Consider the following 43,291-nt stretch of genomic DNA (forward strand, 5'->3'; position numbering starts at 1 on the left):
AAGCTTTTGACCGCTTGGCCGAGGGCGGCAAGGTGATTGATGCGCTGAAGACTCAATTCTGGGGAGCGCTGTTCGGGGTGCTGGAAGACAAGTTCGGCGTGTTATGGCAGGTCACGACGGAAGTCCAAGCCAATTAATCTTAGAAAAGGCCCTTCAAGTTTGGCTTGAAGGGCCTTTTTTGCGTTCAGTCCTTATTCTCTAATCGATCGCTGACCTCGTATAGACGCAGGGATAATTCATCCCCTTGGGCATTGCCTAAAACATCTCCGTATCGACTACGCAGATTGTTCCAGCACTCGTGTATTACTTTCTCAAGAGCCTTTCCTTTATCGGTCGTATAGATCAGCGACATCCTTCCTTCCACCCGATTGTATACCAGCCCTTTCACGGCCAGCTTCTCAATCAGTCGGGTTACGGTGGATGGCTGGAGGTGAAGAATTTCGCCTAATTCCTTCTGCGAGATTCCTTCCTTCTCATATACAGCCATAAGCAGATATGCATACGTAGGCGACAATCCGCTTGCGGCAAACTCGTCTTCGGCCATCTTGGTAATGACCCGGCTAAGGCGATTGGCTGTGAAGTAAAGGCATTCCTTGATATACGTATTGAGCATAACGGTTACCTCTTTCGCTGAAGTTCATCATGTTGAAACGCCACATATTGTTTGCACATACAAATATAGTGGATTTCCAAATAAAAGTAAAGCGGCAGTTTCCCCCTGTCTCTTGGAGTCATCTGCCGCTTCATTCTATTAGGATATGTCGTTCAGGTTGCGATCCTGCTTAGGATAACGCTGCTTTATTCGACATGGCTCTGATCCATGTACATGACTTCCCATAGATGTCCGTCCGGATCCTGGAAGCTCCATCCGTACATAAAACCGTGATCCACCGGGTCGTTGGAAGGCGATCCCCCAGCAGCCAGCGCAGCGTTCACGATGTCATCCACCTGCTCCCGGCTTTCTGCCGACAGCGCCAGAATCACTTCCGTTGTGTTGGCCGCATTCGACAGATCTTTCTTGGTGAACGTCTTGAAATAATCCTCGGTGAGCAGCATGGCAAAGATGTTATCGCCTATGACCAGGCAGGCCGCATTCTTATCCGTAAACTGCTCATTAAACTCAAAACCGATTTTCGAGAAAAAGTCTTTCGTTTTCTCCAGATCCTTAACCGGAAGATTCACAAAAATATTATCGATTTTCAATGCCATCTACAATCACCCCATCCATTTGATAGATCCATCTTAGCATGGGCAGCGGCATGGCATTTCTTTTCGCTTGCTATGTTCAAGCCATTATTCGTCGAGTTCCGTGAAATACACCTCCGTCAAAATGGCCTCCGCTCTCTTATACGGTCATATTAATTCGATAACTCCGCTGCACGCAGCAATCTCATAACGGTTACTACCGTTTGAGCTTTGGTCACATGAGATTGCGGATCCAGCTTGGTAGCGGATACCCCCTGCATAATCTTCTGTTCCACGACGAAGGCGACGGACGACTTCGCATAGGACGAAACCTTGGAGTGATCTTTAAATTTGTTTAACAGGCCTTGGTCAGCTTCATTCTTCTTACCGGCATACTCCAACACATTGCTTAGAATAACCGCCAATTCCTCGCGCATAATCAAGCTGTTGGGATCAAAGATATCGCCTGTGCGTCCCTTCACCAGTCCTGCAGCTTTGGCAGCCGCGATTTCTCTGGCATATCGGGATTTCGGATCCACATCCTTGAAGCTGGAATCCTTGTCGTCAGGCAATAGACCCAGCGCTTTCACCAGGATGGAGATGATCTCGGCACGGGTAATGTTTTTATTTGCACCGAACGAACCGTTATTTTCTCCGGATACAATCATTTTGGCGGCAGCTTGCGCCACGTCTTCCCGTGCCCATGAAGGAATCGCATCACTAAATCGGATATTCCTGCTGTACCAGCGCATAAACGCCGCTGCCGGTTTTCTTGATTTCAACGGTCACCGTGCCGTCCGTATTCACTTTAAACAATGTCGGAACGGATCGAAGCTCGTTTGTACCCGGTATAAAGACCACTCCGGTCGCACGTTTTATATTTATTTTTTTCGCATCCAAGGTAACAAACTCGCTGACATGGGATTTCCCGAAGCGTGTCAGCTCGGTTGCCGTTTTATCCGCGTGTACTTGCTCAAGCTTGAACTGCAGCGGACTCGCCAGTGTTTCTTTCCCTTGAAGCAAGGCGGCCAGGCTTGCTGCGTCCTTATTGTCTGGAGCCACAATCGAGACTCTCACCGGCCCGGAAACCGAGATGAGCGAAGCCGGAATCCGGTATTCCGTACCGTTTAGGAAAACGGACAGACTGGCTTTGGCCCCTTTTTTCGCAATGGCCGCAATCACTTCTTGTGGAATTTCCAGCACCGCCTGCTTCGCGCCCGCACCCGCATGGAGCTGGAAGTTGGAGGATTGCGAATGGTTAATGCTGTTAACTGCCGCAGCCGCAGGCACGGTAACTAGAGCCTTATCTCCTTCAAGCACAACGTTTGCTTCGAGTTGATCCTTGCCTTTAGGCGGCTGTGGCGTCGATGGCGTTGTAGAACCGGATCCGCCGGAGCCTCCTCCGCCTTCAGAGCCACCGGAGCCGTTGCCCGAAGTCGTGATGCTCAGCTGATTCGAAGCGCTGGAGACGCGGTTGATCTCATCTCCCGTTCGATCCACGGCAAGCACATGGATCTTGTAATTCGTTAGGGGGCTGAGGCCCTTCACGGTATAACCGTTCGTTGCCACCGAGCCGGACAACGCATGATTCACGTACACTTCATATCCCGTTGCTCCCGTCACGGCATCCCATTTCAGCTGGATGGAGCCGGAATCGGCGCTTACCTTGGACAGATTCCCTGGGGCTGGGATTGCCGATGCATTGGCTTTGCCGTTGATCGGCAGATCGTGAACGAGTTGGGTCGTCAGCGTCTTATTGCGGTCGCCGCTGATATCCCAGCTCATGACGCCTGCGATATCCAGCGATTTCACGATGGAAGCCGTATACTTCATGGTGTTCTTATCGTTGTAAGTGATGAACACTTTATTTTGCTCATTGTACAGGTATGGAACTTTGGCGGATTCGTTCCAGTATCTCTTATAACCGTTCTTGTCGATGTAGTTATTCTCGAGATCGCTGAAATCGAAAATGCCCGCTTCCCATGTCTTTAATGCGGATCCGCCTTTGCAAGTCTGATATTGGCCGGTAGGCGGGCAATCATCCCAGCCTTTACCGTAATATGGCACCCCGGCGATCAGCTTGTGCGTTGGCACCCCGCCGTTCAGATGGCCCAACAAACCGCCGAGCACATGATTTCTCGGAGCGGAGGAGGCGGCTCTTGGATGCTTTTGGTCAAAGAACAGCGGTGCATTATGGTGGCCCAGCGTCTCCCAGCTGCCGCTGTAATCGTAAGTCATGATATTGATGAAATCGAGATAGGTCACCGAATTCGCAAGATCGGCATTTTTAACGAAATTATCACCCTGCCCGGAAGCAATCGTCAGCAGATAGTACTTCCCGTCTTCTGATCCGGCAGCATCCAGGGCCTCACGAACGGTCTTCATTAACAATGTGAAGTTTTCCGTATCCTCCGGTCCCCGGGAGTTGTCGTCTTCTCCGCCTTCAACAGGATACTCCCAATCGATATCCAAACCATCGAATTTGTATTCTCGGAGGAAATCCACCGCGGAATTCGCAAAGGCCCGGCGTGTTTCTTCGGTCTTGGCCATGTTGGAGAAATGATTGGACCAGGACCAGCCGCCAACCGATATCATAAGCTTCAAATGCGGATTAGCAGCTTTGACGGATTCGAAAGCTTGGAAATTTTCGAAATCCTTTTCGGGATCGCCAAGTATCATCTCGCCATCATACACGTATCGATTTTGCAGCGGAACCTTCGGGTCTTCACATGCTCTTACCGTGCTTCCGAACTTCTTCCAACACAAATCAGCAAACGCATAATTGATATGCGTGATTTGAGAAACGTCAAGATCGGACGGATAGAAATTCCGTTCGGCTGGTAGTGCTGACCAAGAGGTGTAGTAGGTAATATTATTATAATTGCTGCCTGGTATAACAGTAATCGCTTGACTGATCGGCGATGTCCATAAACGATTTACAGCGATGATCTGGAACGAATACGTCTTACCTTCCTGCAATCCGGCAGCCACAAACCGGTTCTCGCTGCTTGTCGCCACCTTATTTCCGTCCTGATAAATATGATAGCCCGTTGCTCCCGGAACCGGAGCCCATCCCAAGGAGACAGTAGACCTTGTAGCTGTAACAGCCTGCAGCCCCTTTGGTGCAGCGAGCTCTCCCCATTTTAAATGTACAGCGTTACTCTTCACCGAAGTTTCCGGGTTCTGTCCCTGCAATGCTTTTTGAGCAGTAACTTCAAAGATATAATCGCGATTGGCTGTTGGGTCCAGGGAGTACGTGACCGACGTCACCGTTTCCAAAGTATCGACTTTATTGCCGTCCACATACAGCTCGTATCCGGTAGCTCCTGAGCTTGCTCCCCAATTTAATGTCACCGATTTCTCGGAAACGTCCGTTACTTTCAGGTAACTCGGAGGTGAAATCGGAGCTTGTTCATATACGGTTTGATCCGCGGTGGTCGTGAATTCAAGAATATTGCTCTTCATATCCTTTGAGGGCCTGTGGTCATACCAGGTAATATATATGCGGTAGGTTGTCTCGGGCTTAAGCCCTGTAACGGCATGCGTGGTTAAATTTCCCCACGTGATATAAGCATCCGTATCTGCATTCCAGACATCGATATCGTTCTTGTCTCCCTTGAGGAAATCCCATTCAAAGGTAGCCTGGTTATGCGTTACCTCCACTAATCGCAGATTCTGGGGAGCGGACGTTTTTGGAGGCTTAACCTCGCCATCCAGCGTAGTAAACTCGATTACATTACTCTTATGCCGTTGGTCCGGACCTTGAGACGGTCTCTCATACCATGTAATGTATAATTTATAGGTTGTGTTGGGTTTCAAATCATCCAGGGTCCGGCTTCCGCCGTTCCCCCATGTATACCATGCATCATCCACGGCGTTCCAGACATCAATATCAAACGTATGCTGCGGATTATTTTTGTCGTAATCCCATAGTATCGTTGCTTCGGTGGCCGTGATGGAGTCTTGCACAATACGAAGATTCTGCGGTGCCAGCGGATCCTAGGAGCCATAGGTCGAGCTTGTTACCGTCACCGGATCGATGCCGGAGCTCGTTGCAGTAATTTCTGAAGGAGATGCGCCTTCTGCTGCATAGGATGCAGGCGCATGAAGCAGTGGGGTAAACATCAGAATAAGGGCCAAAAAACACAGTACCCATTTCGGGCGTCTTGTCGTGATAAAGGGTATCACCGTTTTCACCTCTGTCGATTAAATTTCGATTGCAAATGATACAGCATTTCCATGAATGTCTGTTCCTCTTGGTGTCACCCGGGTGGTATCCTTGATGACTTGCCCAGCTTCGCATATCGCTCGAAATCCACTCGTTTTTGAAAGCGGTTACCAATCCAGGTGAACTAACTATGTAAAATTCATCCCTCCCCCTTGTCGCTCCATACCTACACTCACTTGCTCGATCGCTCTACTACGGCCCCCTTTCAATGAAATCCATGTTGTTCAATCCATATTCATATAGTTGTATCATGGAACCTGCGCCATCGATTGAGAAGGGATACATTTCCATAGACATGGGATAAATTCTTGTAATTTTATATTCTGTTAATAAATTCAATCTACAAAAAAGAGCCCTCCAAAGGCTCTTCTTCTGTTTCCTATATAAAAGATGACGGCCGATTCATCCCATTGAACTTAGATGCTCATGCTTTAATTTCCATGCGCCGTCGGCATGTCGAACGAATACATTCGTTGCTCTCCCGCTCCCAGTCGTGAATTCCCCCTGAAAATACCCCTCGTAGCGATAAGTATAAATACAAACAGCCGAATGTACATCAGTCGCAATCCACACCACGTCCTCCGCCCGGTACACCTCATCTCGAATGACGTCCCAAGCGTGCTCGAAATAGGCCCTGATTTCCTCCAGGCAACAGCAGCTCCGGTCCGAGAACCAATACACCGCTCCCTCATCCAGCAGCCGGGCTACCTGATCAAAATCATGCGTATTCGTAGCCGCTATGTAGGCCTCAAATGCTTTTTGATATGACATTGTTTCGCACCTCCCTATCTTATATCCTACGTATTCTTCAGGATCCACGCCACGATTCTAGCAATCTTTATGGTATGATATGTAGGCAATTTTATTCTCAAAAAATAACAGGTGAACGCCCATGATGAGCATCGCTCAATTCGCAGAACGCACCGGCATGGTCCCCAGTGCGCTTCGTTTCTATGAATCCAAGGGGATTCTGGTTCCGGCTGAACGGCTGGAGAACGGTTACCGATATTATGGATTTCACCAAATTCACGAAGCCAAGCTTGTAAACAGCCTCCGTCAATCAGGCATCAGCCTTGGGGATATCCGGTGTTTCCTTGAAGCCGAGGAAAGTACGCGTTCCGAGCTGCTTGCCCGCTGGCGGCGGGAAGCTGAGGCACGTCTACTCTCGGTCCAAATTGCGAGTCAATATTTAAACGGGATGGAACCGGGTCGCGGCAGTCTGCATCTCATCAATTGGGAACAACCCCTAACCGTGATATGGCAGCCGTTTTGGGTAGACAAACCAGTAAACTCTTATTCGCGGGAAATGAAACAAGCGGCAGCCAGACTCCATGACCTCAACATTCGCACGCAAGGCTCCAGCTTGATCAAGGTGATGGACTCCCTCCCGCACGCGGTGCTAATTGAAGTCGGATATCAAATTTGTACGGAATCCTCTCGGAAGCCAACGCCTCCGAAGACACCCTCCGAAGCCTATTTGGAGTCCATCCCCCCTACCTTGTTCGTATCGGTGGACAGCTCATGGGAGGACACCTTCGCATGCATGCGAACGATCCGCTTCCTTCAGAAGTTCGGTTTCGAACCTGCGGGCAAGCGGCTGGAGCGGCATTATCCCGATTCTCCAATATTCGAAATCATGATTCCTGTCATGCAAACTCGCTTCTCTTGACCTTCAAGTTACTTGAAGGTTTATACTGGGATTGTTCCATTTTCCAAAACTTTCTTATAGGAGGATCAAGCGAATGGTTGGATTACGGCTGGATGATTTCGATGGAGGTTTTATCATTGCCCCATGGGATCGGTTCAAGGAACTCATCGAATGGTATAGCACGCATTTGGATCTGAAAGTGACATACGAAGAGGATTACCCGGTCGAAAAAATGGCCACCCTTACTTTCCCGGCACTGGGATGCATACATATCAAGTCGGTGGAGCATGACCACCCGCATTTTGCAGTCGATTGGGGACAAAACGGAAATGTTCGCTTCTGCTTCACCGCAACGAATCTTGAAGCTGCACACGCCTATTTTCGCGAACAGGATATTCAAGTGACCGATGTGACCCAAGCCCCCTTTGACCGTACCTTCGATTTCTTCGATCCGGCCGGAAATCGCTTAACGGCAATCGAACCGGAACCAGGTACGGAGGCGTTGGTTGCTAAAGCACCGGACGCACGCTTTCCGTTCCAAGCGATCCCCCGCTTTGGCGTTGACCGGCTGGATGAAGCCATTGCGTGGTACGAGGCTAATCTGGGCGGCAGAGTCGAACGGGTCAGTGAGGATGGAACCTCCGCGACCGTAATTATCACCGCCGAGGGCGCACCGCTCTATCTGGAAACCGTTCGGACAGACCGAACGAAGGGCGCACTTACTGTAGCTGCAAGGCCTTATTGGGTAATACGGAAGAAGGCGGACTTTTTTGAGACTCATAAACGTTTGCGGGAACAAGGATGGAAGGTTACCGATTTTGCCGGAAATCCGAAGTTTCTTGTCATGTTCCACACCTACGATCCATATGGCAACCAGATCAATGTATGGTGTTACGAAGACTGTTAGTTCATGATTGGACACATCCATGAGTGATTCCACGTGTACATGAAAGGGCTGCGAGCATCCCTAAGATGACCGCAGCCCTTATCGTATCGTTCACATACTTTTACTTTAACACTTGGTTTGAAAATTCGCCTTTCCTTCCAAGACGGCATTCAAGAATGTCTTCGACTTTTTCAATCGCTTCTGGATCTCTTCAATTTCTTTGATTTTTTGTTCTACCATTTTCGTCTTTGCCTCGTATGACAGGTTAAGTTGTTGATTGACTAACAAACTTAATTCTTCTATAGAAAAATCTACCGATAAAAGTACCTTCACATCATCTAGAAACTCCACAATCTCTTCGGAATAAATTCGATAATTATTTGCATCTCGTTTAACAAATGTGTCCGGAATCAGGTTCTTACGTTCATAGAATCTCAACGTTGATATGGGCAGACCCGTTAATTTTGAAACCTCGTTTATTTTCATAATAGGACCTCTTTTATTTCTTGCTATAAACCTAGGTTCATAGTTCATAATACGAAATATGATAACGAACGACATCCACAATGTCAAAAAAAATCGATGTTATCAAAAGGAGAGGTTCTATGTTTAACCATATTCAAAACAACGATTTCGCCAATATCGTTATGGGCCGACGTTCTGTCCGTAATTATGATGAGAACTTTAAAATATCGAAAGAAGAGATGAGCGACATGATTTCGGAAGCCAGTTTGGCTCCGTCCTCTGCAAATATGCAGCCTTGGCGAGTAATCGTGGTCGACACTCCGGGAGGAAAAGAAAAGCTAAGACCTCTTGTGAGGTTCAATACGTTACAGAATGATACTTCATCAGCCATGTTATTGATTTTTGGCGATACCCAAAGCTATTTATATGCTGAAGAAATTTACAATACGGCTGTGGAACAAGGAAAAATGCCGGCAGAAGTACGAGATCGTCAACTCGAAACCATTCTATCCCTGTTTCCGACTCTATCAAGAGAAATGAAAGTTGAAATTGCAAAAATCGATAGCAGCCTCTTTGCCATGCAGTTCATGTTAGTAGCTCGTGCGCATGGGTATGACACGAATCCAATGGCAGGCTTTGAAGCTGATCAGTTAGCAAAAGCATTCGATGTAGATGAAGAACGCTATGCTCCAGTCATGATTATTTCATTAGGAAAAGCCAAAGAAGATGGGCATGAGTCCGTTCGATTAGAGCCTGACAAGATTACATTTTGGAGATAACCATGTTCCGTAGTCGATTCACCATTCTTTCTTCAAAATAACATCAGACTCAAACCGTAGGTTTATGCAAACCGAAAAACTCAATCTAAAAGAAAACGGCAGCCGGTCATTGTGATCGGCTGCTTATGATGGTTGAACAAGCAGCCGAGGTAACATCGTTGGGTCCTCATTCGTAATATCCTTGCACAGCAGGCAATTGCTTATACTCCTCCCGCTCCTCCACCATGCCGATGATATCATCAACCAGCATGGTCATCCGTTTACCGTCTTCGCTCTTATCGCATTCGCTCCATGCAAAGTGGTAACTTCCATTCGCTATCTTGACCGTCAGGTCAAAGCTCTCATGCGGCTTTTTATTGCATGCAGTTATTAAGGATTTGTCCTCTTGATAATCGGCAAGCACCAACGCCTTATAGATGCTCTGACGGTCCTTATCGGTGAATTCGAAATTGCGGATCGTCGCAGTCTCTCCATTCTGAAGATCCTTCACGACGGTTCGTTCCTTTGTATTGATTTCGTTCCTCTGATTAACGCCGAACCTCAATTCCATGTCGAACGTTACCTTCGGCCTAAGCTCATACTCCATTCGCAGGATATCCACCTCAGAACGTTCACCGTCACAACCAGTCAGCGTATAACTCAGATAAGTATCCGTCTCGACTCGCTTCAGTTCGCTGCACATACGGGTAGTAACTTGTTGATTCCCTTCCCTGTCCCACCTATTGTCATAACGCAGCTCAATTCGATCTCCGATATGATTCAATTCATGAAATACAGGATCGCCCTCAATCGTATAATGTACAACTCGCTGCGTTCCCTCCGGCTGATCGATAAAGGCATCCAGTTTCCCCCGATTTTTCACGTTCACACCATGTTGGCTGATCACATCCATGGCCTCATCTATGATCGGAACTGCCTGTTCCTTCTCGAAACAACCTGACACGATCCATACCGCTAAAAGTGCTGCAGCAACCAGGCCTTTTCTCATCCTTCTATTCCCTCCTAATAGAAATACGTCGGAGACGGCGTAACTATTAGACGGATGTTTATCCTATTTTGTTCCACCCGCTGCATGAACAAACAACAAGCAAGCCAATATTTCATGCCCTGAATTATATTTTGTTTGTATACATGATTTTGCCCACATCGTGTCTAACGGTTTTATGACCTTGTTTAATTCCTTTCCCAATGGCTATAAGCATCACATCTTCATACCTGTCAGAAATCTGTAAGGTTGACTTTAATTGTTCGGAATCATACCCGGACATGGTAATCGTATGGAGACCCGCCTCGTTCGCCAGTAAGACTAACGACATAGACGCCAGGCTTGCGTCTCTTACTAATTCGAGCTTTAAATCTTCTTTGGATTTATTTAGATAATATTGAATAGCCGCGCTGGCTAAATAATCTTTTAATGATGCGTCAAAATAACCCTTTTGAAATCCTTCTTCATGGATATGTATAATATTCTCTTTTTCAAATGCTTGATAATCGCCCAGTACAACGATTAGAGCCGACGCTTCTATTACCTGCTGCTGATGAAAGGCAATGGGGAGTAACACGTTTTTTAAATTCGGTTCGTCGATAACCAGGTACCGTGTGGCTTGAATATTGTTTCCGTTGGGCGATTTACTGGCTCCTTCAATCAAAGCCGCCAACGTTTCCGATTCCATTTTATAATGGGGGTCATAATGCCTGACAGAACGTCTTTGCTCTAATATATCTCTCACACTCATTGTGCTCACTCCATATGTTTTATTTGCTTCACATTCCGATTATAATGGACCGTACAGTGGCAGAAAATAACGCACAATAAAGTGGGTTAGCCACCTTTATGTGCCTATTCAGGAGGAATACATAATGAACAGCCTCAACACGGGAATCAATATTTTTATGAACACGGTAGGAGGAAAGTGGAAATGCTTAATTCTCTTCTTTCTGAGTCAAAAGCCAAGGAGAACTAAGGAGTTCTACCTGCTCATGCCGACCATTACGCAGAAAGTCTTAACCGAGCAATTAAAGCAGCTGGAAAAAGATGAGCTTGTCCGAAGAGAAGTATTTAAAGAAGTACCGCCTAAGGTAGAATACAGTTTAACTGAGCTGGGCCAATCCTTCGTGCCTGTACTACATACCATGTGTGAATGGGGCAACACCTACGCAACCTTACAAAACCTCGAAAGAGAAGAACAAATCTGTCGCCAGCATGAATAAGTGGTCGTGCATACATAGTGGCGCGAAAAAAAACGAGCAGACAATCATTCGTCTGCTCGTTCTATGTTCAAACTCCTTCATCCGTCTCATTCTCGGGAGTCTGCTCTTGCTCCTCCGAAAGCGCGCTTTCGGAGGACAGCTCATACGAGACGCCATCCACTACGACCTTCTCGACTAGGGATACGTCAAGCGCCTGATCCAGCTTCACGGTGACCTGACTCGTACCAGCCGGGTTTGCCGGAACGGTGCCAAGGTCATCCGAGGTCTCCACATCCTCACCTTCAACAGGATCAGACGTGTTTTCCCCTTCTGTTGTCCCGCTATTCGGATCCGCTTGGTTCCCGGATGAATCCGTCTCGGATCCTGACGGATCAGCAGCATCGGCTTCCCCTGTGGCTTCATCCGCGCACACCCGCGATAATTCAGGACTGGCCGCTTCAAGCAGCGTGCTTCCATCCTTGCCTATAATCTGTAATTTGTCCACACTGAAATCCCGGCAAGCCGCCGGCTGTTTAAAATGGAAATTCAGCTCGGTGCTTCCCGCCTGCTCACCTTCCTCCACCACCGTCGCCGTTAATAAAGGCTGCTCATCTATGGTCTCGGAAGAAGCCGGCGGTACCGTAACCGGCGGCGTAACGGCCGGATTCGGATTGGCATCGCCGTCCGCGGGACCTTTGCCGTTTTGGATCATCATGAAGGCAGCGCCAGCAACAACGATTACCACAAGCAAGGAAGAAGTGATTTTTACGAACCGCGAATGCCGGCGAAACCATTGCACCAACGGCGAAGCCAACTCGGCCTTAACCTGCGCATACACCGGTTTGAGGATGGGTGCAGGCGAACTGAAATAAGTTTTTACGTAATCCTTATTTTTAAAGGCTTCGCGGTCGTGGATTTTGAAATAATCGATGATGGCGGCGGCATAAGCGGGAACAAGTCCGCGCGGTCTAACGAATACCGGCTGCTCGGCAGACCACTGAATATATTGGTATACCACGTCCGGGCTCTTGCCGTATCTGTGCAAGTAATCCAGCAAGCTCCGATAGTCTACCGCACTGGAATTGATATCCGTGCAGAAAGCCAAGGTTATGCTCTCGAAATTGGACGGCTCCACATGATGCTGCAGCCACTTCCGCATGATATGCTGGGTGCGCTCCCGTTCCTCTGCCGAGAGTTCCGCCAGCACTTCCGCTCTAACCTCTTCATGGCCGGACCACTGGTGAAGGGCCAGCATGACCGCGGCTTTGGACCGAATCCGGGAATCAAACCGCTCTACCCAGCCTTTGAACTCCTTCGGCATTTGCAGGAACCCGATATCCATCAGCTGCTTCTGGCTTAATTGCTCAGGCTCCAGCTCACGCAAGAGAAAGAGATTGGCTGCATAGATCATCCGGTCCGCAAAGGCACGCCCGCCTTGATAACGGCCGATTCCCTTTTGCGGATCGCGTTCCAGCGCATCCAATTGATCCAGTACGGCATTGACCGTTCTCACAGGGTCGGAATCCTGCTGAAGCTTATCGATAAGCTGGGCTTCCGCAAGCCGTACATAATTCTCCTGCTCCAGCAGGAGAGGGTGATTCCGAACCCACAAGCCGATCAAATCCACGAGGTCTGCAGGCGTTGCCGCTTGCTTCATGCGCGTTTTCATGTAGGGATCGAACATCAGCGCCGGCAGCCCCGGACTGGTCAGCACCCTCGCATAAAAGGCTCGGCTTAAAGACGGGCTGCTCTCCAACAGCTCGTAAATCGCCATAGTCGTATCCTGACGCTGCTTCGATAAGGCATTATTTAAGGAGCGGATAAAATATTCCACGATCCAATCGTTATGCTGCCGGGGATTGATGCCATGATAATCCTTCAGGAATCTCGCGATCGCGGCATCCGGAACATGCCCGCCTTTGACGAGCTCGAACTCCTTGGCAAACAGGGCAAGAAACAGCTGATCCAGACGTTGCTTCGCATCCAGTGCGCCTGCCGGCTGCAGATAGAGCAGCGAAGCACGCAGCACGGCATGTTTATGCTCATGGTACAGGCCTTCATGGCCTTCTTCGATCTGGAACAGCATACATAAATCATCATAGCTGTCCAGCGAGATCTGATGTATCGGCTCCATGTCCGCAAGCATTTGCTCGGCGAAGGCAAAAAAACGTTCGGACCGATCCGGGTCCAGCAGCGTATCCCAAGCAAAATCAAGATAAGGCTGCTCGGACCATTTCAGATCGGCATTGATGACCCGGCCGGCAGCGAGTTCAAACAAGTAATCCTTCTCGATGCTCCGGTCATTCAGGCGCAGGCTGCCCTTCTCCACGAACATGAGATGAAGCCCCTTCTTGCTCTGCGGCTCCTTGGCATAAGTTACGAATCCAAGCACCCGGCGCAGCGCATAGGGCAATCGGCCAAACAGCACAAAGAGCAGCTGCTCCGCCTTCGCGGACAACTGTTCCACCGGGACATCCAGAACGATGTATACCTTTTTCTTCCCGGCAGCCGCGGATATGCAGGCATAGATCAGCTGCTTGAATACTTTCTCGTTGATTCCAAGCTCCTGCAGCAAGGCTGGCGTCCTCTCGGACGAGACAGCGGTAGGGGAATCGGCCTGGACCGGAATCGCAGGAAGCTGCGGCAGATCGACGCCCTCTTCGATATCGTAATGATCGGCAAAAGCGGCCTGAAGCCATGTCCGGTAAGCGTTATGATCATCTCGATGGAAGCCTTCCGGAATGACGTAATGATGCGTAAAAAAGGCGCTGCGCAGCCCCGTGAAATCCGCAGGCTGAAACACGCTTCGGCCCAGCACCGTTTCCCCTGATTCGGTATGGAACAGATGAAGGGCAGCCGGATAAGACGCAGCGTCCCGTTCACTGCGCGCCGTCAGCTCGGCAGGTGCTTCGTATTGGCAAAAGGGATGCAGCACCTTTTTGATAAAGGAAGCCTCCAATCCGGACGAACGGGCCACCGTGTCAAAACCTTCGGCCGAGCGGAATATACCTCGCCGCTCACGCGTGTACATCTGCTGCTGTATGTTTCGGATTGGGAATTCCGGCACTAGTCTTCCCTCCCCTGAATGTACTTCAGCTTGTACAGAAGCCAGATGAACGGTTCATCCACCCGAATCGGGCTGACAACGCTCTGCAGCTTCTGATCGACAGGGTTGCTGCCCAGCGCCGACACGGCAAAATAGGCGGTATTCGAAAAGTACACATCCATCGTCCCTTTGAACGGACGGTCGACCTTTTCGATAAAACGGCGGATTTCGCCGTCAATATTTTCAAACTCGGTCAAATTCAAAAACTTGCGGTGCACCACATTGTTAAAAATATTGCTGTTCAGCTTCACATATTCGCCATCCTCATCCTTAAGCGCGTGAAGCATGTCGCTCTTGGTCAAGACGACGGCGGTTGGAATATCCGTCTTGCCTTTGTCCTCATAAGCGATGAAATCGCCGAACATGGTCAGCACGACATCCCGCGGCTCATCATACTGGGATACCCACTCCCCAGGCTGATCGCCGAATTTCAAACGGATTTTTTCCCGAATGGAGCGGATTTGGAGCGGATCCACCATAAACAGAATGCCCGCGGAATTCTTGATATGCTGTCCGTGCAGCCCCAAATAATCCTCATCCACCATGCCCTCGCCAGCCACGTCAAAAAATACGAGCGTCAACGGCGGCTTCGACTCATCCTTGAACACGAATTGGAAAATAAAAGGCTCCTGCATTTTCTCCTTCTGCGTAGACGCCAGCAAATCCCCGCGTTCAAACAACGGCTCCTCATAGCCGGTGCGGAACTTGCGGCTGATCTCGGCATTCAGCGGCATGCAGGCCGCATCGAAATGATCTGCCGTCGTATGCTGCAGCGTATGAATCAGCGAAGTCATATAAACCGATTTGCCCACTTGCGAAGCACCGATAATCGAGATAATGTTGCTTGGCACCTTCCCAGCGGTAACCGGCAGCTCATTGTGGCATTTCGGGCACAGCCGTCTGCGCGTGACGATGCCGTAACGGTCATTCAATCCAACCAGGACGTGCTCCGAATAAATGTGCTGCTCCTCCGGGATGTCGCTCGGACGGATGATCGCTTCGATATCATACACCGAATCCAGCCCGAAGCGTTCACGGTATCGATTCAGCTCCTCATCTTCCCCAAGCGCATAATCCTCGTCATCCTCGCGGTCGTGGGCAGCCCGGAAGACAACCTCCTTCGGAGCGAACTTACTGAAACAGTAAGGGCAGACAATATCATAGAACAGCGGCCTTGGCTCCGGCTCCGGTTTTTTCTTGAATATATCAAAAATGCCCATCTTTCGTACCTCCCTCTGAACCCTATGAAAAAATACACACGAATGCGCTCATCGTGGTTTACCGTGTGTTCTTTTTGTCTCTATTTATCTGTACACCAGCTCATATCGTTGTCCGTATTTCTTGCCGTCCGTAAAAAACAGGCGAACGTAATCGTTTTTGCCCACCTCGATCGCAGGCAGTTCGTTGCGGCCGGCAGCAAAATCCGTCACGAACGGGTACAAGATGCCGTCTTCCTTGTTGACCGGATAAGCGCCCTGCTTCTTCACGTAACATAAAGCTTCCTTCGGTACCGGCACCTCTGCCGTCACCTGGATTTCGATCGTCTTATAGGGCTGCAGCCAGCGGCTTTTTTCGCGAATGGAGTAGACCAGTTTCGCTTTGCCGGTACTGAACCGAATGCGGTTCGATTCATCCTCCTGCCTGATTAACGCCATCTCTCCGTCTTCGGAAGACAAGGCGTAGACCGTGTACGTGATCTGACCGATCCCTTCAAGACGGTCGCGATACCCGTTGTTCGCCTTATACTCGTCACGGGTGTATAAACGCATCCCGCCTGGCTGCGAATCGCCTGCAGGCTGGCCGAATCCGTCGTCCATCGCACGGTGGATGTATACCGCTTGAAGACCCGGCGGCCAGCTCCAGCGGAGCGTGCAGTAACCATCGTCTAGTTGATAGCTTAATCCCTGAATGACCCATTCTCCGGGCTCCGCATGTTTAAACCGCATCTCGAACGCCCCCTGCTTTAAAATCCTCGGCTGGTTGAATCATTCGGCCGCTGCCCTTTTCCCGTTCGGCCCGGCCGCTGCACGTTGCGGATGATCTTGCTGCTCTCCTTAACCGGAATCACCAACGTGAACAAAGCGATGATCCCCGCGAGCAAAAGGCAGGCAATCAGACGAACGGAGGCATCCCCGATTTCCGCGCCGGAGAGGCCGTATTCCAGAACCACGCCTGCCAGTACGCCCGATACCGCGCCGCCGATGCTGAAGCTCAGCGCAAGATGGCGATTGTCAAACACCGTGCCGAGGGCCAGGCCCATGGCAGCGCCGATGAGCAGCATCGCAGCGATTCTTCCGATCTGATGATACACGCTGTCTTCCATAGCGCCCGTACGTTTCGTCAACAGCGAACGGTCTCCAACGTCGTCATAGATTTTCTGGAAAACGAAAGACAAATCCTCCGCATGCTGAACGTCGTAATATTGTCCGCCCGTTTCCGCCGCAATCGTCTGAAGAAGCTGTGCACCGTCCGGGTTGACAAGGCTGAGGCCAATCGTATTTACCGCGATTTGCTGCTGTTTGTACTCCGCAAGCACACGATCATGGTCGGTTTCGCTAAATCCGTCCGACAGCATGATGACCATGGCGCTTCGGCCGGCATCCCGGCTTTCCTGAATATGCGACATGGTATCCTCCAACGCAAGACTGATGTCCGTACCGCCATCGTTCGTTGCCAAACCGTCGATTTCCGCGATGATCTCATCCTTGGTTTCTTGGTTCTTCACGCGCGTGAACGGCTGCAGTAACGTTGTTGCATGATCAAACACCATCACGGATACGCGGTTATCCCGATCCATGCGGTTGATCAGATTTTTGGCTGCCGTGTACCGGTCCTGATTCGGGTCCGTCTCATTCATGCTGCCCGAATTGTCAATGACCAGCACGATATCCTTCACGGGCTTGGCGCTGCCCGGGTTCAACTGGTACGCCCATTCAAACAGCATGCCAAGGAGGAACAGGGCCACCAACGTGGATGGAATCAGCAGCTTCCATGATGTGCCCGTGTACCGCTGTCTCCATGAGCTTCCGCTCAAACGGGGGGAGATCAGTTCTGCGATTAAACAGGCCAAGCCGATGCATAAGGCCAGAATCCCGAAATAAATCCCCGTAACCACGATGACAGGAAGCCCTGTCCCCCACTGGCGAAGCAAAAACTCCCCAATCGCAAATCCGAGTCCCCCACCGACCAGGCTAAGCAGCAGCAGGAGAGGGTTTAATTTTCGTTGCACAATACACGCCTACTCTCTGTATCAGAATCTAAGAACGCTAACGCAGCTCGGGAAGCTGCGCCGGTTCCATGCCATGAAATTCATAACCATTTGCCGTGTAGGTCTCGTAGTAGGTTCTGCCATTCCGGTAATACATCAGATCCTCCAGATGGAAACCTCCCATCAGGTTCAGCTTCTCGACCCCGCTGGAGCGCTTCTCGTGCACGATGCCCAGCTTGTACACCCGTAAAGCTTCATCGGCATGGATCGCATAGCGGACGAATTCGCTGTCGGCATCGCCGAAGAAATATTTTTCCTCATATCGATGCTCCTGCGTATAATCAAGCAGCCTGACCAGCGTAACGGAGTTCTCCTCCAGCATCCGGTATAACACCTTAAACAGGTCTTCCTTGGCCAGCACCTGCTTGTTATTGTAGTCGATGGTGACGTTCGCCCGCCGCAGCAGTTCTTCCTCGAAGGTCTGCACGAACGGCTCTGCCGTCAATAGATCCCTCAGACAGACCCGGATCATGTTCGACAGGATCGGTTCGATCCCTTCATGCGTAACGATGGAGAGATTGCCGACATACCGTTCCTCGAAGTACACGCCTTCGCCGCGCTTGCTCTCCAGCTCCAGCATCAGCTCCTCCGTCACGAGGCCGTAATACTCCATCAGGTTCTGGCCGATATAATCGTCTGCGGCACGGATGCTGGAACGGGCCGCTTCCAGCAGCTCCGCCTCCAGCTGATCCAGCATGCCTGCCTGCTGTTTGTACTGACGGTGAATACGTTCAAGCTCCGTCTCATACAGCCTGTAGAGCTCAAGCTCCGTCTCCAGCTGCAGCAGCTCATATTTGCGCCGATAGACCTCGCCCACGAAATATCGAATGAAATGGCGCACATTCTGTTTATCCCGAAAAGGAAGCTTCTTAAACGGCTGGCTTTCGACGCTTTCCTCATAATAGCGGTTTAGTTCGTCCTGCTCGGTCTTAAGCAAGCTGCCGAGATCCCGGATCCGGGATCGAACCGCTTCAAGCACAATGCCCGCTCCGGCCTTATCGCTCGTCCACGCTGCAATTTGATAACAACCGATTTGCGGGTGAGTCGCCAAAGAGCGGCGCAGCGTATCATGCAGTTCTTCTGCGGTGCTCATATCGCTCAGTCTCTTTCGGGCCGCCAGCTCGTAATTGTCGCGAAAAAACTGCCGGCAGCCATCTCCGAAGAGCGCCTCTTCCGCCTCGCGAATATTCATTCGCTTCAGCCCGGCATAACTGACGGGATGCGACATCATGCCTTTCAGTCCGTCCAGATGCTCGGGGGCCGGCAGCATCCGGTCCGCTCTTGCCGTTACGGCCTCCGAGTCGAGACCGAAATAGGCCAGGCATTCATGAACCTCCGGCTCCGGCCTGTTCTTCATGCGAAGCAGCAGTCCGCGGCACAGATGGTAGAGGACCGTTAGCGCAATCGGCTCATTGGGCCTCTTCACCCGGGCAAAGCCGGCGGAGACAAAGCCTTGGCGGCCGGATTCGGTCATGATATTGCTTTTGAATGACGTATTGTTGTAAATGCCTCGGATTCCGTCATAGGTCTCATCCTTCTGCTTCCGGTTCTTGAGCAGGCCCAGGTGGCAGATGATATCGTAGATATCCTGCATGCCGGCGTAACCCGAGATGCCGCGTTCATTCTTGTCGGACAGCACATAGACGAGATCAAACAATGGGGATGCCGGGTGGACGACCGGAATCGTCAGCCCGTCCTCCGTTACCTGCAGCGGCGCGGAAAAGCTGTATTCCCTGCTCTGCATCAGCTCCAGTTCCCGCAGAAACGCAACGCCTACGGAGCTCGCATAACCGTATGATTCAATCTGCTCCCTTTCATTAATGAGCGCATACAAATCCATTTGTACCGACTTGAACGACTGCTGGAATATGGATTCGGCCAGCAATGAAATTTCCGGGATAAATACATTAAACGGGTCATCGACCCGTGTAATGACAGACAGATGAACCCGGTCAAACGAAGCATAGCTGCGTCCAAAATCTGAAATATGGTGGCTTAACTTCCGAATCGCTTGATTCAACCCGGACAGATGAGGCGGGTTCCGATAGAAGCTCTGGTACAGCTCCTTCCGCATCGATTTGGATGGAGTGTCCGACACCGGCAGCTGCAGGTGGTATCGGTGAAGCCGACCGGAGAGTCCGGAGCTTTGGGGCTCTCGTCCTTCGCTCCGGTCCGTGCCTACATGAAAATAAACGACGCTGGCGCTGTTATCCCATTTGCGATCCTGTATTTCCATGATCGGTTCGATGGCGGACGCTGTCTTGTCACCTATGAACAAGTATACCTCCGGGTAGTGGATGCTGCTCTGATCATCCTCCATCAAGGTAAGCTGCTCTTCCGACTTGGCATAGCCGGCAGCATACTGGCGAAGAATCTCCCTCATCGTCTATTTCAACCTTCTTCGGATGTCATTTAATTTCGAAGATACCTGTCTGTAGAACTGGTATCTCTCTTCGCCGTCCGCAAGCTCCACCTTCTCGTATTCAAGCCGGTCGCGCGTTTCCAGGAACCGTTCGGCCAATTCTTCCAGCTTCGTGAGCAGCGGCGTAATATCCTCGGAAGCGGTCAGCTCCTGATCGCGGCGGGAGGATTTGCGAAGCAGCGTGCTGCGGCTTTTCTCGTCCAGCTGACGGAAGTGCTTGTAGACTTCATACTCCACGTCGTTCACGCTTTTCAGCAGGTTGGCAAACGGCTCCCAGGAATCTTCCTCCGGATCGCGATCATAAACGAAGAGCGCACCCTTCTTGGTGATCGTCCCGGTGTACAACGCCTCGATGAATTGATCAAGCCATTTCTCTTCATTCTGATTGTCGCTGATCAAGAGCTCGAATTCCGTGATTTTGGCCGCGATGGCAGCATATTTCTTCAGCTCTTCCCGCACGATGCGGATCATTTCCGGCGAACGGATCAAATTCTCCTTGGCCATTTCCTCGTTGATGCTGTTGAAAATATCCTTTGAGCCTGCCCGCTCCAGCCCCTCGTTCATCAATCGCTTCAGCTCGGTCCATGCCCGCTTGACCTCGCCAAGGTTAGGCTTGGGACTATCGAGCTGCAGATCATAAGCGCGAAGCAGCTCATTCAGGTCAAACGGCTTCGTAAACACGACCGCATAGCGGCTGCTCGTATTCTGGTCAACGTCCTTCTGGATGACGACCTTATACTCAAGCGCTTGGCTGAATTCGGACCGAACCCGGGCATTGTACTCCTGAACCCGCGGGTTGACATAGGTATCCCCCCAGGATTTTTCGGGAATCGGCGACGGCAGGTACGTCCAATTGTTACGGTCCGTCTGCACCAAATGGCGTCCAACGCCTTCCTTGTCCATGATCGTGCGTTCGTAGCTTTCCTCATAAACCTTCAGCGGCGTGTAGACGAACAGCGGCACGCCGTTCTTCGTGTTCAGCCAGAAGATCCGGTTCTTCACTTCGCTTTCCTTCACGGTGAAATGGGATTTCCCGACCGAATTGTTCTGATAATTGCGAATCCCCTTCAGAATGCTCGGTGCCTGTACCGGCACGGACACGAAGCCCCAGGAAGGGAAGTACAGATTGCCTGCGCTGTTGCTCAGATGGAAGACCGGCACGGCTTCGTCATCCAGCTTGCTGGCGATACTGCGCTCAACGAATTTTTCGATGGAATCCTCCTGACCGAATTTCATGACCAGGAAATCCTCCATCGAACGGGTGATCAGATCGCCGAATTTATCGGTAAGAAACTCCGAAATGGAACGGACGACATCGATCTCCTGCTCCCGGGTCCAACGATTGGCATGACTCAGCAGCTCTTGGGCGAAATCGCGGATGAGATCGTCCACATCCTTCTGATCCATGATTTTGTTGATGACGTCGGAAATGTCGGGCACGCTCACCAGGTTCCAGTAATACGTCTTGTTCCCTTTATGATCCTGCTGTTCTTCCCCGTTCACGAGAATGTCGCCGTTCTTGGCGAAAATCGAATTCAGCGCATTCAGAATCTCCGTATATACGCTATAAATCCGGTTGTTCTCCTGGTTCAGCAGATCGTATAAATCCTCGTAAAATTCAATCATCTGCTCGGTGCGTTCCACATCGGCTTCCAGCCAATATTCGTTGATTTTGGCTTCGATATAGATGTTTTTCTTCTTGTCCTTCGAGACAAAAGCACTCTTTGCATCGCCCAGACGATCGATCGCCTGTTCTCTGGCCGACTCGATGTCCCGCGGTATGCGGGTCAGATTCTCCCGCAGCGCTTCGATGTAGGACAGCAGCATCTTCAGCAGGCTAAAGCCCTTCTCCGTATAGATCAACCGCGATACGTAAAACGGTCCTTGCTGCGGATGCAGGAACATCCGGCGGATTTGATCGCTGAACTGAGCCACGATCTCGCCCGGCAGCTGTTTCTTCGCTTTGATGTATTCCTCGCGGGCTCTGGCCAGAAAATTCTGTTCCAGCTCCGTGTCCATATTAATGACCTGGTTTTTCACCACGTTCGCGTAGCTGAGCCGCTCGCTGTTCTGGTATCCGGGCAGCGGCTCCGGTACGCGGGATTCGAAGTTCTTGGTCATTGAGTCCAGATCGATGCCCAGCTTGCTCGCAAATTTCTCGACGTCCTCCTGGCTCGGCGCTTTCTCGAACATGGTTTGCATTTTGCCGAAGACGCGGTATGCCAGATAAGTCGTCATCTCTTCGATCGGCAGCACGGCCGAAGATGCGCCGATGATGTTGTAGTCGTAATTGGCAGGATACGCCTTGTTCATCTGCGCAATATTGGTGCGGATGTTGCTGATATAGTCATGGATCGCAAATTCTTCGCCGGACTGTTTTTCCTCGCTGGCCATGAAGTTCGTGATGTTCTCCGCGGTAACGTTCATGCAGTAATCGTAGGCATTCTCCAGCAGCTTGCCTTCCGTATTCGTAGCGGATATCAGATGACATAGATTAAACGGAGGCAGCGGAGAATTCACGTTCAGAATGTTGCCGTACTGCTGCTTGAACCGTTCGCCTCTGGCATCCACGTTCATCCAGTAGTCCAGCTCTTTGAGCGCGGCATAACCGTTCTTCTTGATGTACTCGCGCGTGTGCTCGCTCAAGCTTTTGTTCGCCAGATTGATATCCGGCGTAAACAGATAGCCGAGCGTGTTCACGCGGTCGATGCCGGCAGAGCCGTGATCGCGTTCGATAATGCCGCGGACGATATAGGCGATGTCCAAGAAGCAGCCGCTGCCCGTACCGCCGGAGAGCCCCGTCAGCAGGAAGACCATCAGCTTTTTGTTCGTGCCGACCGACAGTGTTTTGATCTTCTTGTCGATCGCCTGCACCACTTGGGTAATCTTCGTGAACAAGAGCAAGCGGCCCGCCTGGCGTACGCCTGCGGCCCCGTTCATGCCGTCGGTAATGCTCAGCTCGGGCGACAGCCAATCCGTAATGTAAGGCTCCAGGATGCTGCGGTTCTGGAGAAGGCCTCCGATCTCGGCATTGGAGAGAAGCACGAATTCATTGATCGGATCCAGTCCGATCCCCTTGTAGCGCTTATTCTTATCCTGTTCGTTGGTCTCAAAAGCCAGAAACTCCACGTTATCCGGCTTGTCCATTCTTTTCTTGGACAACGGATCCTCAGGCAGCTTGAAACGGCGGTTAATCTGATATTTCAAGCGCAGCAGCGCATCGATCCCCGTCCCTCCAAGTCCGATGATGAGGATCGGATTGTCGATGGTATCCACCCGTATTTTCTCGCTGACAATGCCGCCTCCGAGTGAAACGTCAAGCTGTTGTATATGTTCTCTAACTACCGGTTTCATAACTTCCCCTCCTGATAGGTCATGGCATTAAGAGGTTGTTCAAAAAGTCCGCTTTTGATAAGAAAACCCATCGAGGTCAATTCAAGGCTGAGCGACCGCGATTCGGAAGTAGGTTTTCTTGCGACATAGAATTTCATCAACTCCGTTGATAACTTATAAATCCTATATCTAACACGAAGTGAATCAGGAAGCAGCTCGGCATCGAATCTTGAATTCTGCCGGGACTTCCGGTGCTCACGTACCCAAAACGTACGCTCCGCTCCTCACTCCCTAGCTTCATCCAACCTTCTCGGTGCTGAAAATCCGACTTTTTGAACTCGCACTTTAAGCCAAATATTCAAATAATATCGTTTTGTCCGCCTGCTGAAGGGAAACTCTCAGCCGGTCTCCGTTCTTCAGCTCCGTCCCGTTCGTTGCATCCAGAGCCCGTCCGGACTTCTCGATGACGGCTGAAGAAAGGTTCTTAAGTATGATGCGGTCGTTCTTGCCCGGCATGAACAGGATTTTCTCCGTTTCCTTGAGCTCCGGAGCAAGCTGCAGAAGCTGATGCAGATTGAACTTCCCTCTGAAGGAAGTCAGCTTCTTGTATTGCGGGGACGTCTTCTCGCCGGTGTTCTCGTCCCTGATCTCAATCACGATCTGGCCGACAAAGCCCTTGTTCGCTTTCTTGATCGCGCCGAGAATGAAATAAGCTGCCGCTCCAACAATGAGCAGCGATGCGATGCCAATGATTACGGGCCATAATGGAAAAGGTTTCGCATCCTCGCCCGCGGTCATCTCCTTGCCGCCATTGCCGGAGCCGGAGGCTGCCGCCTTCGCGCTAATCTTCACAGGCGGGCTTTCACGGTAGAAGCTCTGCTCCTCCGCACGTACCCTCAGCTCGTAGTCATGCTTCTGCGGAATCTTGTAATCCCCTACAAAGCTGCCTTCTTTGTTCTCTAGTTCGACCTCCGACTCGTCCCCGGTGTCCAGGTCCTTGATCAACAGCTTGGCCGTCATATTGCCGTACTGTTCTTGGTCCTGCAGCTTCTGTCCATTGCTGACGAGGTACGCGTTAATGTCAATCGTATCCCCTGCCTTTACCTTGGAAGATGGCGGAGGATCCATAGCCAGCTCCAGGTCGTAGTTGAACACAAGGTTGATGTCGATTTTGTCCTTCGATACGCCCTTCACCTGCAGCTTCCAGTCGCCCTGCTGCGGCTTCAGCAGCTTGAGCAGCGAATAGGAATTGGACGTGGAGCGCAGCACACTAGCCGAAGGGATGCTCTGCTCAGCACCGGCGGGATCAACCAGCTTCACGTCCACGGGGCTGGAGGACATAATGGAAATGTTCGCTTCCAATACGTTGGCATTCGGCACGCGGACCGTAACCTCCTGATAGCTTCCGTTGCCGGTAATCGACTGTACTGGAACGATCTTGAGCTGCTGGTGGCTGGCAAAAATCTCGCTTAATATTTGCGGAAGGTCATCCGCCGAACTCGTCGTAAAGGATTTGCCCCCCGTTTGGTTGGCCAATTCAGCCAACGTTTCTTTGTTCAGCTTCCCGTCGGCATTGAGTCCGATCGTATAAATCGGAATACCGCTTCCCTTGGCCTCCTTGACGGCCTGGTCCAACTGGTCTGACGCTTCCTTGCTCGTCTTGCCCGTGTTCGGATCTAGATCATTGTTACCGTCGGCCAAAACAACGATCATCGGCGCATGCGCCGGGTCCATCCCCTGCTTCAGCACCTTCACGGCTTCATCGAGGCCGACGGACATATCGGTGTACGGTCCGCGATCCAGCTGATCGATAAATTCCTTCAGCGCGGTTTTGTCCGCCTCCGACTGAATTTCAAGCAAGGCTTTCTCCCGCTGAATCCGGTCGGTATAGGAAACGATGCCGACCTTGTCGCCGGTTGTCGCCAGCATGTCGATGAACATCTTCATCGCTTCGCCGCTAATCCGCTCCGGATCGCTATTTTTCATCGAATTGCTGGCGTCCATCACCAGTACGGCATCGATGTTGGAGCCTTGGGAGGCAGCCGCTGCCTTAGGCAAGGCGCCTCCGCTCCAGGTCATGATCAGCAGCACCGCTGCCATCAGAGAGAGCAGCCATTTATTTTTACGATGCATAGATTTACTCCTTCATCCATTTAGTCGAGCATCGGCGGATGTCTCGGTTCGTTAGTCAGACACTAGTTAACTGTAGGCAAAAAGTCTTAAAATTACATGAAAGGAAGCTTAAAATAATAACCGAAATATCCATTTCCCTAGTGTGTTTATATAGAAAATCCCATGCCAGTCACTAAAATATCCCAGTACTATGTCCATATGATATAATTATACCTGCCAAAGTTCAACATCATCAGTCGTGCCACTCGGACTTAGGACACAAGGCTCACCCGCATTTTCGAACAAATTTCGATACCGAAAGGAACCGACATATGATTACATACGGATGTCTCGGGATTTTGTTTCTTTTTGTCATCATCAAGATCACGGCCTATTCCAAGCGTAAGAAGAACGCCCCGACACCGGAGCAGCTGCAGCAAACTTTGCTTGAAGCGGCCAACTCAAAGAGGGAACAGCATGGATAAGAAAAAGCCGGTACAACTTCGTCCCTATTCTAAAACGAGATATGTCTACCAAAAGTTAAGGGTTTGCAAACATTGCCACAATTTCACGATTCTTTGGGAAGACAGCTGCGCTCACTGTAAACGCCAGACCCTGGTCCCCGTTATGGAACTTGCAGAGAAAATGGCCAAACGGTCCATGCAGAGCGATCGGCTTCTTTTCTACATTATAGGACTCTCCGCCGTGCTTCTCGGTCAGACCTTCTTGCAGATCGCGATCGCCTTTGCCTGCATGTTGGCCCTGCTCGTATGGTTATGGCTGACCCAGCGGCGAATGCTGCATACCGAGACCCTGCACGCGCTGGACAAGCTTATAAGAAGTCATCGAGAACAGATTCTGGAAGGCCTCGATCTGAACAAAGCGACGGCCGCCGCCGCCATCAAGGAAGATGCTCAGCTAGGCTACGAGATCGTCAGGGAAATTGCTTCGTTGGTCCGGAATGACCGGATTCGCCTGCAGCAGATCGTCCTTCTGCAAAGCTTCAGCCTCCGCAAGGATATGGATCTTGAACTCGAGCCCTTGCTTCTGGACGAGTTTGATCCGGACCTGGCCGCCTATATCGGAGAAATCGCCAAAATTAAACGCGAGCTGATCAACAGCAAAGCCATTTCTTACCTGCTCGATCATGAAGCTGACATTTTACGGATGGAGCATGGCAGGCAGATTATGATCGACGCTGTCGGAGCAGCGGTACGGAAGAAAAAATATATCGATACGTTTCCTGATTTCATTAGCCGCTATGCGGATGGATTGCCAAGGTATCGCTTCCTCCGCCTGTATCAGATCGTGCGCCGCAATCCCGGCTTGTCGTGGAACGGCCTGCGGGATCGGGTATCGGCGATTTATAATGAACACTACCGCTCGGACCCTGACTTTCAAAAATGGGATTAGAGGGGCTATACCGTTATGACGATGAAAAACACGCTAACCCTGCGAAATTTGTATCTTTTTTTATGTATCGTCCTTCTGCTGCTGATCGGGTATAAGGGAATTCACATCTATCAAAAAATCGAGGCGATGACGCAAGCCGAGTCGTTGTATGCCCAGAAAAAGCTCGTTCAGGCAGAAGAGTGGTATCAGAAGGCCCGGAATAACCGTTCCCTTCTATATAAAGAAGATCTGCTTGCTTCAAGGCTGCAAGAGCTTGCGCCCATTACGTCCATGAAGGAAAGTCTCTCCTCTCTTGATCATCGATTAAGCCAGGTCGGGGAGGCCGGAGATTTCTCCGGCTTCATGAACGTATATGCCGAATTGCTTGAGACGGAGAAGAAGTTCTCGGAACAACAGGGCTCCCTCGCCTCGTATTACGACGAAATTGCGGCGTTCTATGGCATACCCGATGATGTGAAACGGACATTCCTGCAATTCATCGATTTGTTTACGCGCAGGGCCGACGAGCTGCTTGAAGAGCAGCAGTACGAGGATAACAGCTTTAAATGGAATCTACTTCGCATTCCGGATTCTTTCTACGGCAGCGAGAAACAGAAGGATGAGAAGCTGCTCCGCCTGTTCCAGCGATACGACGAGATGGTTTTGACCCGCCTGGCAGGGGCCGGGCAGTATGCCGACCTGTTGAATTGGTCGCAATCCATGGGTTCCGAGTATGCCAACCGGTCGATATCGGCTGCCTGGTTGAATCGAAAGGCCGATGAACTTGTGTATGCCATGCTGCAAAGGGATGTGCAGCGGGAACAACCGGCCGTTTTTGCAGCTCACGCCTCAGGCTACAGAAAGTACCTGGAACGGAACGAGCGGAAGAACGCGGAGATCATGGCGTATATTCAGAATGAGATCAACCGCTGGGTCGCAGCGGCCGATGGGATGGTACAAAGCCAGAACTACAAGGAAGCGGTCGCACTCTATGTGGCCTTGTCGGGGTACCAGGATATGAGCGGTAAACGGCAAGCTGCCGAATTAGCCTGGACGATCCACGATCCGATTCGTTTGTTCCACATGGCCGGTCTGAAAGGCAGCTTCAGCTACGTCAGCGGAGGCGGCAATCGTTTCGGAGGATTGGCATATGCCATTGGGGTCGACGAGGGGAGCATCATCTACTTAGCGGTCTTGAATGCCGATGAAACGGTGCAATTATTCCAAAACCACGATTACCCGTCCGATGTCGCGATCCATGAGGTTTCAGTCGAGGAATCGCTTAGCACCGAGAAGAATCCGGTCATCCTTGTGGAGGGCTCTGCGGGGACCGACTTGGTATTCTATTCAGCCTATGAAGCCAGAGATTCTAATCTGACGCCGCTGTTCCAATTTACGGCCGAAGGCTACCAGGTGCTGCCGGACAAATCTTTGCTGGTCACGAATCTGGAAGGAGTCAGTCCGGACGAGATCGCCATCTTTGAGCGTCAAGGAGACCAATACGGATTCACTGGGTATCAGGTTCAATATACCGACATCGATATCGCTAATATCGAGGGTTATCCGAATGAGAAAGTACGCTTCTCTGTCCATATCCCGCAAGGCGGCTATGGCGAAGTCATTGCCGAACGTGATGGATACTATATCGTCTTGAGGGGAGACTTGGATTTCCCTGCGGGGAGCGCGACGCTAATCGGATCGTTCAATGGCGAGTATCAGCAGCGGGAGATCCCGGTAAGCAGCCAACCACCTGCGTCTCCGGACCCTGCCGAGCCGGAGACCGGACATGTTGACGGAGATCATCTGGATGAAACTGAGAATCCAAGCGATCCCGTCACTTCCGAGGAGATCAATCCGGATGATGTTCAACAAGACCTTAGCGGAAGCAGCGAAAGCGCCGCATCCGGTCAGACCACGAAGGTGCCTGTCATTCAGGTGGAATCGATCGAGTAAGTTACTGAATCTTTAATCACTTTAATATCTTGAATCCTTCTTAACATGACAAAAGGCTTCGCCCCTAATCACCAGGGGCGAAGCCTTTTCATTAATAAATTCAAGCGAGATGAATCCTAAATTTCATTAACAGAACAACTAGAGCAGATCTTAATTGCCCGCTCCTGCCTTACTCCACCGTCACGCTCTTCGCCAGGTTGCGCGGCTTATCCACGTCGTTACCACGTGCAAGCGATGCGTAGTAGGCAAGCAGCTGCAGCGGTACGACAGACAAAGCTGCCGTCAAGATCGGCAAGGTCTTCGGAATGGCGAAGGCTTGATCCACGGATTTCAGCAGGCCGGCCACATGCTCTTCATGCGTAATGGCCATCACTTCCGCGCCGCGGGCCTTCACTTCCTTGATATTGCTCACCGTTTTTTCAAGTACGGTTTCTTGGGTTGCCAAGGCAATGACCGGAATTCCCTCTTCAATCAGGGCAAGCGTACCGTGCTTCAGTTCGCCGGCAGCATAAGCCTCGGAGTGAATGTAAGAGATCTCCTTCAGCTTGAGGGAGCCCTCCTGAGCCACGGCGTAGTCTTGGCCGCGGCCGATGAAGAACAGGTTCTCATGCTCAGCAATCTGCTCGGCATATCCCTTGATCGATTCCGCGTTGGTCAGCATGGACTCTACCTGTTCAGGCAGTGCTTCCATCGCTGCAATCACTTCAGCAACGGCATCCTCCGTCATCGTACCGCGCACTTGAGCCAGATACAGACCAAACAGATAGAACGCAATCAACTGCGAGGTGTAAGCCTTCGTGGAAGCTACGGCAATCTCCGGGCCAGCCAGCGTGCCGAGCACATCGTTGGCTTCACGGGCAATCGAGCTGCCTACCACGTTCGTGATGGCCAGGACATGAGCGCCATGGCTTTGCGCTTCACGAAGCGCAGCCAAGGTATCTGCCGTCTCGCCGGATTGGCTTACTACGATGACAAGGGTCTCCGGCGTAACGATCGGCGAGCGGTAACGATACTCGGACGCCACGTCATTTTCGACCGGAATGCGTACCATCTCTTCGATCACGCTGCGTCCCACAAGCCCGGCATGGTAAGCCGTACCGCAGGCGACGATCTGAACATTGCGAATGTTCTTGATCTGTTCCTGTGTAAGCTTCAGCTCCGGCAGAACGACTTTACGTCCGCTCTCATCCACACGGCCCAGCATCGTATCCCGGTATGCTTTTGGCTGCTCGTGGATCTCCTTCAGCATGAAGTGATCGAATCCGCCTTTTTCCGCTGTAACGGCATCCCAGTCGACACGAATCATTTCCCGAGAAATAAAGTTCCCCTCAATGGTCATTAATTCGACAGCATCTGCCGTCAGCAGAGCCATCTCTCCATCGTTGAGAATATAGACGTTACGCGTATATTTCAAAATAGCCGGAATATCAGAACCGATGAAGTTCTCTCCTTCGCCAAGACCGATAATAAGCGGGCTTGCTTGACGCACAGCCACCAATCGATCCGGCTCATACTCGGTCAATACTCCAAGGGCAAATGCGCCTCTCATGTAAGAGATCGCCTTCTGCACGGCCTTAACGATATCTCCGTCATATTCTCGCGCAATGAGATGGGAAATAACTTCCGTATCGGTCTCGGAAGCAAACTGGTGTCCTTGACTGATCAGCTCTTCCTTCAGCTCCAGATAGTTCTCAACGATCCCGTTATGAACAACGGAGAACTTCTGGCTTTCGTCCGTATGCGGATGCGAATTCACGTCCGATGGACGGCCATGGGTTGCCCAGCGGGTATGACCGATACCTGCGGTCCCTACCAGGGGTGCAGACTCCAGTCGCTCCTCCAGATTGGCAAGACGTCCTTGTGCCTTCGCAACGCGCAGGCCTTCATTCGTAAAGACGGCAATCCCTGCTGAATCGTATCCACGATACTCAAGCTTTCTCAATCCCTCGATCAACACCGCTTGCGTTTTCTGATTTCCAATATATCCGACAATACCACACATATTATGATTCCTCCGTTCGATTTCCCAATAATAGTTAGGCGGAAATAGAACACGGCAGCATCTGTGCGGCATCAGGAAAGAAGAATGATCTATTCAATTATCAACGTTCAAGAAACTCAGCAATTCGTTAGGCTGTTTAGTTGAACAGACATGAATGCACTCTTCTTCCACCGCGCTGCCCTGTTCTAGATCGCACATTCATGTTTTGTATATAAGTGATGAATACGCATCTGCGAATACGTTGTAAGAACGGTCGCCCATTCCTTTTCCGTTATCCGCTTACGGTTGATGCATAACCGAGAGGTCCCCGCCGAATAATCCGAACACCTCTACCTCGTCAACTTGCGTTCTGCCGTTTGGTTATCCTTAGCATGGCTATAACCAATCCCCGCGCAGGTACAAGCTCTGGCGCTTATAAAGCTTGAAGTAACCTCACGATCCTCGCTTTCTATTCTTGAATGACATCCTTTATTATATTCATGCCCTATCACTTTGGCAACTCGGCTGGTTCCTGACAATGCCAAGCCCTACCTAGGATGAACCCCATGAATGACACCGAATGGCCTATTTTCGCAAGCGATGCCGGACAAGCACCTCTTTGCAGGCAGGACAGGGGGTGTTGCGCTTTCATTCGACCGGCATTCTGGAAAACAGCGAGCCAGTGAACCGAAACTTCATAGTTCACTGGCCCTGACAGAAATTAGTCTGCTTTCCTTAAAAAATACACCCTTAGTCTTACGCCAATTCCCGCTTCACCACGTCTGCAATCTGTGTTACATAACGGTCAAGCTCATCTTTGTCCGGGCCTTCCGCCATGACGCGAATGAGGGATTCCGTTCCCGATGGGCGCACCAGGACACGACCGTTATCCCCCAGAATGCCTTCAACTTCAGCAATCGCAGACTCGATAACGGTATTGCCTTGGTACTTGCTCTTATCGCCAACGCGGACATTAACGAGTACTTGCGGATACTTACGCATGCTGCTCTTCAGCTCATGCAGCGGCTTGCCGGAGGCTACCAGCGTATCCACCAATTGAATCCCGGTCAGAATGCCGTCTCCTGTGGTGTTGTGGTCCAGGAAAATGACATGTCCCGACTGCTCGCCGCCCAGGTTGTATCCGCCGCGGCGCATTTCTTCCATGACGTAGCGGTCGCCGACTGCCGTTTTTGCCGTCTTCAGCTTCAGGCTGTCGCATGCTTTATAGAAACCGATGTTGCTCATCACGGTCGAAACGATCGTACCTTCCTTCAGCTTGCCGGCACGGTTCATGGCATCCCCGCAAATGCACAGGATGAAATCGCCGTCCACTTCCTCGCCTTTAGCATCGATGGCAATCAGGCGATCCGCATCTCCGTCAAAAGCCAGTCCGAGGTCAGCGCCATGCTGGAGTACGGCCTCAACGAGTTTCTCCGGGTGAGTCGATCCGCAGTGATCATTGATATTCAGGCCATTCGGCTCAGCGCCGATGGTGATCACATCCGCACCCAATTCACGGAACAGTTTCGGAGCGAGCTCATACGCAGCCCCGTTTGCACAGTCCAGCACGATTTTCAGGCCGTCGAACCGGTTGCTGATCGTCGTTTTCAAATATTCCAGGTATTTATACTTAGATTCGTTATCTACCAGCAATTCACCTAAATCAGCCCCGATCGGTCGCGGCAGATTGTCGGTTTCCGCATCCATCAGCTCTTCAATCTTGAGCTCGGTTTCATCCGACAGCTTGAAGCCGTCGCCACCGAAGAACTTGATGCCGTTATCCTGCACCGGGTTATGCGAAGCCGAGATCATAACGCCCGCATCAGCCTTCAAAAGTCTTGTAATATAAGCCACCGCCGGCGTACTTACGACGCCAAGGCGAATGACGTGTGCGCCAATGGACAGCAGGCCTGCAACCAGAGCCGACTCCAGCATAGCGCCGGATACACGGGTATCCATCCCGATGATAACGGTTGGCTTCTCTTTATCGCCCGTAAGCACATAGCCGCCGCAGCGGCCGATGCTGTAAGCCATTTCCGCCGTCAATTCTTGATTCGCAACCCCTCTTACTCCATCTGTACCAAAATATTTCCCCATGTTTTATATACTCCTTTATCTACTCTTCGATATTATCCATCATTGGATGTTTCTGTGCCCGTTGTTCCATCGCTTGATCCGTCTCCCGGCGGATGTGATGGGTTTTCTCCTGACCCGGAGTTATCCGTGCCCTCATTCGCGGGAGGCGTCTCTGGATCCTCCCCTTGATCATTGCCCGTCCCTGTTCCAGTTCCAGTGCCCGTTCCCGTCCCCGGTACATCAGGCTTGTCTTTGTCGGTTCCCTCGTTGTTCGAAGTACCCGGGTTCGTTGTCACGGGTTTCGAATTATCCTTGAGCTCTATCTTTATCACAGGGCGATCCTGGTCCGTGCGGTTGATGAAATTAGGCAGCGTAATCTGCAGCGGAATTTCATGAACGCCGGCTTTCAAGCCGGTCGCGTTCGCTTCAACTCCAATATCCGTTGGCTCCAGACTATTAAGCAAGTCAGGCGCACCGGTGAGCGTCAGGGAGATCGTCTTCGTCTTTGGATCCGTAATGACGGCATCCAGGCCGGAGGCGACACCTTTTAACGTGATCGGAATGCCGGTAATCTCCCGTTCTCCATGCGATACAGCCGTAACTTCAACCGTTACAGAGCTCGGCTCGATTTTCTCAAAACCTTCAGGCGGCGTCAAGTCGGCCGTAAGCACTGTTGTTCCCGAATTTCTAACTTCTCCCAGATTGATGGCGGCTTCGATATAGGTCTCAGCTCCTGCCAGTACCTCTTTGCTGCCGAACAGCTTCACTTCTTTGACCTTCTGTTCTACCTTGGATAAGACAAACCCTTCCGGCAGCCTTCCGGTATATTGAAGCTCCAGCGGCAAGGTGACAAATGCAGGCTCAATCGGTACTTCAGCCGCTACCGTAGCAGGCTCAATGACCGCATCCTCCATTTCGGCGCCTTCTTTATCATATGCTGTTAGCTTGACTCGTTTCTCCGTAATCTTCTCTTTGGCTCCATCAAGCTCCACGTTACCTTTGACCTGCCCTAAATTTGCCATCGACGATTCCGGCAGGGTAACCGTGACTTGCCTTGGGTCAATCAGCACGGGCGTTCCGGCCCGGTAATCTTTAGCAGGCTCGCCCTTCGTGCCAATACTTACCGTCACGGATTTCGACACTCTCGGCTCTACGGTCACCGTAACAACGGATGGTTCCATCGATACCATCTCCACGCCGCTTGGGATGGAGTAGGTCAGGGGAAGTGTGTGCGTACCCGGTTCTTTGACGTTGCTCAGATCGAGTTTTACTTTATATTCGTCGGTCAAAAGCGAAATATTGGATTTCTTCCCCCGCACCTCGAGATTCACGCGATCTTGATCAATGCCGGTTAGCACATATTCGCCGTCATCAAATCCATAGGTTTGAATCTTAACGCCTTCAATGATCTTGGTATCATAAAAGGTCGTGGGCGGTGCGGGCGTGCCGCTGTCCATATGAACCATTGCCCATAACAGAATGCTGACAGCGAGTGCAATGAGCTTGCTTGCCGTGTTGTTCTTGATCCATTTATCCATTGCTGCCGTCCCCCTTCCGTTTCCAGAAGAACGTGCGTTTCTCCTTGATGGACGCGGCAGGTCTGAGCTCCTCATACAATTTCGATATCAGAGACTCTTCCTTAATATCCCGAACCACTTGTCCATTTAAGGCCAGCGATACTTGCCCAGTCTCCTCGGATACGACAACCGAAATCGCATCCCCCACTTCACTGATTCCGATAGCGGCACGGTGCCGCGTCCCCAGCTCCTTACTGATAAAAGGATTCTCTGATAGCGGTAAATAACAGCCAGCGGCCGCGATTTGACCGTTCTGAATTATGACGGCTCCGTCATGGAGAGGCGTATTCGGTATAAAAATGTTGATGAACAATTCCGAGCTGATCACCGATCCCATCGGAATTCCCGATTCTACGTATTCATTTAGGCCTGTCGTCCGCTCAAACACGATCAGCGCCCCGATTTTGCGCCGCGACAAATAATTAACCGCCTTAATGGTTTCGCTGATTAACTTATTCGTTTCCTCGTCAATATCCGCGGTCCGCCCGAACAGCTTGCCTCGGCCGAGCTGCTCCAGACCGCGTCTAAGCTCAGGCTGGAAGATAATAAAGATCGCCAGCACCCCAAAGGTAAAGATCTGGTTCATCAGCCACTTGAGCGTATACAGATCAAACCAGGTGCTCAGCGCCCAGATGACCACCAGCACCAAAATTCCTTTGAGCAGCTGGACCGCCCGCGTGCCGCGGACGAGCAGAATCATCTGGTATATTATATAAGTAACGATAAGGATATCGATGATATCTTTAATGGATTCACCCCAGGTCATATCTGTGAAATACTCCACCATACAGCAACCCCCGTCATTTCCTTTAAGTGCGGGCCCAAAAAATCCGGTTCCTTCGAAGATGAACGCCCTGGTTTGAAACCGAGCCTGCTTTCCATCATCCTTCTAATCACGCGGAGATTCTTGAACATCCTCTTTAATAACGCATGAGACTATATATGTAGTATGTACTCTACACTCTCTAGGTTATAACGTTAATCTTTCCGATGCAAGCGGACTCCCTCCGCTTTCCATGCAAATGCGCATAAAATCAACAAAAGAAGCGCCGTCTTTTCACTGAAAAGAGGCGCCTTTGCTTCGTAATTGCGGTTTTCACCTAGCGGTAAGCGGCATCTGTAAACAGAGTGGAGATCTTATACCATATCCAATCCATGGCTCTATCTATATCCTTCACTTGACCCGCTATATGCGCGGTGGAAGCCTGAAATAATTCTCCGTCGATAACGGTCACATTGCCATTAACCTGACCGTAAACCTTAGTCTTTCCGTTCTCGACCGTAATATCTCCCGTGATGATCTGATCCGGTGGAATAATGACCGTATCCCCTTCAATCACCAGCTTTTCGAATTCATCGCTCTTTACAACCAGCTGAGTGTCCTGACTCCAGAAACTGATCGTGCTAAAGAGCATGACGACCAAAAACAAAGCTGCAGCCGTGATCGCAGGATGATTCTTAACCCATTTGACCCAAGCTTTTTGTTTCTTGGGCTGCGGCAGCATGCCCATTATACGTTCCGTTAAATCATCGGATGGCTTGGTCGCATGATGAGTTAAGGAAAAAAGAAGCATATCGGTATGCTCCAGCTTCTCGAAGTAATTCCGACAGTCAGCACAATCCAGCAAATGCTTCTGCAATTCTAGCTGCTGCGGGTCGGACAAGTCATTATCCAGATAATCATGCATCAAAGAGACGGCTAATTTGCAATCCATTTGTGAGCCAATCCTTTCATTCAATCTCTTTGCTGGGTCTATCCCCCTAGGGGCATAAGACTTGCTTATTGTTCATACGTGCCGGAATCGGGGATGTTTCAACTTTTTTAAAAGAAAATCAGAAAAAAATTACGGGCACTGACTCTCTGATTTCCGCAAGAAAAAAAGCGCCCTTAAACGCGGTCTCTCTTCCTCAAAGAACGGCGATAGGCGTTTTTTCCTCACAATTTGTACTCTAATTTTTTCCGCAAAAATTCGCGTCCGCGATGTACGCGCGTTTTGATCGTTGTTACAGGCAGGTCCAAAATCTCGCTGATCTCTTGCAGGGATAAATCCTGGATGTACCTTAAAATCATAATGGTCTTGTACTTAGCAGGAAGTCCGTCAATGGCCTGATGGATAATGCGCTGCGTTTCCGATAGCAGCATCTCGCTCTCAGGCGTACGGTTATCGCTTGGGATCAGGGAGTAGCCGTCCATACCTTCGCTTTCGTTCAGGTCGGCGTCCAACGAGAAAGAAGGCTTGCGCTTGCGCAGCCGATCAATGCTAAGATTCGTGCCAATTCGGTATATCCAAGTTGAGAACTTCTGGTTCTCGTCATATCGGTCAAGGTTCTTGTAAACACGCAAAAAAGTCTCTTGGACGACATCCTCGGCCTCATGGCGGTTACTCAGCATCCGGTAAGCCAAATGAAAAATCTTGTCTTTATAAAGCTCTACGATTTCGGCAAATGCCCTTTGGTCCCCTTTTCGGGCCAGCTTTGCCAGTCTTACATCCAAATTGTCCACCATAATTCCCCCAGAATGGTCTGATGGGTAACGTCTAAAAACGCATCATTCAAATCGTAATTCAACTGTTTCTAAAAATCAACAATAATTCAAAAAGAATCCCATTCGTGTATCAAAGACTATTCACCTGCAGCCGATACTTTAATCATTAGGACGCAAGCTGCGCATAGATGAAAAAAACGAGGTCCCTCTAGGGAACCTCGCCTTATACTATCCCTTTCAAACAGCTTTAGCTTCTGCAGGGATCAGCCTGTATTGCGAAGCCCGGCGGCAATGCCGTTGATGGTCAGCAGTACTTCCCGAAGCAGATCCGGATCATCCTGCTCCTGCTCCCTTAGTTCACGCAGCTCGTTAAGCAGTTGAACCTGCAGATAGCTGAGCGGATCCACGTAAGGGTTGCGGAGTCTTATCGATTCCTGCAGAACCGGCTGGTTATCCAGAATATCCTGTTGTCCTGTAATCTTAAGAACCAGCTCTTTCGTCAATTTGAATTCTTCCTGAATCAGACCGAAGATGCGCTCGCGTGCTTGATCATCCTTCGTCATCAAGGAATACTCCTTGGCGATGATCAGATCTGCCTTGGCAAGTGCCATCTGAAGGGTATCGATCAGGGACGTAAAGAACGGATAGCTCGTGTACATCTGTTGAAGCACCTTCATATTCTCTTCCTTGCCTTGGTAGAAGCTCTGTAAGCCCGTACCAGCCGCGTACCATGCCGGAAGCAGGTAACGGCTCTGCGTCCATGCAAACACCCAAGGAATGGCTCTCAGGTCCTCGAAACGGTCGCTGTTCTTGCGCTTGGAAGGCCGGGAACCAATATTCAGCTCGCCCACCTCAGGAAGCGGCGTGGATTCCTTGAAGAAGGTAAGGAAATCCGGATCGCGGAATATCAGATCCTGATATTTTTTCTGAGAAACGGCCGAAATGCTGGAGGAAATCACTTCCCACTCTTTTTCGGTCGATTCTTTTTCAGGGTAACGGGCATTCAGGGAAGCCGTAATCAGTGCTGAGGTCGCCTGATCCAAACTCCGGTAGGCAATGCCCTTCAAGGAGTAACGGGACGAAATAACCTCGCCCTGCTCCGTAATTTTGATGCCGCCTGCAATGGTCGATGCCGGCTGAGCCAAAATGCTGCGGTTCAGAGGCATACCGCCGCGTCCGAGCGATCCGCCGCGTCCATGGAAGTATTTTACCTTGATGCCGAATTCATTGGCTACGGCCGTAATCTCTTTGAGTGCTACCTGGAGCTCCCAGTTCGCCGTAATGGCTCCGCCGTCCTTGTTGCTGTCAGAGTAGCCCAGCATGATCTCCTGCAGTTCGTTCATGGCGCTCACCGCTTCACGGTAGATCGGCAGGCTGAAGAGCTTGCGCATGATATCCGGGGCGGCATGAAGATCGTCAATCGTCTCGAATAATGGCGCAGCCTGCAGCGTAGCGATTACGGAACCGTCGTTATCCTTCCGGAACAGCCCGACTTCTTTGGCAAATACCATCACTTCCAGAATGTCGCTTGCGCCCTCGGCCATACTGATCAAATAACTGGAGATGCATTTCACGCCGAATTCCTGCTGCGCACGGAAAACGGTACGGTATACTTCGAGGCATTCCTCGGTGCTGTCGCTATACTCCTGATAAGGCGTAGTCAACGGACGCGGATCGTTAAGCAAGTTATTGAGCAGTTCGATCTTCTCGTCTTCGCTCAATTGGGCGTAGTCCTGCGTCACGTTCATTTTCCGCAGAATTTCGGCCATGGCATTCTCATGCTCTTGGCTATGCTGTCTGATATCCAGCGTTGCGGTATGGAAACCAAACAACTCCGCCTGGCGAATCAGCTTTTGAATATAGGTGTCTGCAACATAGTCAGCAAAATGGAAACGCAGGCTTCGATCAATGATTTTCAAATCCTCGATGAATTCCTCAGGGGTCTGATAACGCTCGCCGCCCGTCATGTTCTCATCCAGAATGTGACTCATTTTAGCCAGCATATATACCAGTTTTACACGATAAGGCTCTTTCTCATTGTGCCAAATTTCCATCTTCTTCAGTGTTACATGCTCGCGGTCTTTTTCAATGGATTGAAGCAATTCATCCGAAACGTTAACGATTGACGAGCTGAAGCTCAGGTATTTCATGAATTCACGCAAAATCCGTTGGTATTCACGAATCGCCAGCTTCCGCTGCATTTCAAGCGTTCTCCATGTTACGTCCGCCGTCACTGAAGGATTTCCGTCCCGATCGCCACCGATCCACGAACCGAAACGCAAATAGGTTGGAACGTGCCAATGGTGACCCGGATAATATTTAGTTAGGCAGCGCTCCAGTTCTTGATAAACCTCTGGCAGAATGTGAAACAGGGTTTCGTGAAAATAATACATACCGTTTCTGACTTCATCCAGAACAGTAGGTTTACGGTCACGAAGCTCATCGGTTTGCCATAGCGTAATCACTTCATTCAGTAGTTTCTCCCGAAGCTGCTCCCGTTCGCGGAACGTCAGTGTCGGATTGTCCAGCTGCATCACATCGTCCGCTATCCGTTTATGGATATCCAGAATAGCCCGACGCATCGCTTCTGTTGGATGAGCGGTCATCACCAGCTCAAGGGATAGACTTTCGAGAATTTCTTGAACTTCTTCAAACGTAATATTGCGCTCTTTCAAATCCTGGACTGCACTTTCGATGGAACCTGGTTGAACACTTTCCCCGGCGGAACGCTCGTAATCGCGTTTACGCCGTATGCGATGATTCTGTTCGGCGATGTTAACCAATTGAAAGTAAATGGCAAACGCGCGAATCACCTGATGGCGAATGTCGGGTTCCAGCGTGCTGATGATCCTTTTGAAATCTGCAAACAATTCTGGCAAGAATACGGATCGCAACGATTTACTCGTTTCGCGAATTTTCTCAACTATATCTAAAAGCTCATTGCCTCCTTGATGGACAAGAACTTCTCCAAGAATATTGCCAAGGAACCGTACATCTCGCCGCAGCAGATTGTTGGAATTGCTTTTTGCGGTTACTGTAAGTTCAGTCATGCTACTCCTCCCATCTCAACCCGTTTCAGCAGTTTATCTATAGGACGTAACGCCTTCCTAACATCATACAATAAAAGCGAATGAAAATCTGCATTTTTCAGGCGAAAAAATTAGCCAAATCGACAAAACTCATGGTCATGTTATACCCATAGCCCACGGACATTAGTCCTATAAACCGTTGATACGACAAGCATTCTTTATTGCATTAACACTTCGCAGGATAGTCGTATGAATATGTAAAAAAAACATCACACACGGTGATGTCCTGCTTATGTATGGAGCGGGTGATGGGAATCGAACCCACGCTACCAGCTTGGAAGGCTGGAGTTCTACCATTGAACTACACCCGCATATCAACCCACAAAAGTGACGTTATGCTTCAAAGCATATTCGGTTACTTTTGCCGGGCCTCAATTCTTAAGCAAATCGGGATGACACGATTTGAACATGCGACCCCCTGGTCCCAAACCAGGTGCTCTACCAAGCTGAGCTACATCCCGATATTAATCTTTTTAAAAAATGGCACGCCCTGAGAGATTCGAACTCCCGACCTTTTGATTCGTAGTCAAACGCTCTATCCAGCTGAGCTAAGGGCGCAAATGGAGCGGACGACGGGAATCGAACCCGCGACCCTCGCCTTGGCAAGGCGATGCTCTACCGCTGAGCCACGTCCGCATTAATGGTGCGCGTGGAGGGACTTGAACCCCCACGTCAAAGACGCTAGATCCTAAGTCTAGTGCGTCTGCCAATTCCGCCACACGCGCACAAGATGAAACAATGGTGAGCCATGAAGGACTCGAACCTTCGACACCCTGATTAAAAGTCAGGTGCTCTACCAACTGAGCTAATGGCTCGCATTTCAGGCCACCGAAAATACTCGGAATCACCTTCAAAGCGTAACTTTACTATTTGGAGTAAAGTGGCTGGGGATATAGGATTCGAACCTATGCATGACGGAGTCAAAGTCCGTTGCCTTACCGCTTGGCTAATCCCCAAAATCGTTGAGTTACTTCTATCTTGCCGATTCTCGTTAGAATCATGCATGAAATGGTGGAGGCTGAGGGGATCGAACCCCCGACCCTCTGCTTGTAAGGCAGATGCTCTCCCAGCTGAGCTAAGCCTCCGTATAAACTCATGGGGTTCTCATCCCCTGATGCAATAAAATAGTGGTGACCCGTAGGGGATTCGAACCCCTGTTACCTCCGTGAAAGGGAGGTGTCTTAACCCCTTGACCAACGGGCCACATTTTCATGATGCATGTCCAAACCAAAAGCGAATCTGGAGCTTCCAACCGGGATCGAACCGGTGACCTCATCCTTACCATGGATGCACTCTACCTACTGAGCTATGGAAGCAAGTGGCTCCCCGAACAGGACTCGAACCTGTGACAACTCGATTAACAGTCGAGTGCTCTACCAACTGAGCTATCAGGGAATATGTACCGCTTGGCGACGTCCTACTCTCCCGGGACCCTTCGGTCCAAGTACCATCGGCGCTGGAAGGCTTAACGGTCGTGTTCGGTATGGGAACGCGTGGAACCCTTCCGCCATCGCCACCAAACGGTTCAGATGCTTGATCACCTGAAAACTAGATACGAAACGAATTTGCACTTTGAAATATTTTTGGATAAGCCCTCGACCGATTAGTATTGGTCAGCTCCATGCATTGCTGCACTTCCACCTCCAACCTATCTACCTCGTCGTCTTCAAGGGGTCTTACTAATTGGGAAATCTCATCTTGAGGGGGGCTTCACGCTTAGATGCTTTCAGCGCTTATCCCGTCCGTACGTAGCTACCCAGCCATGCTCCTGGCGGAACAACTGGTGCACCAGCGGTACGTCCATCCCGGTCCTCTCGTACTAAGGACAGCTCCTCTCAAATTTCCTACGCCCACGACAGATAGGGACCGAACTGTCTCACGACGTTCTGAACCCAGCTCGCGTACCGCTTTAATGGGCGAACAGCCCAACCCTTGGGACCTACTTCAGCCCCAGGATGCGATGAGCCGACATCGAGGTGCCAAACCTCCCCGTCGATGTGGACTCTTGGGGGAGATAAGCCTGTTATCCCCAGGGTAGCTTTTATCCGTTGAGCGATGGCCCTTCCATGCGGTACCACCGGATCACTAAGCCCGACTTTCGTCCCTGCTCGACTTGTAGGTCTCGCAGTCAAGCTCCCTTATGCCTTTGCACTCTTCGAATGATTTCCAACCATTCTGAGGGAACCTTGGGGCGCCTCCGTTACTCTTTAGGAGGCGACCGCCCCAGTCAAACTGCCCGCCTGACACTGTCCCCGTACCGGATTACGGTACCAGGTTAGAACCTAGATACGATCAGGGTGGTATCCCAACGTCGCCTCCACACAAGCTGGCGCTCATGCTTCTTAGGCTCCCACCTATCCTGTACAGATCGTACCCAAATCCAATATCAAGCTGCAGTAAAGCTCCATGGGGTCTTTCCGTCTTGTCGCGGGTAACCTGCATCTTCACAGGTATTAAAATTTCACCGGATCTCTCGTTGAGACAGCGCCCAAGTCGTTACGCCATTCGTGCGGGTCAGAATTTACCTGACAAGGAATTTCGCTACCTTAGGACCGTTATAGTTACGGCCGCCGTTTACTGGGGCTTCGGTTCACAGCTTCGGGTTTAACCCCTAACCGCTCCCCTTAACCTTCCAGCACCGGGCAGGCGTCAGCCCGTATACTTCGCCTTACGGCTTCGCACAGACCTGTGTTTTTGCTAAACAGTCGCTTGGGCCTTTTCACTGCGGCCCCCTCGGGCTATTCACCCTACCGAGGCACCCCTTCTCCCGAAGTTACGGGGTCATTTTGCCGAGTTCCTTAACGAGAGTTCTTCCGCGCGCCTTAGAATTCTCTTCTCGCCTACCTGTGTCGGTTTGCGGTACGGGCACCTTCACCTGACTAGAGGCTTTTCTTGGCAGTGTGAGATCATGACCTTCGCTACTGTAATTTTCACTCCCCATCACAGCCCAGCCTTATCGATGTGCGGATTTGCCTACACATCAGCCTCACTGCTTGGACGGACATCCATCAGTCCGCGTCACTACCCTCCTGCGTCACCCCATCGTTCATAACGGTTTACGGTGGTACAGGAATTTCAACCTGTTGTCCTTCGATTACGCCTTTCGGCCTCACCTT

The 43,291-nt window shown here is 50.7% G+C and carries 31 protein-coding genes, 11 tRNA genes and 2 rRNA genes (2 of these 44 only partly in view); 8 read left to right on the plus strand and 36 right to left on the minus strand.

Annotated features, from left to right (window positions below; genetic code table 11):
• Positions 1-137: the 3' end of a VOC family protein gene (locus tag MHH82_RS28985; protein ID WP_015737584.1), read on the plus strand. It extends 268 nt beyond the left edge of the window; only the last 137 of its 405 coding nucleotides appear in the window; its start codon lies beyond the left edge, outside the window; the stop codon is at positions 135-137.
• A 47-nt stretch (positions 138-184) separates the two neighbouring features.
• Here the strand turns inward: MHH82_RS28985 and MHH82_RS28990 are convergent, their stop codons facing one another.
• The 6 genes from MHH82_RS28990 to MHH82_RS29015 all read right to left on the minus strand — a co-directional run bounded on the left by MHH82_RS28990 (position 185) and on the right by MHH82_RS29015 (position 6,184).
• Positions 185-613: a MarR family winged helix-turn-helix transcriptional regulator gene (locus tag MHH82_RS28990; protein WP_340969041.1), complete on the minus strand. Its 429-nt coding sequence runs from the start codon at positions 611-613 to the stop codon at positions 185-187.
• 185 nt (positions 614-798) lie between these two features.
• Positions 799-1,209: a VOC family protein gene (locus tag MHH82_RS28995; protein WP_015737586.1), complete on the minus strand. Its 411-nt coding sequence runs from the start codon at positions 1,207-1,209 to the stop codon at positions 799-801.
• 149 nt (positions 1,210-1,358) lie between these two features.
• A complete protein-coding gene (locus tag MHH82_RS29000) occupies positions 1,359-1,967 on the minus strand; it encodes an S-layer homology domain-containing protein (protein WP_340969045.1) in 609 nt (202 codons plus the stop codon).
• Positions 1,906-5,154, minus strand: coding sequence for a glycosyl hydrolase family 18 protein (locus MHH82_RS29005; RefSeq protein WP_340969047.1), 3,249 nt, complete (start codon positions 5,152-5,154; stop codon positions 1,906-1,908). Before MHH82_RS29005 ends, MHH82_RS29000 begins: the two co-directional genes overlap by 62 nt.
• A 30-nt stretch (positions 5,155-5,184) precedes the next feature.
• Positions 5,185-5,373, minus strand: a complete 189-nt coding sequence (locus MHH82_RS29010) for a hypothetical protein (RefSeq protein ID WP_340969048.1) — start codon at positions 5,371-5,373, stop codon at positions 5,185-5,187.
• 442 nt (positions 5,374-5,815) lie between these two features.
• A complete protein-coding gene (locus MHH82_RS29015; protein ID WP_145041064.1) occupies positions 5,816-6,184 on the minus strand; it encodes a YybH family protein in 369 nt (122 codons plus the stop codon).
• Positions 6,185-6,305: 121 nt separating this feature from the next.
• Between MHH82_RS29015 and MHH82_RS29020 the strand changes: the two genes are divergently transcribed.
• Both MHH82_RS29020 and MHH82_RS29025 read left to right on the plus strand, forming a co-directional pair.
• Entirely contained in the window at positions 6,306-7,082 is a 777-nt protein-coding gene (locus MHH82_RS29020; protein ID WP_145041065.1) for a helix-turn-helix domain-containing protein, read from the plus strand.
• A 73-nt stretch (positions 7,083-7,155) separates the two neighbouring features.
• The gene (locus tag MHH82_RS29025; protein WP_251501942.1) at positions 7,156-7,968 is read left to right on the plus strand and encodes a VOC family protein; all 813 of its coding nucleotides are present in this window, start codon (positions 7,156-7,158) and stop codon (positions 7,966-7,968) included.
• Positions 7,969-8,073: 105 nt separating this feature from the next.
• Here MHH82_RS29025 and MHH82_RS29030 read toward each other — a convergent pair whose 3' ends face one another.
• A complete protein-coding gene (locus tag MHH82_RS29030) occupies positions 8,074-8,433 on the minus strand; it encodes a MerR family transcriptional regulator (RefSeq protein WP_015737590.1) in 360 nt (119 codons plus the stop codon).
• Positions 8,434-8,552: 119 nt separating this feature from the next.
• On the opposite strand from MHH82_RS29030, the gene MHH82_RS29035 reads away from it, so the two are divergent.
• Positions 8,553-9,191 carry a nitroreductase family protein gene (locus MHH82_RS29035; protein WP_251501946.1) on the plus strand — a complete coding sequence of 213 codons (639 nt, stop codon included), beginning with the start codon at positions 8,553-8,555 and terminating at the stop codon, positions 9,189-9,191.
• A 166-nt stretch (positions 9,192-9,357) separates the two neighbouring features.
• Here the strand turns inward: MHH82_RS29035 and MHH82_RS29040 are convergent, their stop codons facing one another.
• Both MHH82_RS29040 and MHH82_RS29045 read right to left on the minus strand, forming a co-directional pair.
• Positions 9,358-10,179 (minus strand): DUF4362 domain-containing protein, encoded by an 822-nt coding sequence (locus tag MHH82_RS29040; RefSeq protein WP_251501950.1) that lies wholly within the window; start codon positions 10,177-10,179, stop codon positions 9,358-9,360.
• Positions 10,180-10,303: 124 nt separating this feature from the next.
• Positions 10,304-10,927, minus strand: coding sequence for a nitroreductase family protein (locus MHH82_RS29045; protein WP_015737593.1), 624 nt, complete (start codon positions 10,925-10,927; stop codon positions 10,304-10,306).
• 124 nt (positions 10,928-11,051) lie between these two features.
• On the opposite strand from MHH82_RS29045, the gene MHH82_RS29050 reads away from it, so the two are divergent.
• The gene (locus MHH82_RS29050; RefSeq protein ID WP_015737594.1) at positions 11,052-11,402 is read left to right on the plus strand and encodes a winged helix-turn-helix transcriptional regulator; all 351 of its coding nucleotides are present in this window, start codon (positions 11,052-11,054) and stop codon (positions 11,400-11,402) included.
• A gap of 67 nt (positions 11,403-11,469) precedes the next feature.
• On the opposite strand, the gene MHH82_RS29055 is transcribed toward MHH82_RS29050, so the two are convergent.
• The 7 genes from MHH82_RS29055 to MHH82_RS29085 all read right to left on the minus strand — a co-directional run bounded on the left by MHH82_RS29055 (position 11,470) and on the right by MHH82_RS29085 (position 25,643).
• On the minus strand, positions 11,470-14,448 hold the full coding sequence (locus MHH82_RS29055) for a GAP1-N2 domain-containing protein (RefSeq protein WP_340969054.1): 2,979 nt from the start codon (positions 14,446-14,448) through the stop codon (positions 11,470-11,472).
• Positions 14,448-15,707, minus strand: coding sequence for a hypothetical protein (locus MHH82_RS29060; protein WP_009589557.1), 1,260 nt, complete (start codon positions 15,705-15,707; stop codon positions 14,448-14,450). The genes MHH82_RS29055 and MHH82_RS29060 overlap by 1 nt, the downstream gene beginning before the upstream one ends.
• A gap of 84 nt (positions 15,708-15,791) precedes the next feature.
• Entirely contained in the window at positions 15,792-16,433 is a 642-nt protein-coding gene (locus tag MHH82_RS29065) for a beta-mannanase (RefSeq protein ID WP_213580918.1), read from the minus strand.
• A gap of 17 nt (positions 16,434-16,450) precedes the next feature.
• Positions 16,451-17,716, minus strand: a complete 1,266-nt coding sequence (locus MHH82_RS29070) for a vWA domain-containing protein (RefSeq protein ID WP_340969058.1) — start codon at positions 17,714-17,716, stop codon at positions 16,451-16,453.
• A gap of 37 nt (positions 17,717-17,753) precedes the next feature.
• Positions 17,754-20,138, minus strand: coding sequence for a transcription initiation factor TFIID (locus tag MHH82_RS29075; protein WP_340969060.1), 2,385 nt, complete (start codon positions 20,136-20,138; stop codon positions 17,754-17,756).
• Between the two features lie 3 nt (positions 20,139-20,141).
• Positions 20,142-23,531 (minus strand): tubulin-like doman-containing protein, encoded by a 3,390-nt coding sequence (locus tag MHH82_RS29080; protein ID WP_340969063.1) that lies wholly within the window; start codon positions 23,529-23,531, stop codon positions 20,142-20,144.
• Positions 23,532-23,855: 324 nt separating this feature from the next.
• Positions 23,856-25,643: a vWA domain-containing protein gene (locus MHH82_RS29085; RefSeq protein ID WP_340969066.1), complete on the minus strand. Its 1,788-nt coding sequence runs from the start codon at positions 25,641-25,643 to the stop codon at positions 23,856-23,858.
• 311 nt (positions 25,644-25,954) lie between these two features.
• On the opposite strand from MHH82_RS29085, the gene MHH82_RS29090 reads away from it, so the two are divergent.
• Genes MHH82_RS29090 through MHH82_RS29100 form a run of 3 tightly spaced genes read left to right on the plus strand, consistent with a single transcriptional unit; the run spans position 25,955 to position 28,967 of the window.
• Positions 25,955-26,107 carry a hypothetical protein gene (locus MHH82_RS29090; protein ID WP_009589533.1) on the plus strand — a complete coding sequence of 51 codons (153 nt, stop codon included), beginning with the start codon at positions 25,955-25,957 and terminating at the stop codon, positions 26,105-26,107.
• The gene (locus tag MHH82_RS29095; RefSeq protein ID WP_145041084.1) at positions 26,100-27,035 is read left to right on the plus strand and encodes a hypothetical protein; all 936 of its coding nucleotides are present in this window, start codon (positions 26,100-26,102) and stop codon (positions 27,033-27,035) included. Before MHH82_RS29090 ends, MHH82_RS29095 begins: the two co-directional genes overlap by 8 nt.
• A gap of 15 nt (positions 27,036-27,050) precedes the next feature.
• A complete protein-coding gene (locus MHH82_RS29100; protein WP_340969067.1) occupies positions 27,051-28,967 on the plus strand; it encodes a hypothetical protein in 1,917 nt (638 codons plus the stop codon).
• A 169-nt stretch (positions 28,968-29,136) separates the two neighbouring features.
• On the opposite strand, the gene glmS is transcribed toward MHH82_RS29100, so the two are convergent.
• From glmS to MHH82_RS29200, 20 genes are all read right to left on the minus strand, one after another.
• Complete coding sequence (gene glmS / locus MHH82_RS29105) at positions 29,137-30,969, minus strand: glutamine--fructose-6-phosphate transaminase (isomerizing) (RefSeq protein ID WP_009589530.1); 1,833 nt, start codon at positions 30,967-30,969, stop codon at positions 29,137-29,139.
• 735 nt (positions 30,970-31,704) lie between these two features.
• A complete protein-coding gene (gene glmM, locus MHH82_RS29110) occupies positions 31,705-33,045 on the minus strand; it encodes a phosphoglucosamine mutase (RefSeq protein WP_015737606.1) in 1,341 nt (446 codons plus the stop codon).
• A 32-nt stretch (positions 33,046-33,077) separates the two neighbouring features.
• Complete coding sequence (locus MHH82_RS29115; protein WP_015737607.1) at positions 33,078-34,562, minus strand: CdaR family protein; 1,485 nt, start codon at positions 34,560-34,562, stop codon at positions 33,078-33,080.
• Positions 34,555-35,388, minus strand: a complete 834-nt coding sequence (cdaA, locus tag MHH82_RS29120; RefSeq protein WP_015737608.1) for a diadenylate cyclase CdaA — start codon at positions 35,386-35,388, stop codon at positions 34,555-34,557. The genes MHH82_RS29115 and cdaA overlap by 8 nt, the downstream gene beginning before the upstream one ends.
• Positions 35,389-35,701: 313 nt before the next feature.
• Positions 35,702-36,316 (minus strand): zf-HC2 domain-containing protein, encoded by a 615-nt coding sequence (locus MHH82_RS29125; RefSeq protein ID WP_015737609.1) that lies wholly within the window; start codon positions 36,314-36,316, stop codon positions 35,702-35,704.
• A 221-nt stretch (positions 36,317-36,537) separates the two neighbouring features.
• Positions 36,538-37,107: an RNA polymerase sigma factor SigW gene (sigW, locus tag MHH82_RS29130; RefSeq protein WP_009589526.1), complete on the minus strand. Its 570-nt coding sequence runs from the start codon at positions 37,105-37,107 to the stop codon at positions 36,538-36,540.
• 242 nt (positions 37,108-37,349) lie between these two features.
• Positions 37,350-40,136, minus strand: a complete 2,787-nt coding sequence (gene ppc / locus MHH82_RS29135) for a phosphoenolpyruvate carboxylase (RefSeq protein WP_015737611.1) — start codon at positions 40,134-40,136, stop codon at positions 37,350-37,352.
• A gap of 276 nt (positions 40,137-40,412) precedes the next feature.
• A tRNA-Gly gene (locus tag MHH82_RS29140) sits at positions 40,413-40,486 on the minus strand.
• 76 nt (positions 40,487-40,562) lie between these two features.
• Positions 40,563-40,636, minus strand: a tRNA-Pro gene (locus MHH82_RS29145).
• A gap of 20 nt (positions 40,637-40,656) precedes the next feature.
• Positions 40,657-40,733 (minus strand) — tRNA-Arg (locus MHH82_RS29150).
• A 3-nt stretch (positions 40,734-40,736) separates the two neighbouring features.
• Positions 40,737-40,811, minus strand: a tRNA-Gly gene (locus MHH82_RS29155).
• 5 nt (positions 40,812-40,816) lie between these two features.
• A tRNA-Leu gene (locus MHH82_RS29160) sits at positions 40,817-40,900 on the minus strand.
• A gap of 14 nt (positions 40,901-40,914) precedes the next feature.
• Positions 40,915-40,990 (minus strand) — tRNA-Lys (locus MHH82_RS29165).
• A 66-nt stretch (positions 40,991-41,056) separates the two neighbouring features.
• Positions 41,057-41,131: transfer RNA gene (locus MHH82_RS29170), tRNA-Gln, on the minus strand.
• 53 nt (positions 41,132-41,184) lie between these two features.
• Positions 41,185-41,260 (minus strand) — tRNA-Val (locus MHH82_RS29175).
• 43 nt (positions 41,261-41,303) lie between these two features.
• Positions 41,304-41,378: transfer RNA gene (locus tag MHH82_RS29180), tRNA-Glu, on the minus strand.
• Positions 41,379-41,415: 37 nt separating this feature from the next.
• Positions 41,416-41,491: transfer RNA gene (locus tag MHH82_RS29185), tRNA-Thr, on the minus strand.
• Between the two features lie 3 nt (positions 41,492-41,494).
• Positions 41,495-41,570, minus strand: a tRNA-Asn gene (locus MHH82_RS29190).
• A gap of 9 nt (positions 41,571-41,579) precedes the next feature.
• Positions 41,580-41,696 (minus strand): 5S ribosomal RNA (gene rrf / locus MHH82_RS29195).
• Between the two features lie 62 nt (positions 41,697-41,758).
• Positions 41,759-43,291, minus strand: a 23S ribosomal RNA gene (locus tag MHH82_RS29200) (it continues 1,397 nt past the right edge of the window).

Source organism: Bacillus sp. FSL K6-6540, assembly GCF_038007545.1.

Coding starts and splice junctions, on each gene's coding strand:
- MHH82_RS29050 (WP_015737594.1), top strand. CDS start 11,052: ATGAACAGCCTCAACACGGGAATCAATATTTTTATGAACACGGTAGGA.
- MHH82_RS29025 (WP_251501942.1), top strand. CDS start 7,156: ATGGTTGGATTACGGCTGGATGATTTCGATGGAGGTTTTATCATTGCC.
- sigW (WP_009589526.1), bottom strand. CDS start 37,107: ATGGTGGACAATTTGGATGTAAGACTGGCAAAGCTGGCCCGAAAAGGG.
- MHH82_RS29085 (WP_340969066.1), bottom strand. CDS start 25,643: ATGCATCGTAAAAATAAATGGCTGCTCTCTCTGATGGCAGCGGTGCTG.
- MHH82_RS29020 (WP_145041065.1), top strand. CDS start 6,306: ATGATGAGCATCGCTCAATTCGCAGAACGCACCGGCATGGTCCCCAGT.
- MHH82_RS29040 (WP_251501950.1), bottom strand. CDS start 10,179: ATGAGAAAAGGCCTGGTTGCTGCAGCACTTTTAGCGGTATGGATCGTG.
- MHH82_RS29075 (WP_340969060.1), bottom strand. CDS start 20,138: ATGAGGGAGATTCTTCGCCAGTATGCTGCCGGCTATGCCAAGTCGGAA.
- MHH82_RS29100 (WP_340969067.1), top strand. CDS start 27,051: ATGACGATGAAAAACACGCTAACCCTGCGAAATTTGTATCTTTTTTTA.
- cdaA (WP_015737608.1), bottom strand. CDS start 35,388: ATGGTGGAGTATTTCACAGATATGACCTGGGGTGAATCCATTAAAGAT.
- glmS (WP_009589530.1), bottom strand. CDS start 30,969: ATGTGTGGTATTGTCGGATATATTGGAAATCAGAAAACGCAAGCGGTG.
- MHH82_RS29065 (WP_213580918.1), bottom strand. CDS start 16,433: ATGCGGTTTAAACATGCGGAGCCCGGAGAATGGGTCATTCAGGGATTA.
- MHH82_RS29080 (WP_340969063.1), bottom strand. CDS start 23,531: ATGAAACCGGTAGTTAGAGAACATATACAACAGCTTGACGTTTCACTC.
- MHH82_RS29035 (WP_251501946.1), top strand. CDS start 8,553: ATGTTTAACCATATTCAAAACAACGATTTCGCCAATATCGTTATGGGC.
- MHH82_RS29125 (WP_015737609.1), bottom strand. CDS start 36,316: ATGGATTGCAAATTAGCCGTCTCTTTGATGCATGATTATCTGGATAAT.
- MHH82_RS28995 (WP_015737586.1), bottom strand. CDS start 1,209: ATGGCATTGAAAATCGATAATATTTTTGTGAATCTTCCGGTTAAGGAT.
- MHH82_RS29045 (WP_015737593.1), bottom strand. CDS start 10,927: ATGAGTGTGAGAGATATATTAGAGCAAAGACGTTCTGTCAGGCATTAT.
- MHH82_RS29090 (WP_009589533.1), top strand. CDS start 25,955: ATGATTACATACGGATGTCTCGGGATTTTGTTTCTTTTTGTCATCATC.
- MHH82_RS29115 (WP_015737607.1), bottom strand. CDS start 34,562: ATGGATAAATGGATCAAGAACAACACGGCAAGCAAGCTCATTGCACTC.
- glmM (WP_015737606.1), bottom strand. CDS start 33,045: ATGGGGAAATATTTTGGTACAGATGGAGTAAGAGGGGTTGCGAATCAA.
- MHH82_RS29060 (WP_009589557.1), bottom strand. CDS start 15,707: ATGGGCATTTTTGATATATTCAAGAAAAAACCGGAGCCGGAGCCAAGG.
- MHH82_RS29095 (WP_145041084.1), top strand. CDS start 26,100: ATGGATAAGAAAAAGCCGGTACAACTTCGTCCCTATTCTAAAACGAGA.
- MHH82_RS29030 (WP_015737590.1), bottom strand. CDS start 8,433: ATGAAAATAAACGAGGTTTCAAAATTAACGGGTCTGCCCATATCAACG.
- ppc (WP_015737611.1), bottom strand. CDS start 40,136: ATGACTGAACTTACAGTAACCGCAAAAAGCAATTCCAACAATCTGCTG.
- MHH82_RS28990 (WP_340969041.1), bottom strand. CDS start 613: ATGCTCAATACGTATATCAAGGAATGCCTTTACTTCACAGCCAATCGC.
- MHH82_RS29015 (WP_145041064.1), bottom strand. CDS start 6,184: ATGTCATATCAAAAAGCATTTGAGGCCTACATAGCGGCTACGAATACG.